Annotated in this window: 52 protein-coding genes, 1 pseudogene and 1 riboswitch (1 of these 54 only partly in view); of the genes and pseudogenes, 51 read left to right on the top strand and 2 right to left on the bottom strand. The window is 50.5% G+C overall.

The features are described from left to right. The first annotated feature begins 245 nt into the window (after window positions 1-245). Window positions 246-1,433, top strand: a complete 1,188-nt coding sequence (locus AC3RCL_RS29785; RefSeq protein WP_492533565.1) for an FtsW/RodA/SpoVE family cell cycle protein — start codon at window positions 246-248, stop codon at window positions 1,431-1,433. Window positions 1,434-1,699: 266 nt separating this feature from the next. Here AC3RCL_RS29785 and AC3RCL_RS29780 read toward each other — a convergent pair. Beyond that, window positions 1,700-1,830: pseudogene (locus AC3RCL_RS29780) on the bottom strand (transposase); the annotation flags it as partial. A 246-nt stretch (window positions 1,831-2,076) separates the two neighbouring features. Then, the gene (locus AC3RCL_RS29775) at window positions 2,077-2,604 is read right to left on the bottom strand and encodes a hypothetical protein (protein WP_492533564.1); all 528 of its coding nucleotides are present in this window, start codon (window positions 2,602-2,604) and stop codon (window positions 2,077-2,079) included. A 280-nt stretch (window positions 2,605-2,884) separates the two neighbouring features. Here AC3RCL_RS29775 and spoIIR point away from each other — a divergent pair, with 280 nt between their 5' ends. From spoIIR to flgK, 50 genes are all read left to right on the top strand, one after another. Next, the gene (spoIIR, locus tag AC3RCL_RS29770; protein WP_492533562.1) at window positions 2,885-3,583 is read left to right on the top strand and encodes a stage II sporulation protein R; all 699 of its coding nucleotides are present in this window, start codon (window positions 2,885-2,887) and stop codon (window positions 3,581-3,583) included. Window positions 3,584-3,781: 198 nt separating this feature from the next. After that, window positions 3,782-4,960 carry an L-threonylcarbamoyladenylate synthase gene (locus AC3RCL_RS29765; protein ID WP_492533560.1) on the top strand — a complete coding sequence of 393 codons (1,179 nt, stop codon included), beginning with the start codon at window positions 3,782-3,784 and terminating at the stop codon, window positions 4,958-4,960. A 69-nt stretch (window positions 4,961-5,029) separates the two neighbouring features. Then, window positions 5,030-5,593, top strand: a complete 564-nt coding sequence (locus AC3RCL_RS29760) for a manganese efflux pump MntP (protein WP_492533558.1) — start codon at window positions 5,030-5,032, stop codon at window positions 5,591-5,593. Window positions 5,594-5,649: 56 nt separating this feature from the next. Beyond that, entirely contained in the window at window positions 5,650-6,237 is a 588-nt protein-coding gene (locus AC3RCL_RS29755) for a low molecular weight protein arginine phosphatase (protein ID WP_009590545.1), read from the top strand. A 107-nt stretch (window positions 6,238-6,344) separates the two neighbouring features. Next, a riboswitch (ZMP/ZTP riboswitch) is annotated at window positions 6,345-6,426 on the top strand. 114 nt (window positions 6,427-6,540) lie between these two features. Continuing rightward, window positions 6,541-7,005, top strand: coding sequence for a ribose 5-phosphate isomerase B (rpiB, locus tag AC3RCL_RS29750; RefSeq protein WP_492533556.1), 465 nt, complete (start codon window positions 6,541-6,543; stop codon window positions 7,003-7,005). A gap of 80 nt (window positions 7,006-7,085) precedes the next feature. Then, a complete protein-coding gene (locus AC3RCL_RS29745) occupies window positions 7,086-7,670 on the top strand; it encodes a TIGR01440 family protein (protein WP_492533554.1) in 585 nt (194 codons plus the stop codon). 278 nt (window positions 7,671-7,948) lie between these two features. Further along, window positions 7,949-9,199, top strand: coding sequence for a serine hydroxymethyltransferase (gene glyA, locus AC3RCL_RS29740; RefSeq protein WP_009590552.1), 1,251 nt, complete (start codon window positions 7,949-7,951; stop codon window positions 9,197-9,199). A 335-nt stretch (window positions 9,200-9,534) separates the two neighbouring features. Next, on the top strand, window positions 9,535-10,164 hold the full coding sequence (gene upp / locus AC3RCL_RS29735; RefSeq protein WP_009590550.1) for a uracil phosphoribosyltransferase: 630 nt from the start codon (window positions 9,535-9,537) through the stop codon (window positions 10,162-10,164). Between the two features lie 68 nt (window positions 10,165-10,232). Continuing rightward, a complete protein-coding gene (gene wecB, locus AC3RCL_RS29730; RefSeq protein ID WP_096775855.1) occupies window positions 10,233-11,390 on the top strand; it encodes a non-hydrolyzing UDP-N-acetylglucosamine 2-epimerase in 1,158 nt (385 codons plus the stop codon). A gap of 175 nt (window positions 11,391-11,565) precedes the next feature. After that, entirely contained in the window at window positions 11,566-11,796 is a 231-nt protein-coding gene (locus AC3RCL_RS29725; RefSeq protein WP_009590543.1) for an AtpZ/AtpI family protein, read from the top strand. Then, window positions 11,793-12,170, top strand: a complete 378-nt coding sequence (locus AC3RCL_RS29720) for an ATP synthase subunit I (RefSeq protein WP_015737749.1) — start codon at window positions 11,793-11,795, stop codon at window positions 12,168-12,170. Before AC3RCL_RS29725 ends, AC3RCL_RS29720 begins: the two co-directional genes overlap by 4 nt. A 35-nt stretch (window positions 12,171-12,205) precedes the next feature. Then, window positions 12,206-12,967 (top strand): F0F1 ATP synthase subunit A, encoded by a 762-nt coding sequence (gene atpB, locus AC3RCL_RS29715; RefSeq protein WP_251501320.1) that lies wholly within the window; start codon window positions 12,206-12,208, stop codon window positions 12,965-12,967. A 106-nt stretch (window positions 12,968-13,073) separates the two neighbouring features. Further along, window positions 13,074-13,286: a F0F1 ATP synthase subunit C gene (atpE, locus tag AC3RCL_RS29710; protein ID WP_007128780.1), complete on the top strand. Its 213-nt coding sequence runs from the start codon at window positions 13,074-13,076 to the stop codon at window positions 13,284-13,286. A 95-nt stretch (window positions 13,287-13,381) separates the two neighbouring features. After that, the gene (atpF, locus tag AC3RCL_RS29705) at window positions 13,382-13,870 is read left to right on the top strand and encodes a F0F1 ATP synthase subunit B (protein ID WP_009590554.1); all 489 of its coding nucleotides are present in this window, start codon (window positions 13,382-13,384) and stop codon (window positions 13,868-13,870) included. Beyond that, window positions 13,867-14,412 (top strand): F0F1 ATP synthase subunit delta, encoded by a 546-nt coding sequence (locus AC3RCL_RS29700; protein ID WP_096775856.1) that lies wholly within the window; start codon window positions 13,867-13,869, stop codon window positions 14,410-14,412. Before atpF ends, AC3RCL_RS29700 begins: the two co-directional genes overlap by 4 nt. 18 nt (window positions 14,413-14,430) lie before the next feature. Beyond that, window positions 14,431-15,945, top strand: coding sequence for a F0F1 ATP synthase subunit alpha (gene atpA, locus AC3RCL_RS29695; RefSeq protein ID WP_015737746.1), 1,515 nt, complete (start codon window positions 14,431-14,433; stop codon window positions 15,943-15,945). A 227-nt stretch (window positions 15,946-16,172) separates the two neighbouring features. Then, the gene (atpG, locus tag AC3RCL_RS29690) at window positions 16,173-17,033 is read left to right on the top strand and encodes an ATP synthase F1 subunit gamma (protein WP_194539938.1); all 861 of its coding nucleotides are present in this window, start codon (window positions 16,173-16,175) and stop codon (window positions 17,031-17,033) included. Between the two features lie 118 nt (window positions 17,034-17,151). Then, window positions 17,152-18,552, top strand: coding sequence for a F0F1 ATP synthase subunit beta (atpD, locus tag AC3RCL_RS29685; protein ID WP_076323983.1), 1,401 nt, complete (start codon window positions 17,152-17,154; stop codon window positions 18,550-18,552). Window positions 18,553-18,651: 99 nt separating this feature from the next. Next, window positions 18,652-19,056 (top strand): F0F1 ATP synthase subunit epsilon, encoded by a 405-nt coding sequence (locus AC3RCL_RS29680; protein WP_492533547.1) that lies wholly within the window; start codon window positions 18,652-18,654, stop codon window positions 19,054-19,056. A 663-nt stretch (window positions 19,057-19,719) separates the two neighbouring features. Next, window positions 19,720-19,974 carry a DUF1146 family protein gene (locus AC3RCL_RS29675; protein ID WP_009590551.1) on the top strand — a complete coding sequence of 85 codons (255 nt, stop codon included), beginning with the start codon at window positions 19,720-19,722 and terminating at the stop codon, window positions 19,972-19,974. Window positions 19,975-20,475: 501 nt separating this feature from the next. Further along, window positions 20,476-21,822: a UDP-N-acetylglucosamine 1-carboxyvinyltransferase gene (gene murA, locus AC3RCL_RS29670; protein ID WP_176502510.1), complete on the top strand. Its 1,347-nt coding sequence runs from the start codon at window positions 20,476-20,478 to the stop codon at window positions 21,820-21,822. A gap of 323 nt (window positions 21,823-22,145) precedes the next feature. Further along, a complete protein-coding gene (gene spoIID / locus AC3RCL_RS29665) occupies window positions 22,146-23,720 on the top strand; it encodes a stage II sporulation protein D (RefSeq protein WP_492533545.1) in 1,575 nt (524 codons plus the stop codon). Between the two features lie 111 nt (window positions 23,721-23,831). After that, window positions 23,832-24,572, top strand: coding sequence for a peptidoglycan DD-metalloendopeptidase family protein (locus AC3RCL_RS29660; protein WP_492533543.1), 741 nt, complete (start codon window positions 23,832-23,834; stop codon window positions 24,570-24,572). Between the two features lie 264 nt (window positions 24,573-24,836). Next, window positions 24,837-25,121 carry a sporulation transcriptional regulator SpoIIID gene (gene spoIIID / locus AC3RCL_RS29655; RefSeq protein WP_009594246.1) on the top strand — a complete coding sequence of 95 codons (285 nt, stop codon included), beginning with the start codon at window positions 24,837-24,839 and terminating at the stop codon, window positions 25,119-25,121. Window positions 25,122-25,317: 196 nt separating this feature from the next. Next, window positions 25,318-26,316, top strand: a complete 999-nt coding sequence (locus tag AC3RCL_RS29650; RefSeq protein WP_036660372.1) for a rod shape-determining protein — start codon at window positions 25,318-25,320, stop codon at window positions 26,314-26,316. A gap of 101 nt (window positions 26,317-26,417) precedes the next feature. Next, the gene (locus tag AC3RCL_RS29645) at window positions 26,418-27,299 is read left to right on the top strand and encodes a flagellar hook-basal body protein (protein WP_036660349.1); all 882 of its coding nucleotides are present in this window, start codon (window positions 26,418-26,420) and stop codon (window positions 27,297-27,299) included. A 68-nt stretch (window positions 27,300-27,367) separates the two neighbouring features. Continuing rightward, window positions 27,368-28,195: a flagellar hook-basal body protein gene (locus AC3RCL_RS29640; protein ID WP_015737739.1), complete on the top strand. Its 828-nt coding sequence runs from the start codon at window positions 27,368-27,370 to the stop codon at window positions 28,193-28,195. A 9-nt stretch (window positions 28,196-28,204) separates the two neighbouring features. Next, the gene (locus AC3RCL_RS29635) at window positions 28,205-28,405 is read left to right on the top strand and encodes a DNA-directed RNA polymerase subunit beta (protein ID WP_009594210.1); all 201 of its coding nucleotides are present in this window, start codon (window positions 28,205-28,207) and stop codon (window positions 28,403-28,405) included. Window positions 28,406-28,906: 501 nt separating this feature from the next. After that, on the top strand, window positions 28,907-29,338 hold the full coding sequence (gene fabZ / locus AC3RCL_RS29630) for a 3-hydroxyacyl-ACP dehydratase FabZ (protein WP_492533539.1): 432 nt from the start codon (window positions 28,907-28,909) through the stop codon (window positions 29,336-29,338). A gap of 45 nt (window positions 29,339-29,383) precedes the next feature. Further along, window positions 29,384-31,102: a phospho-sugar mutase gene (locus tag AC3RCL_RS29625; protein WP_492533537.1), complete on the top strand. Its 1,719-nt coding sequence runs from the start codon at window positions 29,384-29,386 to the stop codon at window positions 31,100-31,102. Window positions 31,103-31,221: 119 nt separating this feature from the next. Next, window positions 31,222-33,240, top strand: coding sequence for a DUF5693 family protein (locus AC3RCL_RS29620; RefSeq protein WP_492533535.1), 2,019 nt, complete (start codon window positions 31,222-31,224; stop codon window positions 33,238-33,240). Further along, window positions 33,216-34,454 (top strand): polysaccharide pyruvyl transferase CsaB, encoded by a 1,239-nt coding sequence (gene csaB, locus AC3RCL_RS29615; RefSeq protein ID WP_492533533.1) that lies wholly within the window; start codon window positions 33,216-33,218, stop codon window positions 34,452-34,454. Before AC3RCL_RS29620 ends, csaB begins: the two co-directional genes overlap by 25 nt. A gap of 5 nt (window positions 34,455-34,459) precedes the next feature. Continuing rightward, window positions 34,460-35,218, top strand: a complete 759-nt coding sequence (locus AC3RCL_RS29610; protein ID WP_096775861.1) for a WecB/TagA/CpsF family glycosyltransferase — start codon at window positions 34,460-34,462, stop codon at window positions 35,216-35,218. 114 nt (window positions 35,219-35,332) lie between these two features. Further along, window positions 35,333-36,457, top strand: a complete 1,125-nt coding sequence (locus tag AC3RCL_RS29605) for a glycosyltransferase family 4 protein (RefSeq protein WP_009594254.1) — start codon at window positions 35,333-35,335, stop codon at window positions 36,455-36,457. Window positions 36,458-36,674: 217 nt separating this feature from the next. Further along, a complete protein-coding gene (locus AC3RCL_RS29600) occupies window positions 36,675-40,313 on the top strand; it encodes an S-layer homology domain-containing protein (RefSeq protein WP_492533530.1) in 3,639 nt (1,212 codons plus the stop codon). A gap of 252 nt (window positions 40,314-40,565) precedes the next feature. Further along, window positions 40,566-40,910 carry a hypothetical protein gene (locus tag AC3RCL_RS29595; RefSeq protein ID WP_009594240.1) on the top strand — a complete coding sequence of 115 codons (345 nt, stop codon included), beginning with the start codon at window positions 40,566-40,568 and terminating at the stop codon, window positions 40,908-40,910. A gap of 368 nt (window positions 40,911-41,278) precedes the next feature. After that, window positions 41,279-44,299, top strand: coding sequence for an Ig-like domain-containing domain (locus AC3RCL_RS29590; protein WP_096775863.1), 3,021 nt, complete (start codon window positions 41,279-41,281; stop codon window positions 44,297-44,299). 88 nt (window positions 44,300-44,387) lie between these two features. Further along, a complete protein-coding gene (locus AC3RCL_RS29585) occupies window positions 44,388-44,885 on the top strand; it encodes a hypothetical protein (RefSeq protein ID WP_492533528.1) in 498 nt (165 codons plus the stop codon). Window positions 44,886-45,068: 183 nt separating this feature from the next. Further along, on the top strand, window positions 45,069-45,356 hold the full coding sequence (locus tag AC3RCL_RS29580) for an alpha/beta-type small acid-soluble spore protein (protein WP_492533526.1): 288 nt from the start codon (window positions 45,069-45,071) through the stop codon (window positions 45,354-45,356). A gap of 226 nt (window positions 45,357-45,582) precedes the next feature. Next, window positions 45,583-46,788, top strand: coding sequence for a methionine adenosyltransferase (metK, locus tag AC3RCL_RS29575; RefSeq protein ID WP_213580658.1), 1,206 nt, complete (start codon window positions 45,583-45,585; stop codon window positions 46,786-46,788). Between the two features lie 451 nt (window positions 46,789-47,239). Then, complete coding sequence (locus AC3RCL_RS29570) at window positions 47,240-49,942, top strand: phosphodiester glycosidase family protein (protein WP_492533523.1); 2,703 nt, start codon at window positions 47,240-47,242, stop codon at window positions 49,940-49,942. Window positions 49,943-49,987: 45 nt separating this feature from the next. Beyond that, window positions 49,988-51,142, top strand: coding sequence for a sensor histidine kinase (locus tag AC3RCL_RS29565; RefSeq protein ID WP_009594214.1), 1,155 nt, complete (start codon window positions 49,988-49,990; stop codon window positions 51,140-51,142). Window positions 51,143-51,146: 4 nt separating this feature from the next. Continuing rightward, window positions 51,147-51,869, top strand: a complete 723-nt coding sequence (locus AC3RCL_RS29560) for a response regulator (protein ID WP_009594205.1) — start codon at window positions 51,147-51,149, stop codon at window positions 51,867-51,869. 343 nt (window positions 51,870-52,212) lie between these two features. Beyond that, complete coding sequence (locus AC3RCL_RS29555; protein ID WP_015737728.1) at window positions 52,213-52,635, top strand: hypothetical protein; 423 nt, start codon at window positions 52,213-52,215, stop codon at window positions 52,633-52,635. A gap of 560 nt (window positions 52,636-53,195) precedes the next feature. Next, window positions 53,196-55,094, top strand: a complete 1,899-nt coding sequence (locus AC3RCL_RS29550; RefSeq protein ID WP_492533520.1) for a helicase-related protein — start codon at window positions 53,196-53,198, stop codon at window positions 55,092-55,094. A 394-nt stretch (window positions 55,095-55,488) separates the two neighbouring features. After that, the gene (locus tag AC3RCL_RS29545; RefSeq protein ID WP_492533518.1) at window positions 55,489-56,079 is read left to right on the top strand and encodes a ComF family protein; all 591 of its coding nucleotides are present in this window, start codon (window positions 55,489-55,491) and stop codon (window positions 56,077-56,079) included. A gap of 113 nt (window positions 56,080-56,192) precedes the next feature. After that, entirely contained in the window at window positions 56,193-56,603 is a 411-nt protein-coding gene (locus AC3RCL_RS29540; RefSeq protein WP_009594229.1) for a TIGR03826 family flagellar region protein, read from the top strand. Window positions 56,604-56,690: 87 nt separating this feature from the next. After that, window positions 56,691-56,987, top strand: coding sequence for a flagellar biosynthesis anti-sigma factor FlgM (gene flgM / locus AC3RCL_RS29535; protein ID WP_015737724.1), 297 nt, complete (start codon window positions 56,691-56,693; stop codon window positions 56,985-56,987). Further along, a complete protein-coding gene (locus tag AC3RCL_RS29530) occupies window positions 56,984-57,484 on the top strand; it encodes a flagellar protein FlgN (RefSeq protein WP_492533516.1) in 501 nt (166 codons plus the stop codon). The genes flgM and AC3RCL_RS29530 overlap by 4 nt, the downstream gene beginning before the upstream one ends. A gap of 18 nt (window positions 57,485-57,502) precedes the next feature. Continuing rightward, window positions 57,503-57,671 carry the start of a flagellar hook-associated protein FlgK gene (gene flgK, locus AC3RCL_RS29525; RefSeq protein ID WP_492533514.1) on the top strand. Its footprint extends 1,406 nt past the window's final position, so 169 of the gene's 1,575 nt are visible here — the first part of the coding sequence; it begins with the start codon at window positions 57,503-57,505; its stop codon lies off the right edge, out of view.

The following is a 57,671-nucleotide window of genomic DNA, read 5'->3' as shown; positions in this document are numbered from 1 at the left end:
GTTTGGAGTGGGATAAACCACAGGATGCTTATGAATTGTGTTCATGGTAGAAATCTTTTAGAATATCAATAGGGGCAGTATGGGCATGTTCCCTGAAAACTCTTAATGCCACACTGTTTCCCGGGTTTTTCATCATATCTGTATCCACCATAAATACAGGCAAACTTTCTTGTCAAATAATCGTTATATAGCCTGAACAGGCAAATCGGAGTATTAAAAGCTCCGGGCACAGGGGGACCAAAAGCATGCTTCGGAAATTTAAGAAGATGGATTACGTTATTGTTTTTGTACTGGTTTTGTTGATGGGAATCAGCATTACGTCATTATACAGTGCGACCCAGGGAACGAAATGGGACGGCTATCATATAAATATGATTCTGTTTTATATCGTGGGGTTTATAGCCTTTTTTGGAATGAGCTTGCTAGACTACCGGGTTCTCACGAAGTATGCTCTATATATTTACCTTGGAGGATTGGCATTGCTGGTGTTTGTAATGTTCTTTGGGGCAGAAATAAATGGATCAAAGGGGTGGATTAAACTCGGTTTTACGAGCTTGCAGCCTGCCGAGATGTTCAAGCTAGTCCTGATAATTTTTTTAACATATGTATTGGTTCGTAAAAATAAACAGCAGCTGTCCTTTTTCCAAGATGTGATCCCGATCGGTCTGCTTGCATTCATTCCCTTTGCACTCGTTATGGGGATCAATGACCTCGGAAATGCGCTCAGTTACGTCATAATTCTGCTTGGATTGCTTTGGATTGGGAATGTAAAAATATCCCATGCTTTGATTGGCTTGGTTCTGTTAGCTGGTTCAGCCTTCGGTGGAATACAAGCATACATTCATTATCATGACGAAATTTCAGCATTCATGAAGGAAGGGAGTCGTTCGCACTGGCTGGATCGAATTGATCCGTGGCTTATGCCTGAAGAGTCTGATATAGCTGGTGCTGGCTATCATACGCATAATGCTAAATTGGCTATTGCTTCCGGTGGGATGAGTGGAGAAGGTTATATGCAGGGGTCATCGGTGCAATCGGGCCGAGTACCGTACACCTATTCGGATTCAATTTTCGTGCAGATAGCTGAGGAATATGGATTTATTGGCTCTTCTATACTACTCCTGCTGTATTTTATTTTGATTCACCGTATGATACTGATTTCTCTCGAGTCTCGCGAACGTGCCGGTCCGTTTCTCATAATTGGGATCGTCTCCATGTTCTTATATCAGATCTTCGAGAATATCGGGATGTTTATCGGTTTGATGCCGCTGACGGGGATTACGCTGCCCTTCATCAGTTACGGGGGAACGTCCCTTGTGATTAGTATGGCAAGTCTCGGGGTCGCCATGAGCGTCAAGCTGCATGGTCAGGAAGTGGAGGAAGATATGCCGGATCCGCATGCATATCGTCCGGCACCCGCTAAGCAGGCGTAGCGGTTTACTTGCAGTGCTCCAGAGGCGTAGCCAAGCGTCGATCGAATAAACATGGCTGTAAGCCGTTACGAAGAACCGAATCATCATTGATGTGAAAAGATGAGGGTGTCCCAAAAGTAAACTTTGAGACACCCTCTCTGATTGTGATCTATTGGAGCCGAAGGCAAAACGAATCGTATTAAATAAAATTAATAATGTGTCATTAAGCATGCTTTTTGAGATAGGATAAAAACTTGTAAAAACGTATCTAAACCCCATCTTTACTAAACTTCTCCAATGGCGTCTACAATGCCCTTCAGCCCATCTGAAATAAAGAGAAGCACTTCTTGTGTACCACACGTTCCCGAACATCTTGCATAAGTTCTTTCCATACTTAGGCCGATTCCGTTGGCGCAATGGCGTTGTGGTAACTCAATTCTACAAGAAAAGGTCTTCCTTTTTCTATTTACTATTTACACAAGATATTTTACGCTCTCAAATGGGCGGGTAATATGGCTATAAATTTTTCAGCGCAACCAGCAAGTTATATAAGCTATAATAGCAATGTATTATAAATAACAAAGACCCGAAAACAGTTTAGTTAGGCCTGTTTTCGGGTCTTTGTTTATTTTAGTTAATGTAAGTATAGTTAAACGTTTTTTTGCTATCGTGAGATCGTCGTATAACCCCCGAGAGTTGACCAGGAACCATCAAGATTTTGATACCCAAAGTAGTAATTCTTAGATTTGTCGAGGTTATAGAAACGGATATTTACGTCTGAACCGTTTCCGTTGGTCGTTCCATTTGTTTCAGTAACAGCTTTTTTAGTCGAGGCGTCAAAACATATAATTTTATATTTGTAGCTACCACTTGGATTACCTGTTTCTTCCCAAATGCGCCCTCTCATAAACAATTCGCCATTTGAATTAGGAGTAAAATAATAATTAGTATATAAAATATTATACAAAGAAGAGAACTGTGCATCATAAGGGCCGTTGCCCAAATTCCAGTGGGAAGTTGGGGCGCTAGTTCCGTAAGGAACAATATCAGTAATAGATTGACTTATAGTAGTTTCTGTTGATACAGGAGTGTTCTGGTGGTTAACCAACTCAACTTCAGCGGCAAAAGTAGTAGAGATGGACGTCACTGAAAGAGCCATCATAGTAGCAACTATAATTTTTTTTGTATTCATACAAATCTACCTCTTTTCTTATAATGAATTTTAAATTATAAAGAACTATCCTCCTTATTTGGAATATAATTACTTTATGTAGAAATAGTAACAACTAATATTACTGTTGTCAAATTTTATACATTATTAAATTAATTCTATATATTGTTTTTGATTCTATTATTTATTGAGTATATGAGATTCAAAAATGAAAAATAAAGTATTCTACGTTTGAATCTCTCAATACCGGACATACTGATAGCATCATAGAGTTTCGTTCATAGAGAGGCGGTTGTCCGAGATGAAAAATTATAGTGAAACCCTCCGTATTATCGTGAAAAAAATGGTTGTGCTCTTATCCTGCATGTTTATGGTCATCATGGCTTGGGAGGGACAGCAGATCGATGCTTCCGTTGTTGGCGGTCCGATCCCTCAAGAATCGATACGGCTTCGCATTCTCGCGAATTCAGATAACCCGTCCGATCAGCTCGTCAAAAGAGAGATTCGAGACGCGGTCGTTGAGCAAATGCAGATGTGGGTCCTGGAGCTGGAGAACCCGCAAAGCCTGGAAGACGCCAAAGCATTAACCCGGCAGCATCTTCCGGAAATCCGCCAGCTGGTGGGTGAAGAGCTGAGAAAAAGAGGGATCACCTACAATTACCATGTAGAGCTTGGCGTCGTGCCGTTCCCGACCAAATTGTACGGGGGCACGGTGTATCCGGCGGGCGATTACGATGCGCTGCGGATTACGTTAGGCGAAGGTCAAGGACAAAACTGGTGGTGCGTCCTGTTCCCGCCGCTGTGCTTCATCGACGGCGGCAGCGGGGATGCGGCAGCTCAGCCTGTCGAGACGGGAATTCAAACGGTGTCCGCCGATGCGGGCGACAACGCTTCTCCGGATGAAGCCCCGAAGAAGGCAAGCGAAAGCGAGCCGGAGGTCCGCTTCTTCCTGTGGGATATGTTCCTGGGCCTCTGGAATTGGGTGGCAAGCTTGTTCTAGGATGATCCCGCGTACTGATTTCCAATACGGACAGGGTATGATAAACTTGGATGAAGAAGAGTGCTTTCTCTTTGGCGCGACCGGTTTCCATGGGAACCGGCACGGGACTGAAGAACGAGAAGCGCTTTTTCTTTTGGAGTATAGGCAAAACGCGTTTGGATGTTTATATATTTCATATACAGAAAGCTTGGGATAGGTATGGAACAGAACGGAAATGACAAGGAACGCAACCTGCAGCGGGAACAAGGCTCCCGGAATGCTGCATCGAAGCCAACCAAAGTGTGGCACGTCTTAAGCTCCCTCTCCAAGGAGAGCCTCGGGTCCGAGAAGGAAGCGAAGCAGGCGCTGCACGAAGCAGGCCAGGTGCTTGCACAGGGCGGTACGGTGGCTTTTCCGACGGAAACGGTGTACGGACTTGGTGCTGACGCCGGCAATACGGAGGCGGTCGAGCGCATCTTCGCCGCCAAAGGTCGGCCATCGGACAATCCGTTGATCGTGCATATCTCGGAGCTGGCTCAGCTTGACGGCTTGGTCCGGCAGGTGAACGAGACGGAGCGGGCGCTGATGGCGTCGTTCTGGCCCGGACCGCTGTCGCTGGTGCTGCCCGTGAAACCGGGCGCCATATCGCCTCGCGTGACGGCCGGGCTCGATACGGTTGCCGTGCGGATGCCGGATCACCCCGTGGCGCTGGCTCTGATCAGCGCCGCCGGTTGTCCGCTTGCCGCACCGAGCGCGAATCGCTCCGGCCGGCCAAGCCCGACGCTGGCCAGCCATGTGCTGGAGGATCTGGCGGGGGCGATCGACGGCGTGCTCGACGGCGGCCCGGCCGGGGTGGGCGTCGAGTCGACGGTGGTGCAGGTCGGCGAAGACGGTGCCGTCACGGTGCTCCGCCCGGGCGGCGTCACGGCCGAGCAGCTTGCCGCGGTGGCGGCAAGCGTGCGCCAGGACCCGGCGCTGCAGCGCGCCGCCGGGGAGGCGGAGAGCCCGGCGCCGCGCTCGCCGGGCATGAAGTACACGCACTACGCACCGAAGGGTGCGATGTGCGTGGTGCAGGGCCCGCGTGCCGACGCGGTGTCGGCACGCATCGCGGCCGAGCTCGAGGCGGCGGCCCGGCGCGGGGAGGTGACCGGCGTGCTGTCGTTCGACGAGCACATCGGTCGCTACCGCGCGGACGTTGCCGTCTCGCTCGGCAGCCTGGCCGCGCCGGAGGAAGCGGCCCGCCGGCTGTACGCCGGCCTGCGCCGCTTCGATGAAGAAGGCGCGACTTTCATCCTGGCCGAAGCGTGCCCGGAGCAGGGGCTTGGCGCAGCCGTCATGAACCGGCTGCTGAAGGCCGCGGGACATCACATCGTCCACGTCAATGCCGATGCCGATTGAACGGTTTTAGCATGATTTCCCCCTTGTCCGCATATGGTGTACAAGACCATGGGACTTGGGGGAATGGGGATGTTGGAGGCGTCTGTCCAATCGGGACAGCTTGCGGCGATTCTGCTGATGGCGGTTGCACTCGGGCTAGACGCATTTTCGCTTGGCATCGGAGTCGGAATGAGAGGCGGCATGCGTTTAGGCCATATGCTGGCCATCAGCTTCATGATCGCATTGTTTCACATGCTTATGCCGCTGGCGGGCTTATTTGCCGGCCGCTATGTAGGCATGCTGCTGGGGCACGTCACAGGGTTTGCGGCAGGCGGGCTGCTCCTCCTGCTGGGTGGACATATGCTGTACAATGCCTGGCAGGGTGGCGAAGGTCAGCGAATTCATCCTACCGCGTTCTTGGGCATGCTGCTGTTTTCGCTCAGCGTCAGCATCGACTCCTTCTCGGTAGGCGTTTCGCTCGGGATGTTCGTGGATGATGTGCTGCTGATCGTGATCTCCTTCGGTGTCGTGGGCGGTTTGCTGTCCATTCTCGGCCTGCTGCTCGGCCGTCAGGCGAGCAACAAGCTGGGAGAGTACGGCGAAATGCTGGGCGGACTGATTTTGATCATCTTTGGCGTGATGTTTATCTTTTGACGCAATATTTGTTACAATAATCCCAAAACAACCTATCAACGGGGAGGTACGGGACCGTGAAAAATATATTGTTTGTCTGCACGGGGAATACGTGCCGCAGCCCAATGGCGGAAGGGATGCTGCGCAAGCTCGCCAAACAGCGGGGCATTCCGCTGGAAACGCAATCCGCCGGCGTCTCGGCCGTAGACGGCATGCCGGTATCCCGTCATGCGGAATCGATACTGCGGGACCAGGATATTCAAGATCGCTTGGTATCTAAGCCGCTGACCGCGAATCTGGTGGAATGGGCAGACCTGATTCTGACGCTGACCCAGTCGCATAAGCAGTATGCGATTCGGCAGTTCCCGCATGCCGCCGACAAGATGCACACGCTGAAGGAGTTTGTGGAGGATGACCGGCGGGTGCTGGATGATCTGCGGGAGCAGGACAGCCTGTACGCGACGCTCGAGCTGGCCAGATCGCTGGGCCGCGATGTCAGCGACCGCGACCGGGAGCGTCTGATCGAGCTGCGCCAGCGCATTCCGAGCTTCGATATCTCCGATCCTTTCGGCGGCTCGCGGGAGGAATACGAGGCGACGGCGGCGGAGATTCGGACGGCGCTCTTCCGCCTGCTGGACAAGCTGGAAGCGGATCAGCATAAATAGGATCGGGTTCCACGGAAGCGAAGAGTGAATCTGGATCCGGGCTCAATCTGGCTAAAAAAGCCGCTTGCCTTTCGCAGGGTATTGCTTTAAGATGAAGGTGAAAAACATGAATCCGATGTAACTGGCGACGAAGTGGATGAAACCACGATGGAGCATCGGAATATACGGCCGGTCGCCTGGGCAAAGAGCATTTGGAGCACAATACGTGCGCCGACTGCTCTTTTTTCGTCTTTTGCGTGGAGTTTGGGTTATAATGAAACAAGCTAAAACGCAAAAGCGAACATTCGAGGGGGTTTTTCATAGATGAAAATTGCATTGGGTACCGATCATGCCGGCATTCGTCTGAAAGAGGAGATCGTGGAGGTCATTCGGGGTCTTGGACACGAGGTGGAGGATCTTGGCTGCGGCTGTTCCGATTCCGTGGATTATCCCGATTACGCGCTTCCGGTGTGCGAGAAGGTGGTCTCGGGTGAAGCGGATCGGGGCATTCTGATCTGCGGAACGGGAATCGGCATGAGCATTGCCGCCAACAAGGTGCCGGGCATCCGCTGCGCGCTGACGCATGATGTATTTTCGGCCAAAGCCACGCGTGAGCATAATGACAGCAACGTGATTGCGCTGGGCGAGCGCGTCGTCGGCCCCGGGCTTGCTGCCGAGATCGTCAGCGCATGGCTGACAACGAATTTCAGCCAGGGCGAACGCCATGTCGGCCGCGTGAACAAGATCAAGGCCATCGAGGAGCGTTACCTGAAGAGCGAATCGCGATAGGTCAACGCGTAAAGCTGCTGCGGTTATTGCGTATGGAATGAAGCATCTTCTGTGAAAAAAATCATCGGGAGGACTGTGACATGACGGATATCTCCAAGGTTTCCTTGAGCGAACAGACGGCGCGGATCGTCCGCGAACTGGCCGAAGCGGCAGCCTTAGGACCGGGCAAGGTGCTGGTCATCGGAGCCAGCACCAGTGAAGTGGTCGGACGCCGGATCGGCACAGGCGGCGCTCTTGAAACGGCGCAGCAGCTTCTTCAGGGCATTGCCGAGGTTCAAGCGGAATTCGGCTTCGCTGTAGCCTACCAATGCTGTGAGCATTTGAACCGGGCGCTTGTCATGGAGCGGGGACTGCTTGAAGAGCTGCGCCTGACGGAAGTGGCGGCTGTACCGATTCCGGGGGCGGGAGGCTCCATGGCCTCGGCGGCGTATCGGAGTATGAAGGAGCCCTGCCTTGCGGAATCCATTGAGGCCCATGCGGGCGTCGATATCGGCGAGACGCTGATCGGCATGCATTTGCGAAGAGTGGCGGTTCCGTTCAGGCCGAGCGAGCGTTATATCGGCGATGCGCGCGTAACGGCGGCTTACACCCGGCCGAAGCTGATCGGCGGAGAACGCGCCGTGTACCGGCTTGAGCAGCGGGATGATTCCAAGCTGTGCGATTGAATCGAATGAGAACTCACTTTTAAGAGGTTGTTCAAAAAGTCCGCTTTTGATCACGAAGTGAATCAGGAAGTGGGCTCGGCATCGAATCTTGAATTCAGCCGGGCCTTCCGGTGCTCACGTACCCACAACGTACGCTCCGCTCCTCACTTCCTAGCTTCATCCAACCTTCTCGGTGCTGAAAACCGACCTTTTTGAACACGTACTTTTAAGTAATTTTGTAAATTTGTAGTTTAAACTTTGCAGAAAAAAATAACGATTGATTATGGGAGGATATGAACATGATGGAACATTTGCGGAAGAATGACCCGGCTGTATTGGAAGCGATGGATTTGGAACTGAAGCGTCAACGCAGCAACATCGAGCTGATTGCCTCCGAGAACATTGTCAGCGAAGCGGTTATGGAAGCCATGGGGACGGTGCTGACGAATAAATATGCGGAAGGCTACCCTGGCAAGCGCTATTACGGCGGCTGTGAGCGTGTGGATATCGTGGAGGATATCGCCCGTGACCGCGCGAAGGAATTGTTCGGTGCCGAGCATGCCAACGTTCAGCCGCACTCCGGCGCCCAAGCGAACATGGCGGTGTATTTGGCTGCGCTCAAGCCTGGAGATACCGTGCTCGGCATGAACCTGGCCCACGGCGGCCATTTGACTCACGGAAGCCCGGTTAACGCGTCCGGCCTTCTGTACAATTTCGTTGCATACGGCGTGCAGGAAGACACGTTCCTTATCGATTACGACGAAGTCCGCAAAGCGGCTTTCAAACACCGTCCTCGTCTGATCGTGGCGGGTGCAAGTGCATATCCTCGCATCATTGATTTCGAGAAGCTTGCTGCCATCGCGAACGACGTAGGCGCATTGTTCATGGTCGATATGGCTCATATTGCGGGTCTTGTTGCCGCGGGTCTTCACCCGAATCCGGTTCCGCATGCCCATTTCGTAACCACCACGACGCACAAGACCCTTCGCGGACCTCGCGGCGGCATGATTCTGTGCAAGAAGGCATGGGCACAGGCGATCGACAAAGCGGTGTTCCCAGGCTCCCAGGGCGGACCGCTCATGCATGTCATTGCTTCCAAGGCCGTTGCGCTTGGCGAAGCATTGGATCCGTCCTTCAAGACGTATGCAGAGAACGTCGTGAAGAACGCGAAAGTGCTGGCTGACACCCTGATCGAGGAAGGCCTGAACATCGTTTCCGGCGGAACCGATAACCATCTGATGCTGGTCGATACCCGCAATCTGGACATCACCGGCAAAGACGCAGAGAAGGTGCTGGATTCCATCGGGATTACCGTCAACAAGAACGCCATCCCGTTTGATCCGACGAGCCCGTTTGTCACGAGCGGTATCCGTATCGGTACGCCGGCAGTAACCTCCCGCGGCATGGATGAGCAGGCGATGGTGAAAATCGCGAAGATTATTGCCATGACCTTGAAGCAGCCTAAAGACGAAGCAACGCTGGAAAAAGCGGGCCGTTTGGTGGCTGAGCTTACGGATCAATATCCTCTTTATGCCGAAATGAAATATTAATCACAGTTTCGTCAGCATAAGAGGCCTATGATAAGAGGACCCCACCTGAAGGTGGGGTCCTCTTTTAGGAGCTGTCACATTCTGGCCAGATTGCTATGCTCGCATGCTCCCGGTCGGGTCGCTTCGCGGTGAGGATCAATATAGGCGAAAATGGAAAACCTAGGTTCAGGGCAGACGAGGATCCGGTAATAAGGTCAAAACTCATGTAAATAAACATGACCCGTGCAGGTGTCAATTGACTAGAGGGAATGATATAATAGACAGGATTTATGGAGCTCACAAGTATTTACGCCCATATTGAAATAACATTTGCATTCAAACCGGAGGGACCAGACATGGGAAAATTGGTGATTTGTGATCACCCGTTGATTCAACACAAACTTACATTTATACGCGATATGCGGACTAACACAAAAGACTTTCGCGAATTGGTAGACGAAGTCGCGACTTTGATGGCTTATGAAATTACGCGGGAGGTTCCTCTTGAATCGATATCTGTTCAGACGCCGGTAGCCGAAACCCAAGGGAAAGTCATTTCCGGCCGGATGCTCGGCCTCGTGCCCATCCTGCGTGCGGGTCTTGGCATGCTGGACGGCGTGGTCAAGCTGCTTCCCGCTGCTAAGGTAGGGCATGTCGGATTGTTCCGCGACCCGGAAACGCTTCAGCCCGTGGAATATTATACGAAGCTTCCAACCGACGTGACGGAGCGGGAATTGATCGTCATCGATCCGATGCTGGCGACGGGCGGATCGGCCATCGCTGCGATCGACGTGCTGAAGAAGCGCGGCTGCACCCAGATCAAGATGATGAATCTCGTGGCTGCGCCGGAAGGCGTAAAGGCCGTGCATGACGTCCATCCGGACGTGGATATTTACGTTGCTGCTCTGGATGAAGGGCTCAACGACCACGGCTACATCGTACCGGGCCTGGGTGATGCAGGAGATCGGCTGTACGGCACGAAATAAGAGCCGAGCCAGTCATTCGTACGACTTGAATTGAAAAAACAAGCATGCAAAGAGGGGTAATTTCAAACATGTCAAAAGTGAAAGTGATGACGATATTTGGGGTCCGCCCCGAAGCGATCAAGATGGCGCCGCTTATTCTGGAACTTCAGCGCCATCCGGAGCATATCGAATCGGTGGTTTGTGTAACTGCGCAGCATCGGCAAATGCTGGATCAGGTGCTTGACGTGTTCAAGATTGTTCCGGACTACGACTTGGACGTGATGAAAGACCGTCAGACGCTGAATGAGATCACCGTACGCGTTCTGGAGGGGCTTGAGCCTGTCTTGCGCGAGGCCAAGCCGGATATCGTGCTGGTGCACGGCGACACGCTGACAACGTTCCTGGCCAGCTATGCAGCCTTCCTGCAACAGATTCAGGTCGGCCATGTAGAGGCCGGTCTTCGCACATGGAACAAGCTGAATCCTTATCCTGAAGAAATGAACCGTCAGCTGACCGGCGTGCTGGCCGATCTGCACTTTGCGCCGACGGACTGGTCTGCCGAGAATCTCCGCAAGGAGAACAAGCCGGAATCCCGCATTTACGTGACGGGCAACACCGCTACGGACGTGTTCCAGTATACGGTTCGGGAAGGATATACCCATCCGGTTCTGGATTGGGCACAGGGCAAGCGCCTAATCCTGATGACGGCGCACCGCCGCGAATCCCAAGGGGAGCCGCATCGTCAGATTTTTGAAGCGGTGAAGCGCATTGCCGACGAGTTCGAGGATATCGCCATCGTCTACCCTGTGCATCCGAGCCCTGCCGTCAAAGAGCCGGCTCACCGCATTTTGGGGAACCACCCGCGCATCAAGCTGATTGAACCGCTGGATGTCGTGGATATGAACAATATTTACACCCGTACGCATTTCATCATTACGGATTCGGGCGGCATGCAAGAGGAGGCTCCGTCCTTCGGCGTGCCGACGCTGGTGCTTCGGGACACGACGGAACGTCCGGAGGGCATTGAGGCCGGAACCCTGGAGCTGGTAGGCACCCAGGAAGAGAATGTGTACGAACGCATTAAGGCTCTGCTGACCGATCAGGAGCTCTATGACAAGATGAGCAAAGCCGCTAATCCTTACGGGGATGGACAAGCTTCCCAGCGAATTGTCAATGCGATTTTGCACCATTTCGGCATTCGAAAAGAGCGTCCTGAGGAATTTCACAGAATGTTCACAAAGGCATAGTTTACCGTATTCTGATTGGCAAGGGGACAGCATACAGTTGAACTGTACGGTTACCGCGGCGTTTTGCGCAATTTAGACTGCTCAAAACGCTGATTTTACACGGGGAATCCATCAAATCGATTCATTGACAAACTCTTGTTATATTCAGTAAAATGAGTTGGGATTAGAGGTTCATATGAAAAATCCGAAAAGTCAAGATAACCCTTGGTTGATAGCGCTATACATTAGCGGGGCGGGCGGTTTGCTTGCCGCTTACATTCTCATCGGTTTTTTTACCGGGCGATGGCTCATGAATCAGTTGGACGGGCCCAGAGTGTGGCTTGCCATTGGTACGCTTTCGGGGCTCTTTGTAGGGATTTTGAATATCGCTCTTCTCATTAAAAAGTTTTTGGGGGCGCAGGCGTGAATGATTTGACTTCCATTGTGAACGCTGTATTTAGAGTATCGTTACTCTTATTGTCTGCCTTGTTTCTCGGATGGGCTCTCTATCCGGAATTCCGCCCGATAATTATGGGGTTGATCATGGGCATGGCGGCGGGCTTGTTTAATGTACGCTTCCTCTCCATGAAAGTGCAGCAGCTGGCGCAATTGGCTGTCGATCCGGAACCGAAAAAGTACAACTTCGGCTTCATTACGAGATTGTGCATCGGGCTTCTGATTGTGATCTTCGCCGTAAAACTCGAACAGGTATCCCTCGGCGGTGCTATCGCCGGTCTGTTCATACCCCAATTGTTGACCATTCCTGTCAGCATTGTGTTCAGTTTGAGAAACAATCATTGATCAGCGCTAACTTGGAAAGGGGTGAAAACAATTATATGCATGATTCACCGATTATCAAACTTGGCGGATTGAATATTGACCTTTCAGCGGTCATAATGCTTCTTGTCACCTGTGTGGTGGTGTTCGTATTATGCCGGCTGGCGGTACGTAATCTATCTGTCGAAAACCCTTCCAAACTGCAAAACTTCATGGAATGGGTAGTGGAATTTGTGCAAGGCGTCGTAGCGAGTGCGATGGATCTGAAGAAAGGGAAAGCTTACATATCGTTGGGGCTTACTCTGATCCTGTTCATCTTTGTAGCCAACTTGCTGGGCTTGCCGTTCTCAATTATCACCGACTTGCCGGAGAACTTCACGGTCTTTGGTCAGCCAATCCTGGCTACACTCGGACTTGAACATGGCCACTATGCTCACGTATTGTGGTGGAAGTCGCCAACAGCGGACATTTCCGTTACGGCCGGTCTTGCGATCGTTGTGTTCGTGCTCATGAACTACCTGGGCCTGAAGCTGAATCGCAAGCATTACCTGAAGCATTACATCGAACCGTTCCCGATCTTCCTGCCGCTCAATATCATTGAGAACCTGGCAAAACCTATCGCTCTGGCAATCCGGCTTTACGCCAACATTTTTGCCGGCGAGGTACTGATCACGGTGATTCTGAAAACCGGCTTCTACGGCATTCCGTTCATGGCCGCATGGCAAGGTTTCAGTATCTTCATCGGTGCATTGCAGGCGTTTATCTTTACGATTTTGACAATGGTATACATCTCGCAAACTACGATTCACGAAGAGCATTGATCAACTCGGACGAATCCGCCGTAACAGCGGTGTTTTTCGAAAGAGATATTTTCTATAGTTTCACCAAATTTCAATTTTGAAACAATTTTAAGGAGGATATTTAACAATGGAATTTTTGGCAGCAGCTATTGCAGTAGGTCTGGGCGCCCTTGGCGCAGGTTTGGGTAACGGTATGATCGTAAGCAGAACAGTTGAGTCTATCGCTCGTCAACCAGAAGCACGTGGTCAATTGCAAACAACGATGTTTATCGGTGTTGGTATCGTAGAGGTTATTCCTTTGGCGGCTACTGTAATCGCGTTCTTGATCATGTTCTCTTAATAACAATACAACGGTTTGGCGGGGAGGGCCGATGCCATCCGCGCCTTCGTTTTGTTAGGTACCGCACTTCGTGTTGATGGAAAGGAGTGACCTCAATGACAATTCTTTGGGAAAATATGGTAATCACTATTATCGCGTTTGTTATTCTTTACCTCTTGCTTCAAAAGTTTGCGTTCAGCAAATTGTTCGGCATCATGGAGCAGCGTCGTGAGCTGGTCATGAGCCAGATGAACGAAGCGGCACAGACCCGCCAGCAGGCGACTGCATATGTGGAAGAGCAGAAGAAGGCACTGGAGCAAGCGCGTCAAGATGCTCACGAAATCATCGAGCGTTCCAGACAAACTAGCAACAAACAAGCAGAGCAAATTATGGAACAAGCTAAGGAAGAGGCAATTCGCCTGAAATCCGAAGCTGTTCGTGATATCGAGAATGAGAAGAAGAAAGCGGTCGAAGAGCTTCGCAGCGAAATCGGCAGCGTTTCCGTGAAGATCGCGACCAAGCTGATCGAACGTGAAGTCAAGAACGACCAAGCTCAAGAAGAACTGGTGGATCAATACCTTAAAGAGGTAGGAGGCAGACCATGAGCCAAAATACGGTAGCAGCCAAGCGGTATGCGCGGGCGCTGTTCGAAGTGGCGGCTCAGCAGCAGAAGGGTCTGGAAGTGGAAGAGGAATTGCGGGCTGTCGTGCATGCCATTGAAGGCGATGCCGACATCCAGAAATTCATCGCCACGCCGAATGTTCCCCAGTCCGTGAAAATGAACGTAATCAGCCAGGCGTTGGCAGGGAAGGTATCGCAGCCTGTATTGAACACGATCGAATTGCTTCTCGACAGAGGGCGTGCAGAAATGTTCGCAGAACTGCTGAACAGTTATGTGAAGATACAAGGTGCGAGCTTGGGTTTGGCAGACGCCACTGTGTACTCCACCTACCCGCTTAGCGATCAGGAAAAAGAACAGGTTGCTTCGGAATTCGGACAGTTAGCACATCAGAAGATCCGCGTGACCAATGTTGTGGACGAACGTTTGCTCGGCGGCCTGAAAGTTGTCATTGGCGACAAGCTGTATGACGGAAGCATTGCCGGAAAGCTGGAACGTCTCGAAAAGTCTTTTAATAGACGAGCATAGTAGATAGGGGTGAAAACGTTGAGTATCAGACCTGAAGAAATCAGTACTTTAATCAAAAGTCAAATTGAAGAATATAAATCCGATATCACTGTCTCTGAAGTAGGTACGGTAATTCAAGTAAGTGACGGTATTGCTCGCGTGTACGGCCTGGAGAACGCGATGTCCGGGGAACTTTTGGAGTTCCAAAACGGCGTGTTCGGTCTGGCGCTGAACCTTGAGGAGAGCAATGTCGGTGTCGTTATCCTGGGACCTTACTCCGAAATCAAGGAAGGCGATCAGGTAAAGCGTACAGGACGTATCATGGAGGTTCCTGTAGGCGAAGCTCTGCTTGGACGCGTCGTGAATCCGCTGGGTCAGCCGCTTGACGGCAAAGGCCCGATCGAAGCGACTGCATTCCGTCCGGTTGAGAGCAGTGCACCAGGCGTTATCGACCGTAAATCCGTTCATGAGCCGATGCAAACCGGTATTAAAGCGATCGACGCGATGGTACCTATCGGCCGCGGTCAGCGCGAGCTGATCATCGGTGACCGCCAAACAGGTAAAACCACCGTTGCCATCGATACAATCCTGAACCAAAAGGGCAGCGGCGTTAAATGTATCTATGTAGCCATCGGGCAAAAGCAGTCCACTGTAGCACAGGTTGTTGAAACTCTTCGCCGTCATGGCGCGCTGGAGTACACGATCGTTGTTACGGCTTCGGCTTCCGAGCCGGCTCCGCTGCAGTACATCGCTCCATACGCAGGCTGCGCAATGGGCGAGTACTTCATGTACAAAGGCGAGCATGCACTCATCATCTATGATGACTTGTCGAAGCAAGCGGCAGCATACCGTGAATTGTCCTTGCTCCTCCGTCGTCCTCCGGGTCGGGAAGCTTATCCGGGTGACGTTTTCTACCTGCATTCCCGTTTGCTGGAGCGTGCAGCGAAGCTCAACGATGAGCTTGGTGGTGGTTCATTAACCGCACTGCCATTTATTGAAACACAGGCTTCTGACGTATCTGCTTACATTCCAACCAACGTAATTTCGATTACGGATGGACAGATCTTCCTGGAGTCCGAGCTGTTCTACTCCGGACAACGCCCAGCGATTAACGTCGGTATTTCGGTATCTCGTGTCGGTGGTTCCGCGCAGATCAAGGCGATGAAAAAGGTTGCGGGCGGCATGAAGCTGGATCTTGCGCAATACCGTGAGCTCCAGGCGTTCTCCCAGTTCGGATCCGATCTGGACAAATCAACCTTGGCTCGTTTGAACCGTGGTGCAAGATTGATGGAAATCCTGAAACAGGGCGTGAACCAGCCGTTGTCCGTTGAACAACAGGTGGTTAGCTTGTACGCAGCCGTTAAAGGATATATCGATGATATCGAGGTTGCTGATGTTCGTCGTTTCGAGAGCGAATTCCTTGCGTTTATTGGAAGCAATAAACCGGAAATTCTTCAATCCATTACGGATACGAAGGATCTGACGTCCGATAACGAAAACGCATTGAAAGCGGCAATCGATCAATTTAAGAAGGGCTTTGCCGCTTCGGTTTAAGCTCCTCAGGTAAGTAATAGGAGGGGAGCCGGGGTAAGCCCGGCATCCTCTTTCATCATATGGAATGTAGCTTTGGCTGTGACCAAAGTGATTTTTACAAAAGGTACGGCTTTGGTCCTAGCCAAAGCTTAGTCTACGCTTACGAAGTTAGCTTTGGCTTCGCCAAAGCTAGGTGTTTGCTTACGAAGTTAGCTTTGGCTTCGCCAAAGCTTTAAGGTGGTGAAAACATGGCAAGAGGATTACGTGATATTAAGCGGCAGATCAAGAGTGTTCAAAACACAAGGCAGATCACCAAGGCGATGGAAATGGTTGCTGCCGCCAAGCTGAGAAGAGCTCAGGAGAAGGCAACCTCCGCACTTCCATACTCCGAGAAGCTGAAAGAAGTGGTTGGCAGCATTGCTGCTGGAACCAAGGGAATCAGCCATCCGATGCTGGAAAAGCGTGAAGTGAAAAAAACCGGTTATCTGGTGATCACTTCCGACCGCGGTCTTGCTGGTGCATCAAACTCCAACATTTTGCGAAAAGTATCGAACTTCATCGCAGAACGCCATCAGTCCAAGGATGAGTATTGCCTGTTTGTAATCGGACGTAAAGGACGGGATTACTTCCGCCGTCGTGAACTTCCGGTTGTGGAGGAACTCACCGATTTATCCGATAGTCCGACCTATGCAGACATTAAGACCATCGCTAACGCGGCGGTTCATCAATACGAGCTGGGTCAGATTGATGAGTTATACGTGTGTTACAACCAATTCGTGAATGCTTTGACTCAGCTCCAGGAGATCTCCAAGCTTCTGCCCATGGAGAACATCGGCAGCGCTGAGAACCTGACGGGTTATGAGTATGAACCGTCCCCTGAAGGCGTGCTTGAGGTACTGCTTCCGAAATATGCGGAAACATTGATTTTCAGTGCGATGCTGAATGCGAAGGCAAGTGAGCTGGGTGCGAAGATGACTGCTATGGGAGCCGCAACGAAGAATGCAAGCAAGATGATCAACGAGTTGAACCTTACTTACAACCGTGCTCGTCAGGCTGCCATTACCCAGGAAATTTCCGAGATTGTGGGCGGAGCAAACGCTCAGCAATAATGCACGGTCCGAATTCTTAACTTAGTATTTAACGGATATGCGGCCATGTCATGAATAAGCCGCTTTTACGATCATCGTTCACCGCTAGAGGTGAGCGGGTAGGAGGGAAAACGAATCAATGAAAAAAGGACGCGTTGTCAGCATTACAGGTGCTGTAGTTGACATTGAATTTGAGCGCGGTCATCTTCCCGAGATTTTTAATGCTGTCAAGATTGAAGCTACGCTGGAAGGCGGCCGCTCGGTTGATTTGACTTTGGAAGTATCCAATCATTTGGGTGATAATCTGGTTCGTTGTATCGCGATGTCATCCACGGATGGTCTCGTTCGCGGTATCGAAGCCGTGGATTTGGGCAGACCGATTACGGTCCCTGTAGGTTCCGCTACACTTGGCCGTGTATTTAACGTATTGGGTGAGCCGATCGATAATGCAGGTGCCGTAGTATCCGAAATTAATAACCCGATCCACCGTGAAGCTCCTGCTTATGATGAGCTTTCTACGCAAGCAGAAATGCTTGAAACGGGTATTAAAGTCATCGACTTGCTTGCTCCATACCAAAAAGGCGGTAAGATCGGTCTCTTTGGTGGTGCCGGCGTAGGTAAAACCGTTGCGATCCAGGAATTGATCAACAACATCGCCCAAGAACACGGCGGTATTTCCGTATTTGCCGGCGTAGGTGAGCGTACTCGTGAAGGTAATGACCTTTACCACGAGATGAGTGATTCCGGTGTTATCAACAAAACCGCGATGGTATTCGGTCAAATGAACGAGCCTCCGGGTGCCCGTCTTCGCGTAGCATTGACTGGTTTGACGATGGCGGAATATTTCCGTGATCAAGAAGGTAAAGACGTACTTCTCTTTATCGATAACATCTTCCGCTTTACTCAAGCGGGTTCCGAAGTATCCGCCCTTCTGGGTCGTATGCCTTCCGCGGTAGGTTACCAACCAACGCTGGCATCCGAAATGGGACGCTTGCAGGAGCGGATTACCTCTACCAAAAAAGGTTCCGTTACATCCATCCAGGCTATCTATGTACCGGCGGATGACTATACGGATCCGGCTCCGGCTACAACGTTTGCTCACTTGGACGCAACGACAAATCTGGAGCGTAAAATTTCCGAGATGGGTATCTATCCTGCGGTAGATCCGCTTGCATCCAGTTCCCGTATCTTGGCTCCGGAAATCGTGGGCGAAGAGCACTATAATGTTGCTCAAGGCGTTAAGAAAATTTTGGCTCGCTATAACGAGCTTCAAGATATCATCGCGATTCTCGGTATGGATGAGCTGAGCGAGGAAGATAAAGCGATTGTTGGACGTGCTCGTCGTGTTCAACGTTTCCTTTCCCAAGCTTTCCACGTTGCCGAGCAGTTTAACGGCATCCCGGGTAAATATGTACCGGTTAAAGAAACTGTACGCAGCTTTAAAGAGATCTTGGAAGGCAAGCATGACCACCTTCCGGAAGCGGCTTTCCTGTTCGTAGGTACGATTGAAGAGGCAGTTGAAAAAGCAAAAACATTGTAAGCTGACGCTCCGTGATCGGCAGACCGGAACAGTGCTTCTAGTGAGACTGTGAGGTCTGCTGCGCGAGTTTTCTGCGGAAAACGGTGAGGAGGGATGGAAGTGAGCACCATTTTGTTGGAAATCGTAACGCCGGACCGCCTGGTCTACTCTGAGCAGGTGAACAGTGTTACGGTGCGTGGGGTCGAGGGAGAGCTGGGTATTTTGCCAGGTCATATTTCCTTCGTTACGCCGCTTCAGATAGCGCCAGTTTATGTGAAGATTGGCAACCAGAGAACCCCGTTTGCGGTACAAGGCGGTTTCGTCGAAGTCCGTAAAGATAAGATTGTCATCCTGGCGGAAAGCGCAGAGAAAGCGGAAGAAATCGATTTGGAGCGTGCGGAAGCCGCGAAGGAAAGAGCTGAGACCCGCCTGAATGCGAAGGGAAGACAAGATGAAGTCGACCATCGTCGCGCGGAATTGGCTCTGCAAAGAGCGATGAACCGGATTAAAGTGACGCGGAACTAACAATACAGCTTGGCTGCAATCTTGCAGCCAAGCTGTTTTTTGTTTACAGCATGGATAGGATTTCAGAGAAGCTGAATCCTGTTGCTGTGAATCGCAAGGAAAATTTCGATAAGCGGGGAAAACGCGGGCTGTTTTCTGGGAATCGCGTCGATTATAGTTGATTTTTTCATCGTTTAAAGGATCAGAATAGTAGGATGAATTCGCTAAAGCAGCTCTCTAACAGTGTCATATGAAGCTCATGGAGCCTGCGATTCTATGAAATGTTGGATATCCCAAATATCTAAGCCTTGCTTTTATAGAGTCGCAGCACAACATATAGCGTCTAAGAGAGAAAGGTCATTCCAAGAATTAACCATGCTGGAAGCTTTACCGGCCGCTAAGTTAGGGACCGGTAATTTTTTGTAATATAATAGGTATAAATAGGAGCATGGGGAATGAAACTATATCCATTCCTGGTGTTTCATTGGTTCATGATTGCGATAAGAACAGCATTTTGGACTTCGGCTAATGGCGCGTTCCTGATCGTTTTTGGGCAATGTCGATAAATTTTATTATTTCCGAGGAAATGTCGTATAGAAAGTGCTGGATTCTTAGGCTCCAGCCAAGTATTATAGAAGAGTCGGTCCTGAATAGGGCTGACAAATTCACGAAGGAGGAGGGAGTATGAATCAGGATTTATCCAATTCAATCGGTGCCGTCGGTGTTAGCGGATTGATATCGATTGTTGTTTCACTGGTCTGTATCGCACTGGCTTGGTGGGCATTACAACAAGTAAAGCTGGATTTGGTTGTCCGTCATCCGAAAGGGCCGCAGGGAAAGCTGCTGCATTTGCTGCTGGCGGTGGTGCTTGGACGATTCGTTGCTGAATTCCTAATTGACTATATTACATGGAGTCAAATGATCCGATATATGTTTTAAACGCGAAAGACGGGCGTGGTACATAACGTGTTGGAACAGCTTGTTTTACAGACACGAGTTGTAGGATGGTTATGTGTTCGGCAATCTTTTTACGTGTCTGTTTTAATTGCGGTATGAATGGTTATATCTCTGTTAGGTTGCTTCAGAAGAAGATGTCGAATAAACGCATTTTATTATGTTAACACTTAAATCAAGAAACTGATCGGGCGGACGCTATGACTTCCGGACTATAATGTTCACCCGGTAATTGTTGCGCATTGACAAGTGCTGGTCGGTCATGGTACCTTTCGTAGGTCCATACTGCGGATAACAGATGCTTCATAAGGTGGCATCATGGATTGTTCAATTCCTGATGTAGACACCGTATCAGATGTCATAAATAGTTCAAAAATCGCTTGTTTAGCGGAAAACACTAATGTTAAGATGAAAGTTAGGGAATTAGCAACACCTAATTACTAACACACGCAATCAGGAAAATTATGGACGCGGAGGGAAACCATGATGAGCAAATTTATCGTCCGCGGTGGCAAAAGACTGACCGGAAGCGTCAAAGTCAGCGGAGCAAAAAATTCAGTTCTTCCGATCATCGCTGCCTCTCTACTAGGGGAAGTTGGGGAAAGTGTTATTATTGACGCGCCTCCTCTTGACGATGTAATTACAATCAGCAAAGTATTGGAGTCGCTTGGTGCGGGCATTACATATCAGGATGAAGTGATACGTGTGAATGCAGAGCACATAACGACATGTGAAGCGCCTTATGAATGGGTGCGGAAGATGCGGGCGTCTTTTCTGGTCATGGGACCTTTATTGGCACGTTGTGGACGAACCCGGATTTCGCTTCCCGGGGGATGTGCTATCGGCACAAGACCCATCGATCAGCATCTAAAAGGATTTGAAGCTCTCGGGGCGGAAATCAGCCTCGGACAAGGATATATTGAAGCTAAGAGCAATGGCAGATTGCGCGGGGCAAAGGTCTATTTGGACGTTGCCAGCGTAGGTGCTACTGAAAATATTATGATGGCTGCCACATTGGCTGAAGGGACAACGGTTATCGAAAATGCGGCGAAAGAGCCGGAAATTGTCGATTTAGCGAATTACCTGAATGCGATGGGAGCCAAAGTTCGCGGTGCGGGCACGGGCGTGATCCGCATCGAAGGCGTTGAGAAGATGCATGGCGTGAAGCATAACGTGATTCCTGACCGGATCGAAGCAGGCACCTTTATGGCTGCCGCTGCGATTACCGGCGGGGACGTATACGTGGAAGGAGCCATCGCCGATCATCTCGGCCCTGTCATCTCCAAGATGGAGGAGATGGGGATTACCGTCGAGCCGGACGAGAACGGGATTCGCGTCATCGCTGACAAGCCGTTAAAGTCGGTGGATGTGAAAACCTTGCCTTACCCTGGATTCCCAACCGACATGCAATCGCAGATGATGGCGCTCTTGCTGGTGTCGGAAGGTACAAGTGTCGTGACCGAAACCGTATTTGAGAACCGCTTTATGCACGTGGACGAATTCCAATTGATGAATGCGGAGATCAAGGTGGAGGGACGTTCCGCCATCGTGACCGGCGGGGCGAAGCTGAAAGGAGCCAAAGTAACGGCAACGGATCTGCGTGCAGGGGCCGCCTTGATTTTAGCCGGTCTTGTCTCTGAGGGGACTACCGAAGTTGGCGGCGTTCAGCATATTGATCGCGGTTATGTTCATTTGGCGGAGAAGCTGTCCGGACTTGGCGCGGATATCTGGCGTATTTCGACGGAGGAACCGAGCACGGAGAAGGTTTCGAAGAAAGCGGCAACTGAAGCAGAGGACGCCAAACATTTTAAAGTGCAGCCAACCTGGGTATAACCGGGAGGCTGGATCTGTTCATTCAGAATAGATGCAATAAGTCATAGAAGGGGCTTTGCCGATGGAGGCAAGGCCTCTTCTTTTTTTGGGTATGCCATCATCATTGCAGGTACTCCTCCTCCTCTTATGTTGGGATTCCGGATGAATAGGAGACTCTTTGCTAGCTTGCTTGCAGTCAGCCTCAGCGTTTCTTCATCCATATGAATTTTCCCGTTCTCTTAGAATAGTTCTATCAAATACCCGTATCTCATAAGTATAAGTAGAGCGTGATGGAGCATGAACGAGAGCCTATACCAGGGGAAAAGGCACAGGAGGGAAACGCAATGAAAGATTCGAAGGTTCGTGTGAATGTGAGCACCGCAGGGAACAAACGAGCGGTCGATTCAAAAGACGTTCGGAAAGAAGGAAGTGCTGAGCCTTATCAGGTGCCGTCCGAAGGATCGGCGGCTCCCGTCTTGAAGTGGAAATTTCCTGAGGGACTTGAGAAGAAGGGCGGGCTGATGGAAGAACAAAGCCGTCGTTCAATACCGGATACAGAGGATATGCAGGAAGGGCCGCGCGGGCACCGCGGCCCGGGGAGCAGGCCGGACGCCTCCGGCCAGTCCGGCCATGGCCTGCGGGCGGCACAGACGCCGCCGCCCGAACGCCCTGCCGGCGCGCCTGCGCATGGCGCCGGGCCAGACCCCGGCGGGCCGGCGGCCATGCCGCAGGGCCCGCACTCCGCGGCCGAGCCGCAGCGCTTCGCGCAAGCGGCGCCGGGCCGCGTGCCGCGCGGCGGCCGCACGTTCCGTGTGCGGCCTGCGCGCTGGGGGCGCCGCGGCTTTGCCGCGCGGCGCCCGGCCGCCGTGAAGCGGCGGGTGCGGGTGCACCCCGCCGTCTGGGCGGTGGCCGGGCTGCTGGCCTTGGCGCTGGCGCTGCCTCTGCTGGTGGTTGCCCCCGGCAACCACGCGCCAGAGCCGCTGCCGCCCGGGCCGGCCCCGCTGCCTTCCGCCGAGCCGCAGGCGGCGGAAGAGCCCACGGTATCCGTCTATGTAACCAAGACGGATACCGTGGAGGAGCTGCCGCTGGAACAATACCTCGTAGGCGTCCTGGCCGCCGAGATGCCGGCGGAGTTCCAGCTGGAGGCGCTCAAGGCCCAGGCCATCGCGGCACGAACCTATATCGTGCAGCGGCTGGCGTCCGGCGACCGCAGCGGCGTGCCGGACGGCAAGGCCCTGGTGACCGACACGGTCAGTCACCAGGCTTATATCGCCCAAGACGAGCTGACGAAGGAATGGCGTCGGCTGGGGAAGGAAGCCGAGCTGGCGAAACTGCGGCAGGCTGTTAAGGAAACGGCGGGTGTGGTGATGACGTATGAAGGTAAGCCGATTACGGCTTCTTTTTTCTCCACCAGCAACGGGTATACCGAAAATTCAGAGGATTATTGGAAGAACGAGATTCCCTACCTGCGCAGCGTGGAGAGTCCATGGGATAAAAAGATTTCGCCCAAATACAAGACAACGGTCACGATGCCAAGGTCGGAGTTTATCGGGAAGCTTGGACTGGCGGATGGAGCCGTACCGGTATCGGCAGGCGGGGAAGGGGGTTCTTCTTTTTTGAAAGTGCTCTCGTATACGCAAGGCCATCGCATTGAGAGCGTACGGGTCGGCGGCAAGAAGTTCACCGGTCGCGAGGTGAGAGAGAAGCTGGGGCTCCGGTCCAGCCAATTCACCCTTCATATGAAAGACGGAGATATTGAGATTACGACCTACGGCAACGGCCACGGAGTCGGCATGAGCCAATATGGAGCAGAGGGCATGGCCCGCGAGGGATATGAAGCGAAAGCGATCCTGGAGCACTATTATACGAATATTTCTTTTGACAAAACTTCAAATCTTCTCTCTTTAGTTGCCCCTTGATTCACTCCGTGATCAAAAGACGACTTTTGAAACAACCTCTCAAAAAAATAATAGTGAGATAACGTATAAAAGAGTTGGCCCCGGTAACAATGGTTACTGAGGTGATTGCAAATGAATGAACAGAACAAAAATAGTAAACCCCACGAAGAAACTCCTAAAACTGTGCAAGGAGATTCGGCGGTAACGTCATCTTCGTGGAAGAAAGCATTATCCAAACGGTGGGTGTTCCCGGCAGCATACTTAGCAGCAGCGGCAATTATACTAACCCTCGTGTGGGTCTACCAGGACGCCAGCCAAAAGACGCTGAACCCACAAGAGGAAGCAACAACCGTATCGGAATCGGTTCAAGGCTCGGAGAAGCCTGCTGCAACCGAAGGCAATGACGGAGAGGCTGTAGAAGTGACGGCTAATGCGCAAGCGATGATCTGGCCGGTAGCGGACGACGTGGCGGTGAGCATCGTCAAACCTTACTTTGACGAGACGAATCCGGAGACCCATCAAAAGGCAATGGTGCAATATAACGACACCTTCACGCCGAATCTGGGAATCGACTTGGCTGCCGCCGATGACACGATGTTCGAAGTTAGAGCCGCGCTTACGGGTAAAGTAACCCGGGTCGAGAATCATCCGGTCAACGGTAACGTCGTGGAGATTACATCCGGCGATACGAAAACCGTGTACCAAAGCTTGAACGAAGTGAAAGTGAAGGAAGGCGCTGAAGTGAAGCAGGGCGATTCCATCGCGACGGCCGGACGCAGCGAGCTTGAGAAGGATCTCGGCAACCACGTGCACTTTGAAGTGTATGAGGGCGGGAAACTGGTCAACCCTGTGAGCGTGCTTCCGCAAAAATAATTTCATTTCTTCGTCATATGCGCCCACCGCGCACTTGAAGAGGGCAGGATCTTGGGATCCTGTCTTTTTTTTTTGCTGCGGGTTCGGATGGCAAGTCCAACCCTTGCTGCGCCTTGTTTTATGGAGTTTCTCTGCTTGTCCGCGATCGGCATGTCCAGAAAATAAATGGGTCCAAGTAAGCTTGTCAGCACTTGAAACCGCGAATATCCCGTCAGGCCCCTCATATAATGTACCAAACTATCCACACAGTAGGGAGGCGGGAGCGTGCACGATTACATCAAAGAGCGGACCATTAAGATCGGACGCTGTATCGTGGAAACGAGGCATACGGTTCGAACTATAGCCAAAGAATTTGGCGTGTCGAAGAGCACGGTGCATAAGGACTTAACCGAACGTCTGCCGGAGATCAACCCGGACCTGGCGGATCAGGTAAAGCACATTCTCGAATACCACAAATCCATCCGCCATCTGAGAGGCGGAGAAGCTACCAAGATCAAGTACAAAAAAACCGGCAGCAACCGTGAACCGGTGGCCACGGCAAAATCCTGATTTTTTAGGGCTTTGGTCGCTAGATTGGCGTTGAATCCCTCCCCTAAAGTATGATATGTTAAAAGCTGGTATAGGATCGAAATATGGGACCTGTTTTGCCGAAGATCATCATCGATTGCTAGATTATGTCGAAGGGTGGTACGGTACAGCGAACAGACTCTTTTACCATAAAATAACACTTTGGGGGCTTTTCATGATGTTGAGCAAGGATATTGGAATCGATCTCGGAACGGCGAACGTGCTCATTCACGTAAAGGGGAAGGGGGTAGTGTTAGACGAACCTTCCGTTGTCACTATTGAGACCGACACCAAACGAGTCCTTGCCGTCGGTGAGGAAGCACGGCGCATGGTCGGGCGTACTCCCGGCAACATTACGGCGATCCGCCCGCTGAGGGACGGGGTCATCGCCGACTTCGAAATTACGGAAGCGATGCTGAAGTACTTTATTGATCGCGTGGGCGCGCGCAGTTGGCACAGCCGGCCCCGAATCCTGATCTGTGCACCGACGAACATTACTTCGGTGGAGCAGAAAGCGATCCGGGAAGCGGCTGAGCGCAGCGGCGCAAGGGATGTGTTCCTGGAAGAAGAACCGAAGGCGGCGGCAATCGGCGCAGGAATGGATATTTTCCAACCGAGCGGTAACATGGTTGTGGACATCGGGGGCGGCACCACGGATGTGGCCGTCCTGTCCATGGGCGATGTGGTCACCGCTTCTTCGATTAAAATGGCAGGGGACAAGTTCGACGAGGCGATCACGAAGTACGTGAAGCATAAATATAAATTGCTGATCGGGGAACGGACGGCAGAAGATTTGAAGATGGCGATCGGAACGGTTCGCCCGGGCGGCAGACAAGCTGAGATGGACATTCGCGGACGCGATATGGTATCGGGATTGCCGTTTACCGTAACGGTGTCGTCAGAGGAAGTGCAGGAAGCTCTGTGGGATCCCGTGTCATCGATCGTGCTCGCGGCCAAATCCGTATTGGAGCGTACTCCGCCTGAGCTGTCGGCAGACATCATCGATCGCGGCGTTATTCTAACGGGCGGCGGCGCGCTGCTTCATGGATTGGACGAGCTGCTGACGGACGAGCTTCGGGTGCCGGTGCTTGTCGCTGAAGATCCGATGCACTGTGTGGTTAAAGGAACGGGAATTATGCTGGATAATTTGGACAAGGTCGTTAAGAAAAAGTTCTAACCTTCCGATATAGATGATAGGACAAGTTGAATATGGAGATGAACCGTAACGTTTATCGACTAAGGTTCTTATGATTCGTTAATGGAAGGGAAGTGCCTTCATTGTTAAGAGGTCTATATACAGCCGCTTCAGGGATGATGACCCAGGAGCAGCGACATAATACGGTGACGCAGAACATCGCCAACGTTAACACGACAGGCTATAAGGCGACGAACAGCGTACAGCGCTCGTTTCCTGAAGTGCTGGTCTCGATGATCGGCGGCAACGAGTCGTCGAATGCGGGACGGAAGCTGGGCAAGTTCAACACCGGCGTATACGCCGAGGAGAGCATTTCGCTCTATACCGAAGGCGCGCTCCGGGAAACGAACAAGACAACGGACTTTGCGCTGGTATCCTCGTTTACGGTACAGAATCCGGCAACGGGCCAGGCTTATCCGTTTGATGCTTCGGGCAGATACGTGGATGAGAACGGCGAGGTGATTTACCGGCCGGAAGGATTTTTCACGGTTCAGAACGAGAACGGAGATGTCCGGTACACCCGCAACGGCAGCTTCCGGGTCAGCCCCGAAGGCAACCTGCTGAGCGAGAGCGGCTATCAGGTTCTGGATAACAATAACAGACCGATTGTATTGACAGGTCCGGCGAGTGACTTTACAGTGAATGAGCAAGGAGAAATCATGGACGCCGCTGGCAGAGGGACGGGCATCATTCTCGGCGTCAGCATCGTGAGCCAGCCTCATGGACTGATTCGAGAAGGGCATGGCGTGTTCCGCATGGCTGATCCGGACGGTGAAGTGCGTTTTATGACGCCGGCCGATAACGGAGTGGTCCGACAGGGATTCATCGAAGGGTCCAACGTGGATCCAACGCAGTCGATGGTGGAATTGACCGCTGCGCTGCGCGCGTATGAAACGAATCAGAAAATCGTTCAATATTACGACAGAACGCTGGAGAAGGCGGTCAATGAGATTGGCCGCGTCTAAGCTAACGTCTGTAAGCAGGTAGGCAGCACATTGCTGCCGAAATAATGGGAGCCCACGGGAGGTAAGTAATGAACAACTCGATGATAAGCGCCATGGTGTCGATGAATGCCCTCCAGCAGCGATTGGATGTCATTGCGGACAATATGGCAAACGTCAACACGGCTGGTTATAAGAAAAAGGAGGCATCCTTTGAGGATGTGCTGACACAGGTTCAGGGCCATCACAAGGATTTCGACCGAACGGGCCGTGCGACGCCGCTTGGCTATACACTCGGGTACGGCATGAGATTATCTTCCGTTGTGCCAAACATGGAGCAGGGCGCCATGAAGGAAACCGGCAACCCGCTCGATCTGATGATTGACGGGCAAGCCATGTTTGCGGTTCAGGGAGACGGCGCGATCGGATATACCCGCGAAGGCGGGTTCCATGTATCCCCGGACGCCCGTAATCCGAACAACCTGCTGCTGGTCAATTCACAAGGCTATCCTGTGCTTGACGTGAACGATAATCCGATTTCTCTTCCGGCCAAAGGGAAAGTTGCCATCAATGAGAGAGGTCAGATTATCGTGGAGACCCCAACGGGTGGCCGTACGGCTCCTTATGCCACCTTGAAGCTGGTTGAGCTTGAGCGTCCGGAGGGACTGGTCGCTGTAGGGGATAACCTGTTCGTCTTAGGGAATGGTTTAGCGGAAGGCGACGTATTCGATACGACGCCGCCTGCTCCGGGTGAGCCTCCTAAATCCAAGGTGCTGTCCGGGTTTGTGGAGCAATCCAACGTGAACCTGACCGATGAATTGACCAAGATGATGGAAGTTCAGCGGGCCTACCAGCTGACGGCACGCGCGCTTAGTTCCAGCGATACCATGATGAACCTTGCCAACACAATGCGAGGGTAGGTGGGCATCATGAGTGAATCAAACGCCAAAAAACGCTCCAAGACATCCGGATGGAAAATCGCCGTCCGTATCATGATTCCTGTATTGCTCGTACTGGCATTATTCGGGGGCATGGTCTTCGGATATGTTGTCCTGGGGGATCAGGAGCTTAGTGAAGTGTTTGAATGGGGCACATGGAAGCATGTTTTTGATTTGATTTTCGCACCGTGACGAAGGTCGGGGTGACATACAACGTCGTTGATAAGATGCCGAACTCCCTGTAAGGGAGTTTTCTTTTTTTAGGGTTAAACGGTATAATGGGATGGGACTTGCGTATTAACTTTGTCATTTCATGACAATGGACGGATGTATATAAAATAACACCACAAAGTGGAGCCTATGCTGCGATGCTTATTCCAAATACTTTGCGGGGAACCCCAAAAAACTTGTAAAAGGGCTCTCTCCTCGTACACGGAATGTCCGAAGGAGAAAGCCCCTTATCTGAAACCTTCACTTCTGCAGCGGTGAAGGATATCCATCATTTTTTCCGCAACTCCTTCTTTTTATGCAAATGATCCGAAATTCGTTAAAGAACCTCGAAGATGAAGCATGATACAACCATCAGCAATACCTTCCGCTGCTTGAGAAAGCGGCATAGCGGCGCAACTGGAACGAACTCCCCTTTTCAAACGCTATGCTTGGCGGGTACGTACATAAGGAGGATTTAATACTATGATGAACATCAAACAGATCCAAGAGATTATTCCGCATCGTCCCCCGTTTTTGCTCGTCGATAAGATCGTGGAGATCGAGGATGGCAAACGAGCGGTCGGCATCAAGAACGTGACGATCAACGAACCGTTTTTTGTCGGGCATTTCCCTGAATATGCCGTTATGCCGGGAGTCCTGATTGTAGAAGCTTTGGCGCAAGTCGGCGCTGTGGCGATTCTCAACGTAGAGAGCAATCGGGGCAAGCTCGGCTTTTTGGCGGGCATTGACGGTTTCCGTTTCCGTGGACAAGTGGTACCAGGAGACACGCTGCGCTTGGAAGTCGAGATCATTCGCCTGAAGGGCATGATCGGCAAAGGGAAAGCGACCGCAACGGTGGATGGACGCGTAGTGGCCGAGGGAGAAATTATGTTTGCTCTCGCGGACAAGGAGTAATTTTCAGACTATTCTTGTTTGGATGAGGAAGGGAGACTTTTTTTCATGTCAGAGATGAGTCAGAGAACAATCGATACGGTACAGCGTTGGTTGAATGATCCTTATGTAGATGAGGAGACGAAACAGGAGCTGCGTTCACTCGAGCACGATGCCAAAGAGCTGGAGGAGCGGTTTTATCGTGATCTGGAATTTGGAACGGGCGGTCTGCGCGGCGTCATCGGTGCAGGCAGCAACCGGATGAATAAATATACGGTAGGTCGCGCAACGCAAGGCTTTGCGCAGTATATTCTGGAGGCTCATGGCGATGCGGAAGGCAAGCCTTCCGTTGTCATCGCCCATGATTCCCGGCATTTCTCGCCGGAGTTTGCGTTGGAGGCCGCTTTGGTTCTGGCCGGCAACGGGATTGTAGCCAAGCTGTACCCCTCCTTACGTTCTACGCCGCAACTGTCATTCAGCGTGCGCCACCTGGGCGCTACTGGCGGAATTGTCATCACGGCAAGCCATAATCCGCCGGAATATAACGGCTATAAGGTGTACAACCGTGAAGGCGGCCAGTTAGTGCCGGACGAAGCGGAGAACGTGATTGCCCGGATTCAGGAGGTGGATTCTTTCTCCGCCGTGAAAAGGCTGTCGCAGGCGGATGCCGAGGCTCAGGGTCTGCTGGTTTGGCTGGGTGAAGCGGAAGATCAGGCTTTTGTGGATACGGTGACTGATGTCAGCGTGAATCGGGAGCTTATCGCGTCCAAGCTGGGCGAGGATTTCAAAATCGTATTCACGCCGCTGCACGGAACAGGGCAAGCCCCGGTCGAGCGGGTGCTTCGGAACATCGGCTTTAAGCATATCCATGTCGTTCCTGAACAAGCCCAGCCGGACGGCAATTTCTCCACCGTGAAATCTCCGAATCCGGAGGAACGGGAAGCGTTCACGCTTGCGATGAAGCTTGGCGAGGAAGTGGGAGCCGACATTTTGATCGGGACGGATCCGGACGCAGATCGCATGGGGGCCGTCGTGAAGAACGCTCAGGGCGAATACGTCGTGCTGACAGGCAATCAATCGGGCGCGATCATGATCCACTATTTGCTGGGTCAATTGAAGGAAGCGGGCAAGCTGCCTCATAACGGTGCCGTCATCAAGACCATCGTTACGAGCGAGATGGGAGCGGCGATTGCGGAGCATTATGGTGCCGCCGTGTTGAATACATTGACGGGCTTTAAGTACATTGGCGAGAAAATGACCCAGTTCGAGGAGTCCGGCAGCCATACGTATCTGTTCGGCTATGAAGAGAGTTACGGCTATTTGGCAGGCAACTATGCGCGCGATAAGGATGCCGTGCTGGCCTCGATGCTGATATGCGAAGCCGCCGCCTACTATAAAGGACAAGGCAAGACGCTGTACGATGTGCTGCAGGAGCTTTACGAGCAGTTCGGTTATTTCCTCGAGACGCTGGAATCCCGGACGCTCAAAGGCAAGGATGGCGTTGCCCAGATTCAAGCCAAGATGTCCGATTGGCGCGACAATCCGCCCCAGAAGGTCGGGGGCCAATCGGTTAAGCAGGTCCTTGACTATGCGGAGGGCTTGGACGGATTGCCGAAGGAAAACGTGTTAAAGTATTTGCTTGAAGACGGTTCATGGTTCTGCCTGAGACCTTCGGGCACCGAGCCGAAGATCAAAGTGTACTTTGCCGTGCGCGGCGAATCTCTCGCCGATGCGAAGGCCAAAATTCAATCGCTCTCGGATCAAGTCATGGCCCGGGTAGACGCTTAACCATAGATACATTTTAATGAGAGAAGAGAACGAAGGGGATTTACGATGGTTGCGCAAGGCATCAAATTGCCGTTGCCCTCCATCGTAAATCCCCGCAGGTTCGATGAGGAGGTACTTTCGTGGTTCAGAAATGGAAACGCTGGAACACGGCAGCCCGCAAGTGGCTGTGGATTCTGGTTGTTCTTGGCGTTGCAGCGGCCCTGCCTGTAGGTTATGACCGACTGCAAACAGAATCAACATCAAAGAACGTTGAGTTGGTGTTTGATTATCGGGATTTGTTGGATGTTGCGGTGTATCAATCCAAGCCGCAGGATTTTATATCCGAGCAGCTGGATCGCCTGAAAGAAGCTGGCGTGATCAGTATGGCGCTTTATGAAAGCACGCTGGACGAGCTGGCGAAATCGCGGCGGATATCGGTATATGACGGGCAGCAGGTCGCCGATCTGACAGGTACGACGGTCTCCCCGAACGAGAATTTTACGTATGTTGCATTCCTGAACGAGGAAAGCGCAGCTTTAATTAAACCCATCATTCAAGACACGTTCACGAGACTGGGGATTCCGGTAAGATCATGGCAGTTCGATCGCGCAGTGGACGGATTGGTGCTGGAAACTCCGCGTTCCAATGCGGTCATTAAACCGTTGTCTCCAGACCCGATTACGATCAGCATGCTGCGGGAGAAGGGCTTTAACATTGTGCCGCGTCTGTCGGACAGTCTTCCGTATGACCAGGCTTACATGGAGAAGCTGATGGCGTACTTCGCGGATAACGGCGTGAAGCGCATTCTGTTTGAAGGGGATTCCGCCAGAGGTTTCAATGATCAAGCCGACATGAAAAGCCTGGATTCCTTTGGCCAACTGTTGAACGAACATGGGATCGGCCTCGTGGCGATTGAGAATATCAAGCGTCCGCAAAAAGGCTTTACGAAACTTGCCTATTTAACGGATTACAACGTAACCCGTATTTATTCCTTAAGCGAGCGGGATGCTAATCTGGAGCCCGAGGTTATCGGGGACCGCTTTGCTTTGGCATCCAAAGACCGTAACATTCGGATGTTCTATTTGAATGCAGAGCCGAGCCGGGATATGACCAAGGCTACCGTTACGCATCCGCTCGACAATCTGATTGACAGTTTGACCGGATCGGGCCAAGCCATCAAGCAGATCGAGGACAATGGCTTCACCATGGGTCCTGCAGAGCCGTTTAAGATAACCGACTCGTCCTTGCAGCGTTACTTCAAGCTTGGGGCGGTCGTGGGAGCCATCGCGCTGATTTCGCTCATGATTTCCTATTACATTCCGTTCTTGACGATTGCAGCCTTCCTGATCGGGCTCGTGGGCAGCGCCGGATTGTATGTTCTAAAGCCGACATTGCTTGAACAGGCCTTAGCTTTATTTGCCGCGATCAGCGCTCCAACGGTTGCCGTCATATTGGCCATTCGCAAAGTCAATGAAACGCAGAAGAGCATTCCGGACATGAGTCCTGGCAGAAGAGTGACCCATTCGATCGTATTGCTGGTCAAAACCTCGATTTTGTCGCTTGCGGCTGTACCGATCGTTGTTGCGTTATTGAACAATGTGACCTATATGCTCGTGCTGGATCAGTTCCGTGGCGTGAGCTTGCTTGCCGCAGCTCCGATTGGGCTTATTGCGATCTACGTGGTTCTATATCGCGGGGGATCGACTTACAGCGCAATTCTGAAGCTGCTTAAAGCACCGATCTCGTTGACATGGGTCATCGCAGCGGGTATTGTGGCCATCGTTGGCTGGTACTATCTCACCCGTACAGGTAATGCAGGGTCCGTATCTTCGATCGAAATGACATTCCGTACATTCCTGGAAAATACGTTTGGCGTACGTCCGCGTAACAAGGAATTCTTGCTCGCTCATCCGATGATGGTACTCGGCGTGTTTCTGTCATTTAAGTATCGTCATGCCGTATACCTTCTCATTATCGGCGTGATGGGGCAGCTGTCGATGGTCGGAACATTCACGCATATTCACACGCCTCTCTATATTTCGGCGATTCGCGTCGTATTGGGCCTTGGACTCGGCCTGATCATCGGATTGATCGCGATATTGGTATGGCAAGTGGCAGAAAGGATCTGGAAACGATGGTCTCCACTTCTAAGACAATAGTCATTTCCGGATATTACGGATTTAAAAATAGCGGTGACGAAGCGGTGCTGAAATCGATTCTGACCGCATTAGAGCAGGAAGGACAGGCAGCGGGGGTCGATATCTACCCCGTTGTGCTTTCCATTGATCCGGAATGGACTTCGGCTGCCTATGGGGTTAAATCCGTTCATCGCATGAAGCTCGGCGAGGTTCGACAGGCGATCAAGGACAGCGACGGCTTGATCAGCGGCGGAGGAAGCCTGCTGCAGGATGCCACCAGTCCGAAGACCATTCCTTATTATCTGGGCGTTCTCAAGATCGCGCAGTGGCTCGGTAAACCGACGTTTATTTATGCCCAAGGCGTTGGCCCGGTGAACCGTAAACTGTTTTATCCGATGATTCGCTCGATCTTCCGTAAATGCACGTATATCTCGGTGCGGGACATGCAGTCGGGCGAACTGCTTCAGTCCATGGGAATATCGGGGGAAGCCGTGCACGTCGTGCCGGACCCGGTAATGGGGTTGCCGCTGCCGGCCGGAGAGGGTGTCCATCGGGATTCCCACCCGGGATCAGCGTCGAAAGAGAATGAAGCTGCACTAGTTTCTTCTATAGAAGAGCAGCACGAATCATCCGAAGAACCTGTAAAGGCATCCTCGTCATCAAGCGGAGACACGAAAGGCTCTCTGCCGGTCATAGGCATTTCGGTTCGGTATTGGCATCCGGAACGAAAAGAGCTGAAGGCTGTAGCGGAAGGTTTAAAGGCGTTGGCCGGACAACGACCGGTGCATCTTCGCTTTCTTCCTTTTCATCAGCCGGATGATATTGAGGCTTCGCAGTTTATAGCGGATGCCATGGGCGATATCTCCAAGAATGGCTCTGCCTTGAGTTTCTATCGCGATGAGAAGCAGCCGCAGGACATGCTGCGCGAGGTTAGCCGTTGTGATATGATATTGGGCATGCGCCTGCATAGCCTGATCTATGCCGCGAATCAGAGCGTGCCGCTGCTCGGAATTTCTTATGATCCGAAAATCAACCACTTCTTGAAGCGGCTTGGCAGCGAGCCTGTCGGAAGCAGTGAATCTCTTGACCCGAACGTATTAAAGGATCAGATGCTGAAGCTGTTGGACGATGCAGCGGCATGGAAGGCGGAGCATGGCGAGCAGATTGCCGTGCTGAAACGCGAGGCTGCCATGCCTGCACGCCATATTGCCCAATATTTACGCCATAGAGGATGATAAACATGAAACAGACCTATCCATTTCCTACCGTATCGGTATTCGAGATTCCTTTTTCCAAGCTAAGCATGAAAGATACGGTGAAATACCTGACAGAGGCTGTTCAGTCGGGGCAGCCCCATCATGTGATCACGGCGAATCCGATCATGGTGATGACGGCCGTCAACAATCCGGAGTATAAAGAGATGATGCAAAGCGCTGAAATCATCGTTCCGGACGGCACCGGAATCGTCTGGGCCGCCGGTGTGGGCGGCGATCCGTTGGAGGGACGCGTAACCGGCTTCGAGCTTTTACATGAATTGTTGAAGGTCGGGGAAACCTATAGATGGAAGTTCTTTCTGCTGGGAACTACCGCCGAAGTGATTCAGGAAGCTGCCGAAAGGTTACAAATGCAATATCCGGCTGCAATTATATGCGGCTGCCGGGACGGTTTTTTTGGGCCTGATGAAGATGCTGCCGTCATCGAACAGATACGGGCGGCTTCACCGGATATTTTGTTTGTGGCGCGTGGTGCGGATAACCAGGAGCCTTGGATTGCACAGCATAAACAGGCGCTCCAGGTTCCGGTCGTGATGGGCGTCGGGGGATCGTTCGATATTATCTCCGGCAAACTGAAGCGGGCACCGAAGGTGTTCCAAAAGCTGCGTCTCGAATGGTTTTATCGCCTTCTGAAGGAGCCCACCCGTTACAAAAGAATGCTTGCGCTGCCGAAATTCGTAGTGAAAGTGCTGCGCGAGAAAGAAAACGTAACGAAATCGAGCTAAATGGCTCATTTCTGTGGGTAAAATCCGGGAAATCACCGGAAATTGGCATTGGTTTTCGGACCCGAAGGGAGTATAATTCAACCGGTAGACTTTTATTGGGGGTCGAATGATTACATGTTAATGATATACATCATCGGGTTTATCGTATCGCTGGCGCTCGCTCTGCTCTTAACGCCGCTTGTAAAGAAGTTTGCGGTTAAGATTGGTGCCGTTGACGTTCCTAATGCCCGCAAGGTTCATACCCGGATCATGCCCCGACTCGGGGGACTCGGCATTTATCTGGCTTTTATTCTTGGACTGATTGCGGTTCTTCCTTTTTTGCCGGATAGCCTGTCGCCTCGTGATGCCAACTTCATGAAGGCATTTCTGATCGGCGGTTCCATGATCGTATTGATCGGAGCCTTGGATGATCGATTTGAACTTTCGGCCAAAGTGAAGTTTTTGGCTCAGATTGCAGCTGCTTGCGTAGTTGTATTCGGATTTAATATTACCGTGGACTTTGTAAATATACCGTTCCAGGACCGTTACTCCATGCTGGAGAGCTGGGTATCGATTCCGCTTACGATCTTCTGGATCGTCGGCGTAACGAACGCGATTAATTTGATTGACGGGCTCGACGGACTTGCAGCCGGCGTATCCGGCATTGCGATCGGCACGATCCTGGTCATGGCCGTCTTGATGGGCAACACGACCGTAGCCCTGCTCTGCCTGCTGCTCCTCGGCAGCATTATCGGTTTCCTGTTTTTCAACTTCCATCCGGCAAAGATTTTCATGGGGGATACGGGGTCATTATTCCTTGGATTCAGTTTGGCCATGCTGTCCCTGCTTGGATTTAAGCAGATTGCGATTGTATCCTTTATTACGCCGCTGATCATTATCGGCGTTCCGTTGTCGGATACGTTCTTCGCGATCATTCGCCGCAAAATCCAGAAGAAACCGATCTTTGCCCCGGACAAGGGCCATTTGCATCACTGCCTGCGCGAGCTTGGATTCAGCCATCGCCAGACCGTGTTGATCATTTACGTCATTGCCGCGTTTTTCGGCGTATTGGCCGTCATTCAATCGTCGGCTGCCATGTATGAAGCGAACTGGGTGACGTTTGTGGTTATCTGCGTCATGATGTGTTTCATGCAGATCGGTGCCGAAGTCATCGGACTGGTCGGCAAGACCAAACGGCCGATTCTCGGGCTGATTAACCGGATGCGGATGAAGGCAAATCCCGAAAGCCGCACCAAATAGAACTTATTCTTTTTCATTATGAGTCCGGTACGGACATGCCAGCCTCGCCCAAAAAGGGTGAGGCTTTTTTGTGCTTTTTTCTAAATAATTGAATGTCTGGGACCGATATATGAACTATGCGCAAGTACCAATCTGTCAGTGAAAGCGAGGGGACCCAGTGAACGACGCAACACCCAAAACGGACGCCAACGTCCGAATGATCAAGGAGGCACAACCGTTGAAGAAAAATTTCCGTACAATAGCAAGCCTGTTATTGGCCATTGCTATGTTCTTTTCCCTTATTCCGGCATTACCGGCTTCAGCTGCAAATGGAGCCTTGTTTTTCCACTTTTCCAATCTAAGTACGGATCCGAATTCCCCAACGCCGGAGAACCGGAGCTCGATTTCGGTTACGGGTACCTACAACGGCATTAATCCGAATACCATCTCTTATGAAATCAAACGGTTCGATGACACGACCACGGGCGGCACCGGCGTCAAGCCGATCCTGGACGAAGCAGCGAATACGTTCGAGTTCCTGAATGTGCAGCTGAACCAAGGCGTGAACAAAATCATCGTGTCCGGCATGAGCACGCAAGGCCAGCAGATGAGTGCTACGGCCTACGTGAAGTTCTCCGATGTACCGGCTGTTTACGAAGTAGCGCTCAGTGATGGACGCGTTCTGGAAGAGAATGCTTCCAAGCCGGTTGTCGTTACTACGCAGACCGTCAGCATTTCCGTCAAAGCGACCAATGGATCTAAGGGTGTTACCGTCAATGGGCAGAATATGTATGCCGGCGGCGGCGATACGTATTACTCCGCAGGGATCCTGCTGCAGAAGGGCGTCAACGATCTGGTGATCGTCGTGAACTCCGAATCGAAATCCCAGACCATCAATAGACAGGTCGTCTATCATCCGACAGGTTCTATAACTGTCAATCAACTGAAGATTGGCGGCACAAATATCGATGGACAGGCGGTTGTTACCGGTACGGTGAACGGCGTCATCTCCGGTTATGTGATCGTGGATGCTCCTCCGGCTGGTACCCCGGCGGTTCCACCGAGTCTTGAAGTATCCGTATTTTCGGTAGGATCCACAAATCCGATCACGACCTCGCCGGCAACCGTAGGTGCGGCAAGCGTGTTGGGCAATACCTTGATGTACCCTTTTACAACGACTGGCACAACCAGTATCACTCAGAGTGGGGATTACTTTGTACTCACTAAGGATTCTACTACTGGCTTCGATGTGAAGAATCCATTTACTTATCGCGATGTCAATGCGCCTACCATCAAGCAGGTGTATCAATTGTACGGCGTAACGGAGAGCGGAGGAACAGTATTGGCTACCTCCCAATCCATTTTTCCGAGCAGCAACAACACCGTCCTGAATGAACTGCCGATCTATTTGATGGTCGAGCAAGTGAACGCAGGCAATGTGGAGATTGAGTCCAGTAAGGGCGGCGGCACGATCGCCCAGAAGTTTACCTACAACGGCCACACGGTTTTCAAAATCACGAACCTGCCGACAGGTCAGCAAAATCTGATCATCAAGGTCAGCAATGGTTCGGGCGTTTCCGATACCAAAGTCATCCCGGTGACGTTCTTATCTTCTTCTTATATTGATATTTTCAATTTGTACAACAACCAGGTATTTAAGAACAGCTCAGATTTCAACCAAGTGACAGGACGCATTGTCAACTACACAGGGACTACAGGACTTACGATTTCCCTGAACGGTAACACTCGCGATCTGAACGTGAACGGCAACGGGGAATTCAGCTTTACGGATACGACGTTCCTGCAGCTGATTCCAGGTCCGAATACGTTGGTGGTCGCTGATAAGAGCGGGAAAATCTCAACGAAGCTGACCCTGCTTTATTTTAGCGATACCCGTTCGGTTATCAAAAACATGATCCCATTCCCGGTTGGTTCCGCAACGGAATCCGATCCGGACGGCTTGTTCCGAGAAACGGCTGAGAATGCTTACAACACATATGAAAAAGCTTTGGGTCTGCGCTTTGAAGTAGAATACACGGATGAGATTACAGTAAACCTCAGTCATCCTACGCCAACGATCTTTGCCGTCTTTACCAAAGACAACGCAAGTACTTGGACTCTTTCGGGCGGTGCCCTGAAGACGCAATTGGATGCCATTAATCAAGCGGATCACAGCCTGTACTATTCCATTGTCAATGGCGCAAACTCCAGCTCGGCCCGCGTGGTGTTCAAAGAGCTCGCACTACCAGATGTTGGTTTGCAAGCAATCAGCATCGGTTCGCGTTATCAGTCGGTTACAACAACCGATACCATCGAAATCACGCGCGAACGTGCACCTTATCAAGTGCTGTCTCCTAAACTTCCGAACGAAGGCGTGCTGAAACAGAACTTTGTAGAGGTAAGCATCAAGGCTGAAGGCGCGGACGCCATTCTGATTGGCAAAACGCCAATGGTGAAATCCGAAATCAGCGACATTTTCCGTCTTGAGGTCAAGAACCTGAAAAACGGCAAAAACACCATCAAGTTCACGATCGAACAAGGCACCAAAAAGACAAACGGCCAATTCGTCGTAACATACACCGACGATGCAACGGAAGGCTCCCAGTTTAAAACGAATATTTCGAAGTCCGGTAAAGTGTCCGTATTTAAAGGCGGCGTATCGCTGTCCTTGCCGAAAGGCACCGTGCTTCAACAGGCGAAATCAAGCCCTACGGCTGAAGTGCCAACGATCAACCTGCTCGGCGAGCATGACATCCTGTTCGGCATTGCCAACCAGATCGATGGTCGTACGATTAAAGCCTATAACCGGATCGGCGAAATCGAGAACGGTGTGGAAATGGACGGACGCCTGTCCCTGATTCCAGGGGATAACAACAATGCGTTCCGTTTCACTCCGGCTGCGCATTTCGGATATGCGTCTCCGCTTTACTGGCTGGATGCAGGTTCGCTTAATGCCTACAGCAGCAACGTGGAAGACTTTAATGTAAAAGCGGCAACACATCCGTATGCAAAAGGGCACGAATTCCATCAACGCCTGATTCCGCAGAACTGGATGGAGCTCTCGCAAAAAGGTACGATTACCTTGAAATACGATTCCGCGCTGGTGAACTCGGCTTCCAGCAACCTGGGCATCTGGTGGTACAACCCGTCCCAAGGAACCTGGATCAACATCGGCGGAAAAGTAGATGCCAAGAAGAAAACCATCACAGCTCCATTCAAGGGCTTCGGTTACTACGCCGTTAAATCCTTGCGTTACAGCTATTCCGATGCGATCTCGCATAAGACGGCCCGCAACGATATTGAATTGATGCTGGCTAGAGGATTCATGAAAGCGTCCAAGCAGGATGCGTTCGGCGTGTACGATCCGATGACTCGCGGCGAATTTGCTACGATTATCGTGAAGCTGCTGGATATTCCGTTGGATTACGATACCGACAAGAACAAGCTGACCTTTGATGACATTTATCAGGAAAGTGTCGTCAACAGCATGCAGTGGGATTACCGTTACATCGAGACGGCAGCCAGAAAAGGAATCATCCGCGGCATAGCGCCTCGAAGCTTTGCTCCGAATATGGAGCTGACCCGCGAGGAAGCGGCCAACATGATCGCACGCGCGCTGAACCTGAAGATGGGTGAAGTCGAAAAAGATAAAGCTGCGCTTCAGAAGCAATTCGAAGATGTGGGTAATATCAAGTCGAACTACTCCTACCCAGCCATTCTTGCCGTAAGCAAGGCCGGCATTCTGACCGGCGTGGCGAACAGCTTGAAGGAAGGCGAGAGAAAGCCGACTTACAACTTCAACCCGGATGCGGTGCTGAATCGTGCCGATACGGCAACCGTCGTTAAACGCATGATGAGCAAGCTGAAAATGCTGTAAGCCATTATTCATAAGTTAGAATTTGCATGACAAAAGGAACGAGAGCCGATGCCCAATTTCTATTGGCAGTGCTCTCGTTTTTTCCTGCGCAGCTTCTAATGAACAGGTTATATATGTCATAATTAACAAGATCTTATGGGCGTTCTATGCCCCGCGGAAACCGTTTACCAATATCTATTGTTTTGTAATTTCATGTAGAATACGCTACAATAGCGGAAGCACATACTATTTTTAGAGGGTGAAGATGAATTTATGAAGCCGATATTATCAAAAGCGCAGCTCGACTACATGAAGGCGAAGACCAAGTTCGAGGAAAAAGCCAAAGTGATGGAGAAGAAGATTGAGCTGGCTCGTGCCACTCATGATGAGATAACTCAGGAAGTCATGGAGGGACTCGTTGTTGAGACAGGCTTTCATGATTCATTTAACGAAATGACAGCGGCTGAGAATGCGTTGATCCAATGGTCACATACTACAATTAAACATGATAAGACATATCGTACGAATAAAGCGGAGATCGATCAGATGTACAGCACGCTGCACAGCAATCCGGAGATGCGCGCGCGGATTATCCAGCTCGCTATGAAGATTCGCTAGCATTCTACAAAGGACGCCGATAAGGCGTCTTTTTTTGTTGTCGCAATATGTAAATGTAGGCCTGTTATATGAATCGGGGACACTTCGAAAAAAAATTTTAAAAAAACTTTGCAACTGCCGCAACTTTTTGGAAAATCAAACGTTTATAATGTAGAGCCAACGAAGTAACCAAGATTATCCGATGCAAGAAGATTGTCTATTAATTAGAAAAATGTTCTTTACGGTGTTGGGGACTCGTTGTATAATACCTAGGTAGGATTAGGAATCTATTCTAGTATGTAGTGTTCTCTCGTTAACAAGATTCTGTGATATCGTCACAGACATCATTTATGATTTATGCTCAACTCGGGAAAGGAGGTGCAGGACAAATGAGTGATAAGAGCTACCAAATTAAAGAAAATAATCAAGTGATGATTCAAGGAGGAGAAAAAAAGGTTATGAAGAAAATTTTATCCGTAGCACTGTCTACAGCAATGGCATTCTCCATGTTTGCTTCTGTTGCATTCGGTGACGACGCACTCAACACTCAACAGAAATTTGATGTACTGAAAGAAAAAGGGATCTTCACTGGTTATCCAGACGGAACTGCTGGCCTGGACAAAGAAATGACTCGCGCTGAGTTCGCTAAAGTCCTGGTTGGTATCATGGGTCTTGAGCCAATCGAAGGCAAAGCATCTTTCAAAGACAAAAACTACAAAGCTGACAAATGGCCAGCTCCTTACGTAGAAGCAGTTTACGCTGCAGGTCTGATGGAAGGTAAAAACACAACGAAAATGATCTTCGACTTCAATGGTAAAATCACCATTCAAGAAATGGCGAAGGTTCTCGTTACTGCACAAAAACTCGACATCCCAACTGAAACGAACAACAACGCTTCTGACTGGGCTAAAGGTTATGTGCAAGCAGCAATCAACGCTGGTCTGGTAGACGCTAAAGCGAACCCTAAAGCGAACGCTTCCCGTTCCCAACTGGTTGACGTTGCTTACTCCATCTACCTGGCTCAACAAAAACCAGCCGTAGTTTCTTACGAAGTTAAGGAAGACGGCAAAGTAGTTGAGTTCAAACTTGCTAACAACGAAGTTGTTAAAGTAACTTTGGAAACTGCTTTGAAAGCTAACGTAGCTCAAGATGTTAAATTTACACATAACAACTACGAGTACACTCATAATGTAACTTGGGTTGTAACTGCAGCAAGCAAAATTCAAGGCGTATCCGCTAACAACCTGAAACAAGTTGTTGTAGCGTTTGACGGTAAAGTTGATGAAGCTACTGCTGAGAACGGCGGTAACTACTCCATCACTGGTCTTACTTTTGAGTCCAATGCTGAATTGAGCGAAGATGGTAAAACAGTAACTCTGACAATCGCTCAAGAAAGTGGCGTTCTGAACCAGCAAAAAGAATACACCATCAATGTTAAAGGTGTTAAAAACGCTGACAGATCCAGAACTTTCAATGAAGCACTCAAATTCTCTCCAGTAGATACAACATTGCCAGAAGTTCAAGAGGTAGTAGGTCTTGGAACAAAAGCATTTAAAGTTGTATTCTCTGAGCCAGTACAACAATCGACAGTTGTTTCTACTTCCAACTTCCAAGTCGATGGAAAAGCCGTTAACGGTTATGTGACTTACCAATATCCTAACATTGCAATCATCAGTACAGATCTTGCTGTTGGTAACCACGAACTAACAGTTCGCAATGTTAAGGACTATGCAGGGTTCACCATCTTGCCTGAAACTCAAAGTTTCACGGTAGCAGAAGATAAAACTGCACCAGAAGTTGTGAAAGCCACTACTTATGACTTGAGCTCTGCTACAATCGAATTCAACGAGCCAGTTAAGTCCGTAAGCAAGGTTTACCATACTTCCAGCGGTAAAACTGGTAAAGCTACGATCAGAGACAACAAAGTATTTGTTGACTTTGGAACAAACAAACTTAGCTTGGCAGAAACAACAATCTACCTGGAAGGCGTTACTGACTACAGCAACAACAGCGCAAACCGCGATGTTAAAGTAACCCCTGAGCTTGATACTGAGCGTCCAACTGTAGTAGGCGTAACTGCTGAAGTAGAAGGCAACAACCATGAGTTTACTATTGAATTCAGTGAAGCTGTAGATCTTGGCGATGTTGAGAACACAGCTAACTATGTATTGAAAGATAAAGACGGCAAAGCAGTAGTTGGTAAAGGGTTCACTACTAAAGGTAACCCAGTAAACAAACCTGTTATTGTAACAAACTCCCAAAACAAAAAAGTGAAAATCACTTCCATTGGTCAATTGGCTTCCGGTGTTTATACATTGGAAATCAGCAACATTCGTGACAGAGCAGCCATCGGAAACGCTATGCTGCCATATTCCACGACAATCGACCTGGGTGACGTTGAAAGACCACAAGTGCTTGCTACTTCTTACTATGAAGTAACGCACCCTGGTAACGATGCAAACTTTGCTGGTTTGGATATCATCGTTCACTATAGCAAAGCAATGGCTCAGGACGGAGCTGGAAGCGTGCTTGAAGCTAATAAGTATAACTTCAATTCTGACGCTACTTCTTCCGTTTATAACCCATTGCCAGTTGATACTCAAGTATCTGCTATTAACTCCGAAACAGTTCGTATCTCCTTACCTGCAAAACAAGGTGGATATGTACAAAAAGATGCTAATGCAGTTAACCAAGCAATTAGTCTTCGTGTAACTAATGTTGCAGATACTAATGGCAACTACATCGCTGGAAACGTGTTGAATGCTAATGTGAAAGAAAAAGGTCAGCAATCCATCGGATTTAAGTCTGCGAAAGCTACTGACAAGGATAGTGTTGCAGTAGAATTTAATGGACCGCTCTCTTATGTATATGCTGGCGATTTCCAAGTAGTTAACACTGTTACAAATGATGTCTATAACGTAAGTGTTGCAAGTCACGATGGAGCTAAGGTAACTTTCGACATCACTGGTGGTAAAGTTCTTGCTGCTGATGCTAAGAACCTTAAATTGAGAGTTGTATCCTCTACTCCACAATCCGTTAACTTCAACGGACTTAAAGTAACAGGAGAAGTTAATGTTGAGGATGGCATCCGCCCAACATATGTTGAAAACAGCGTAAGATTCATTGATAATGGCGATACTACTACAGCAGTTCTTACATTCAATGAAGCTGTGAAAGTTGCAGCAAATACAACTGCGTTCAAAGTCTATGTTGGTGGAGACTCAGTTAAGGTAACTGGTGTTACTCAAGGTGCAGCTAACGAAGTGCAAATTACATTTGACGCTGCAGATGTAACAACTCAATCTGTACAAATCTATTCCGGTGATAACTTTGAAACTTCTAAGTTTGTTACGGACACATCTGTAAATGAAAATGCTGCAGAGCCAGTTGCGATTATTGTAAACCGGTAATTATTAGTTCTTCGTAGTTCTTCTTTAGAGCCCATTCTTTTCGAATGGGCTCTTTTATTTAAAATCGTCGAAATATAAAGGAGTTAAGATGAAAACTAAGAGTATATTATCGAGTTTAGCGATTTTATCCATTGGAATATTAAGTGCTAGCATCCTCAACACCCCCGCCGACGGTGCCGGCACCACCCCCGGCACCACCGACGACCCGGTCGTCACTAAAAGCTACGTAGATCAACAAATCCAGCAAGTACTGAACGGTGGTGGTGGAGGGAATACCAGCCCAACCAATCCTACACAACCATCACAAGGTGCCGATGAAGTCAAGAATGTTGCTCTGAAGCCAGGCAAGATTCTGATCGCCGACGCAGGGACCGAGTTCATCGTGCGTTCAGGTAATGCTGTGATCTACACAGAAGTGGCTAGCGGCGTTGCGGATCTTACTGATGGTAAAGACCTGTTAAACGGCGAAACGGCGCCTAAGAACCATCTGCTTTCCTTCCCGCGTGAAGGTCGTGGTATCCAGGTGAAAGAAGGGCAGACAAGCAATCTGATTGTCATGGTACGTGGCGGTTACACCATTAAATAGTGTCCACAAATTAGGGGTGTTAGCCCCTGACAATATTGCCTCTTCCACCAAGTAAGTGATAACTTTCTTCCGGTACAATCCTCTTATAATTATTGCCAGTTGTGACAACGTTTTATACGTGTTGACGCTGTGTTCTCGACAAATAATAACTTCTGTAAATACCAATACAGGAGGTGTGTTTTCATGGCACGCAGCAGTCGTAATCGTCAAGTGGTTCCGGAGAGTCGTGAAATGCTGAAGCAAATGAAATACGAAATCGCAGCTGAGTTTGGATTACCGGTGGGATATGGCAGCAGCTTGTATGGAGCGGATACGGAATTCGGTTCAGAGCTTGGAGCCATCGGAGGAAGTTCCTCCAGCCGTCGTGCTGGATGGGGGCATCTGACATCCCGCGAGAACGGATCCGTTGGCGGAGAGATCACGAAGCGTTTGGTTCAAAACGCCGAGCAAAGCCTCTTCGGCAGACTATAGTCATTTTTCGATATAAGACGGAACTTATTCTTGATTAACATCCGATTGAAAAACCCAAGAAAATCCTTGAAAAACAGCTCACAAACTGGATTGACACCTGGTAACAAATAAGTTAATATGCATGTTGAGGATTGTACATTTCAAACCTTTTCCTGTCGGAAAAGGTTCATTTTTTGTGTAGGACCTCTTGATATAACACATACTATTCATATGGGAGGTTGATCTCATGTCTTTAACAGGGCGACGTTTATTTACATCTGAGTCCGTAACTGAAGGACATCCGGATAAAATCTGTGACCAGATTTCTGATGCGGTACTCGATGCTTTTTTGGCTAACGATCCGAACGCACGCGTAGCTTGTGAAGTTTCCGTTGCGACTGGTCTTGTTTTGGTCATTGGTGAAATTAGCACTAAATCTGAATACGTGGATATTCCATCCATCGTACGCAATACCGTGAAGGAAATCGGGTATACCCGTGCTAAATACGGTTTTGATTCCAATACATGCGCGGTGTTGACATCGCTGAATGAGCAATCGGCCGATATTGCACAGGGGGTAAACGCTGCACTGGAGAATCGTGATCCTTCCCAAGTGGACAAGGAAACCGAGAACATTGGTGCTGGTGACCAAGGTCTAATGTTTGGTTTTGCAACCAACGAGACGCCAGAATTGATGCCTCTTCCAATTGCATTGTCTCACCGCATCGCTCGTCGTTTGTCCGAGGTTCGTAAAGACGGTACGCTGGATTACCTGCGTCCGGACGGTAAAACTCAGGTGACGATCGAGTATGACGGCAATACGCCGGTTCGCGTGGATACGATCGTGGTATCGACTCAACATGCCGAAGAAGCAACACTGGAGCAAATTCAAAAGGATATTAAAGAACAAGTCATTCTTCCTGTCGTACCGGCTGAATTGCTGGACGCAGAAACTAAATACTTCATCAACCCTACCGGCCGTTTCGTCATCGGTGGTCCTCAAGGCGATGCTGGTCTGACTGGCCGCAAAATCATCGTGGACACCTATGGCGGCTACGCTCGTCATGGCGGCGGTGCATTCTCCGGTAAGGATCCTACAAAAGTCGACCGTTCCGCTGCTTACGCGGCGCGCTACGTGGCTAAAAACCTGGTTGCCGCAGGACTCGCGGACAAGTGCGAAATCCAATTGGCTTACGCCATCGGTGTCGCAAACCCGGTGTCGATCAGTGTCGACACATATGGTACAGGTAAAGTAAGCGAAGAGAAGCTGGTTGAGCTTGTGCGCAACAACTTTGACCTGCGTCCGGCTGGAATCATCCGCATGCTGGATCTTCGTCGTCCGATCTACAAGCAAACGGCGGCGTACGGACATTTTGGACGTACTGACCTGGATCTGCCTTGGGAACGCGTTGACAAAGCCGAAGCGCTGAAAGAACAAGCTGGCGCAAACTAAGGTAATTTTAGGATATGTTCCGGATATATAGTTTAGGCATGTGCCATTCCATTTTTCTTTTGAAAAAAGGCACATGCCTTTTTGTGTTTAAAATCCTCTCAAGATGTAGCGATGAAACTGGAGATGGAATTAGAATTTATGACAAAAATGCAATAATTATAAAGCTGATGTCTAGTATAGGTGTCGGCTTTCTTTGATTAATAAATGGTAATAGAGGAATATATTTTATGACAAACTAGTTACTTTTAGATGAAAATATAGTAACATAGGATTGATTTACATAGGCTCCTAAAAAATGCCGCTACAATTTTGCTAAGACTTGGTGTACGATACGCGAAAGTGTTTTTTTTATAACAAATTCGTAACTTTTCCTCAAAAATGAAGTCTATTAAATAGAGACTTTATATGTTCGGCATCCGTGTTGAACGAGAGATGGGAGAGTTACGATTACATGGTTAGTCAGGGGAAAACACTGAAGTCTGCAAAATCAGGCGTGGGCAAGAAATGGTTGATTATCACATTGGCCGGGGTCATCTGGGTGGGCCCTGTGCTGAGCAGCGGCATACCGGTGATAGGGAATCTATCAACTTCTTCGGTAGCATACGCGGCAACCACATCAGCGAAGAAGCTGGGTGAGGAAATCATTACGTCCGGCGCGGTTTTGATGAAGTATCAGTATATCAACAGTGCCGGCGCGAAATCGCTGGCGAATGTCATCCTGGTGGATCTCAACAACAAATATGTGAAGCTGGATGTCATGACAGGGCAAGGCAATCAATTTACAACAAGACAAAGCACGGGCGGAATGGCGAAGGAAAACGGTGCAGTAGCAGCGATCAACGGGGATTTCTTTAACACCGGCAGAGAAGGAGCCCCGATGGGCGCTCAGGTCTCGAATGGTCTTTTGATGTCGTCGCCTTCGGATCTTAAAGGCATGTATGCTTTTGCCGTAACGAATGACGGAAAGCCGATCCTGGACGAGTTTGCTTTTTCGGGAAGCATTACCGCCGAGAACGGAACGACATTCCCGCTGGCAGGCATGAACAAAACCGCATACACGCCGGAGGGAACCGGATCGAACTACAGCCATGTGAACGCAGCTTATATATACACAAGTGCATGGAAGGCTCTCGAGCGTCCGAAAAACAGCTCTAGCACACCGACCGAAGTGATGGTGACCGACGGAGTTATTACGGATATTTCGGTGATGGCCGGAATACCTTCGGCAGTTCCGGAAGGAAGCTACATTCTTCGTACGCATGGCGCCGCAGCCGAGTTCGTGAAGAACAACCTGGCCGTAGGCCAGAGGTTAGAAGCGGATTATGCGCTCGTATCGAAAAAGACCGGTCAAAAGCTGGATCCTACGAATCTGCAGATGATGATTGGCGGACATACGATCCTGGTGGATAACGGCAAAGCGACGTCCTTTTCAAGAAACGTGAATGATCTTGGAGGCAATCGTGCGCGTACGGCGGTGGGTTACTCCAAAGACGGACGTTACGCCTACCTGATCGCAACGGAGAGCAACGATAACAGCAAAGGCATGACGCTGCAGCAGCTTCAGGATTTCATGACGAAGGTTGGCGTTTGGAAGGGAATGAACCTCGACGGCGGCGGATCGACCACGATGGTCAACCGTCCATTAGCCGAGATGAATACCCAGCTGACCTTCAACACGGAGTACGGGACGACGCAGCGAAGCATCGTTAATGCACTCGGCGTGTTCTCGACGGCGCCTAAAGGCAGCTTGAAGGGCTTGAAGGTGAGCGGCAGCAACACACTGCTGATCGGGCAAATCGGAACATATCAACTCAAGGGCTATGATACTTACTATAATCCCATTGAGGCTGGCTCGATTAAACCGACCTGGAAATCCAGCAATGGCAACCTTGCGGTTAACGGCCAAAGCATAAAAGCAACGAAGCCGGGCACATCGACCCTGACGGCGGTAAGCGGCAGCACCAAAGCGACGATGCAGGTCAAGGTGCTGGGTGCGGATGATCTCGTTGCCTTGACTACAGGCGTTTCCAGTGCACCGCTGCAGGCTGGAACGAGCGTTTCCGTACCGGTAACCGCCGTAACGAGCAACGGCCAAAGCTTGGAGGTTCCGAGCAGTGCGCTGAAATGGGAGTTTATCGGATTCAAAGGCAGTGTCAAAGACGGCCGCCTGACCGTATCCTCCGTGAACAGCAATACGAAAGTCGGTTATGCCATCGCACGTTATGATGGATTTAGCACAGTCGTTATTTTGTCGGCAGCAGGCGAGAGCACGTGGGAGAACTTCGAGAATGTAAATTACCCTGTGAAGTTCACGACCAACGTGCCTGCAGTTACCGGGACGGCAGCGATCCAAAACGGCAGCGGAACAAGGGCAACCTCCAAAGTCTTGAACCTAACCTATGATATGACAGGCGGGCTGGGACAAAAAATGTACGCTTATGCCGAGCTGAATGGCACGACAGGCAAAACGATTCCTGCACAGGCAACGTCCATGACGATTGACGTGGAGGGAGATAACAGCCTGAACTGGCTGCGTGCGGAGCTCAAGGACAATAACGGGAAAACCGTGTACGTCGATCTGGCTAAGGCGATTGATTGGAGCGGCTGGAAGACGCTGAGCATCGATTTGAGCGGATATAACATTGCGTTCCCGGCTCAGATGAAGCGGCTGTATGTCGTGAACGTGGAAGAGGGCCAGGACGAGCGTGCATTGACTGGGGCTGTATCTTTTGATGATATCCGCTTCACGATGCCGTCCCTGTCAGGAAATGAAGGACTTCCAACCGGTAAAGCGGTCATGACCATTGGGCAAAAATCGCTCATGCTGAATGGTTCGAAAGTGGCAATCGATTCCGCGCCAATCCTGAAAAACGGAACGACCTATGTTCCGATTAAGCATGTGCTCGACGCCTTCGGCGGGCAAGCGACCTGGAACCAATCCGCGCAGCGGGTAGGCGTCCTGAGAGGCGGCATGCTCATGGAATTGACGGTAGGCAAAAAGGAATTCATCCTCAACGGTAAACGCAGTTCGGCGGCTGTGGCACCTATGGTTCAAGGCGGTAGGACTTTGGTCCCTCTTCGTCTCGTTTCCGAGCAATTAGGCCTTAAAGTAAAATGGGACAAGAACACGAAGACCGTTACGATCGAATCATGATATGGTATGATATGTATATGAAACGTTAGAAATGGAGTAGAGTGCGTGGATTATCAAGCCGATGCCATCGACCGTGTCATAAAAAATGCCATCAAAGTGATGGAGGACAGCAAATACCAAATGTTCGAAATATTGGAGGCGTCGCGGCAGGAGCTCGCGTCTCTCAATCATGAACTGCAGCGGACATTAAAAGAAACGACGGAAACCTTAGAGAAGGTGGATCAGCTGGAGCTGAACTACCGCCGTTCCCGGATCCGGCTGACCGAGGTCAGCCGGGATTTCGTCCGGTACAAGGAAGAGGACATCAAGCAGGCGTATGAGAAAGCAACGCAGCTTCAGCTTGACCTCATGATCTACCGGGAGAAGGAAATGTATCTGAAAGCAAGACGAGATGAGCTGCAGAAGCGGGTTCGCAATGTCGAGAACTCGGTGGAGCGCGCAGAATCGATCGGATCTCAGATGGGCGTAGTGTTGGAATACTTGTCCGGCGAGCTGGGCCAGGTATCCCGAATCATCGAATCTGCGAAGAACAGACAGGTCATTGGACTCAAAATTATTCTGGCGCAGGAAGAAGAACGGAAGCGCATATCCAGAGAGATTCATGATGGACCTGCGCAATTGCTGGCGAATCTGGTTCTTAGGACGGAAATTGTAGAAAGAATGCTTGCAAAGCAGGAATTTAAGATGGTGCAGGACGAAATAGTAGATTTGAAGGGCCAGGTGCGTTCGAGCCTGGAGGAAATGCGAAAAGTTATCTTCAATCTGCGTCCAATGGCACTCGATGATCTAGGATTAATCCCCACACTGCGTAAATATGTGCATGATTATGAAGAGAAATCGAAAATCCGCACGATCTTCGAGACACGGGGGAAAGAGCATCGTCTCTCTTCTGCGATGGAGGCGGCCATCTACCGGTTGGTGCAGGAAGCACTTTCGAATGCTGCAAAACATGCTTACCCGACTTATGTGCTTGTTGAAATCACGTACCAGGCGCAATTGGTCAAAATCGTGGTACAGGACAATGGCCTGGGATTCAATGTCGATTTGCTGGAGCAGAAAAGCAAGGACCACTTTGGGTTAATTGGCATGCGGGAGAGGGTTGAGCTGCTCGAAGGGAGAATGGAGATCGATTCAGCCGAGAATCAAGGAACCAAGATCGTGATTCATATCCCGACGAACGTAGAAAAGAGAAAGGAGTAATCGGATGGAACATTTGGAGAAAGAGAACACGATTATCAAAGTATTATTAGCGGATGACCACCAGCTGTTTAGGGAGGGTCTGAAACGCATACTGAATATGGAGGACGACATTGACGTAATCGGCGAATGCGGCGACGGCATTCAAGTGCTGGAGTTCTGCAACGAAGTGAAGCCGGATATCGTGCTGATGGACATCAACATGCCGACCGAAAACGGCGTTCAAGCGACCGAGAAACTACGTGAAATGTTTCCTGAGATCAAAGTTATTATTCTGTCGATTCATGACGACGAAAGTTATGTGTTTGAAACGCTCCGTAAGGGAGCGAACGGTTACCTCCTGAAGGATATGGAAGCCGAGTCACTGATTAATGCGATTCGTTCGGTACATGAAGGATATGCATTTATCCATCCGAAAGTAACGGGCAAGCTGATCCACCAGCTCCGCCGGATGACGTATGTAAACGAAGCAGGCGCGATGGCGGAGAGCGGTTCGCGTGAAGCTGGAGTCAAGTTTGTGGCAGGCGAGAACAACCCATTGACAAGGCGCGAAGCGGAAGTGCTTAGACTAATGGCCGAAGGCAAGAGCAACAAGATGATTGGGGAATACCTGTTCATTAGTGAAAAAACTGTAAAAAACCACGTCAGCAGCATCCTGCAGAAGATGGAAGTGGACGACCGTACGCAAGCGGTTATCAACTCGATCAAATATGGCTGGGTGACGTTGTAATCGCCGATCCGAATGCACGGACGCGTCTTACATAGGGAGGGAACTGCCAAGGGCGGTTCCTTTTTGTTATGAGAAATTAGAGGTTTACAGCATGGCTGAACTCTTTCGGTAACTAGCATACATAAAAAACAACTGCTTATACCGCTGCCTGTTATTGATTAAAGTACGAGGGCTTTATTGGTATCGCAAGAACGGCGGCCTATCTTGTAGAGGGAATGTCGAAACGTCTTCCTTATGGCAAATAAGCCGTTCCCGACAAGTTCCGTGTGGGCACCGGTTACATAACTGTCACCGTCCTTTCCTAGTCAGCATATATTGTTGATAAGAGAAGGAGGTGAGTCTCATGGTTGCCCAATTGCTGTGGATACTCGCGGTGTACGGGATCGCTGTTGCTCTGGTTCATATCGTGCATGCCCGTCATCTCCGAAGAGCTAGTGAAGGCACGGGGCGGCGCAGACATTATGTGCTGATCACGTCCAACCATGAGCGGCAGGTGGAATGGTATTTGAGAGCCCTTTCCTGGTATGCCCTGCTGAGCGGGACGCGCGTGCGCGTCACCGTCCTTGATGACCAGTCGTATGATGATACGTTAAAGATTGTCAAGAGATTGACTCATTTGTCCGGAATTGAACTGGTATACGGGACTTGGAGATCCGGTGATCCGGCATCACAAGAAACGGATGTCGATCCGAATGAAGACGAAGTCATACGGGTCGATCTGAGAAACCCGATGGAGGCTGTTCAGATTCCATATGTACAGGGATAAACATCGGCAAGTTGTTTTGGTTCCCGGGATGATACTCATATTGTTGAAGGCGTGAAGCACACTCCGAGCGTATAGCGAGGGGTGTGCTTTTTGCGTTTATTGGCGTATTGGGGTGGAAGATGTAGGGATCAGATGCTTATAAATCGTAGCAATGACAGTATTCGACAAATGGCGTTGTGCAATGGAGATCTGAGCGTTGAGGAGAGAAACAAATAGGAAATGGAAGTCACTGCAGTTAGATCAGGACGATCGTGCTTTATATTGATTTGGAACTAACTCAAACTATGGCTTGAGATTCTAACTTCTATTAGCAGGATCGGCTAAAGGGTTTGAGTTGTTGAAGATGGGAAGATAGGTATTTGAGAAAGAAGCCCAATTAAATCGTTATTCACGGAGCTCTATCGAATCTTCATATAATGCTTCCCCGACTGGTATTAGATGACCATATTTTTTATGAAACGATCTGAAAAGCAACTGAAGCATGTTGTGAACTACCAAGTTCCAGTACCCATACATGATCTTAAAAGCTGTTTATATGTCTCAATATTGGAGTTGATGTCATGCAGATTGCCATTTATGCCATTCGAGAAGCAGAGAAATGGAATTGCTATCTCTCGCTAGATATGAGGGTGGATCTTCAATGGTGGTATGGAAGAATGAGAAAAGCGGATGAAAGGGCTGGTACACCGTTATTGGTGCTGCTGTCCTCTCGAGTACCACTGGGATGGGCCGTTGAAATCCAAGCGAGATTTCAGCCGATTCCAGACATGGATCGATGGGTGAAGTCGGATTGGCAGAGATTTATGTACCAGGCATTAAATCCGTTTTTACTGCAGGAGCCGGAGAGCAGCAGATCTAAATGGAGCGTATTGCTGCAGGGAATCCAAGTGATGGATGGGTCCTATCTAAGTTCCCTGATCGAAAAGGGAGTCGTGATGGAGTGGGAGGAACTGGTGCAGCAGGCGGAGCTGCAGATCGAGTGCATGGCAGGACGAGCCTTGCTTGCCGGCGAGGTCGAGGCATTGCTAGGGGAGGTCGCCGTGGGCACCGGCGACTGGCGCGCTGCGGCCCAGCTTGGCGTCCTGCTGGGCCGCCTGCGCTTGGAAGCGGGGCTGGCACAGCCCGCCCCGCGCAAAGGGCCCGGCTGGCTCCGCCGCCGGGCCATGGCCCTACGCTGCCGGCGCTGCGGCAGCGAGGCCAAGAGCCGCACGGCATGCGCCGCGTGCGGCTCGGCGGCTTGCGCCTATTGCGAGGCCTGCCTCGCAATGGGGCGCAGCCGCGCTTGTGCCCTGCTGCTGCATGGCACAGCAGGGTCGGCCGTGCGGGGCACGGCCGGGGGTTCCCCCACCGCGGCCTTGGGCCGGTGGGGGCTTAGCGCAGCGCAGAGCGCCGCCGCTGGCGCTGCGCTGCGGTTTTTGGCGGAGCCGCCCGCAGGGGGCTCCGCGGTGGGTGCCGCCCGGTTTCTCATCTGGGCGGTGACCGGTGCCGGAAAGACCGAAATGATCTTTCCGCTGCTGCAGTCCATTCTGGATGCGGACGGGCGCGTCTTGGTCGCCGCGCCAAGACGGGACGTGGTGCTGGAGCTGGCACCTCGGTTATCCAAGGCTTTTCCCGAGGAAACAGTGGTCACGTTATATGGCGGAAGTCCGGACCGTTGGAAGCGGGGAAGCATCACGCTGGCAACGACGCATCAGCTGCTGCGATTCAGGGGAGCTTTTGATCTGGTCGTGATCGATGAGATTGATGCCTTTCCCTATCATAACGATCCGATGCTGGATTACGCGGCCAAGGGTGCTTGCAAACCAGGGGGGAAATATATCTATCTGTCAGCTACCCCGCCAACGCCTCTACAGCGGGAGGCAGCTGCGGGTCGATTGCCACATGCGAAAGTTCCAGCACGCTTCCATGGGTATCCGTTACCCGTTCCTAAGAAACTGAAAATGTTTGCGGTGAGCCGCTGCCTACAAGAAAAAAAGCTTCCCCCACTCCTGGTTCGAAGCCTGAGTGCCTCTCTGAGACGCGGAGCTCAAGTGTTCCTGTTCGTTTCCCGGATCAAGCATATTGATCCTATTCTGGAACTGCTCCGCAAGGCGATTGCCACTATGCCGATTGAAGGGACTTCATCCATCGACCCGGAGCGGGCGGGCAAAGTGATGTCCTTCCGAAACCGCGAGATTCGCTTGCTGGTGACAACAACCATTCTTGAACGCGGGGTAACGGTTCCCAAAAGCGATGTGTTTATTTTGGATGCAGATAGCGAGCTATTTGATGAAGCGGCCTTGATACAGATGGCTGGACGTGCGGGCCGATCCAAGGATTATCCAGCAGGTAGGGTAGTGTTTGCTGCGCCGCAATGGACCAGGTGCCAAAGCTCGGCAGTTCGGCAAATCAAGGCGATGAACCGAATCGCTGGTAAAGGCGGGTATTTACGTACAGTTCAAGAGTTGACGGGTAAATAGGAGGGGTGACTGGGAGTAAGCGTGTGGGCGTTAATTATAGTTCTCGTCCTCCTGATGTAATCTAGTCTTTTATCCGCAGAGCCGCATTCTTTTTTCAATCTAACCTGGAAAGGAAGGTGCGCCTTTGATATCCAACGTCTTAAGCCAACTCCTCGGACACATGCATCGAATGCTTAAACCGATTGACGAAATCTGCCTCACTTGCGGGAAAATAGGCTCATGTAACCAGGAACTTCCGGGGATATGCCATGCCTGTTATCGGCAGATCCCATGGATTTTCAAACCCCGATGCTTGCGATGCGGGCGGGGAATCGGTTGTCCGGACTGTACTCGTTTAGGCGTGAACGATCGAAGCTTTGTTTTAAATCGGAGTGCGGTAACCTATGACGCGCAGATGAGAGAGTGGCTGGCCCAATATAAATATAGGGGGAATGAGCGGTACGCGCCTCTTTTGGTCGAGATGCTGCTTAGAGCCTTTACGATGTTCCATCGAGAGGCGAACGTCCGTATGGGCGATCATCGTTTGCGGAACGCGCATAGTGTGCCTTGGATCATACATGCCGTTACTTCGGTTCCGGTCAGCCAGGAAAGGCTGCGGGAGAGGGGGTTTAACCAGGCGGAAGTACTGGCAAAGGGACTCGCGGCTAGCATAAAAACTCCTTATGTTCCGCTGCTGGAACGTAACCGTCATACGGATAAACAGAGTTTTAAGAGCCGGATGGACCGGCTAAAGGATATGGAGGGTGTTTTTGGCGCGTTACAGCATGCACCCGAAATGTTGTGGTCTGTAAGTAAGCGGGGCGCAGCGAATACCGGTTCTCCAGAGGGGATATCATGGACCATAGGGCCTCTCCGTATATTACTCGTCGATGATATCTATACCACCGGGAGTACGATTAACGCTTGCGCGCAGGTTTTGCGAGGATACGAATCCTTCTTGGAAATGCCCATCGAGATTTATAGTTTAACCTGGGCCCGCTCATAAACAACCGAAATAGGAAAAATATGTGGATTCTCCTTTCGAATGATAGACGTAAGCCCTCAGATAATGTAATCTAGGGGTATCAAAGGTTCTATGTGGCATGGAGGTTGTTGAGCATGAATTTGGGGAATTGCCCTCGGTGCGGCAAGTTATATACGGTAAATATTCGGGAAATGTGTCCTGAATGCATGAAAGTGATTGAGAAGGAATACGAGAAATGCGCAACCTTCCTGCGTGAGCAAAAAGGCGCAACCATCCATGAGGTATCTGAGGCTACGGAAGTATCCGTGCGGCAGATTACGAAATTTATCAAGGAAGGCCGGATCTCGATTGCGAACGCGCCGAACCTGGCGTATCCTTGCGAAGTGTGCGGAACGTTGATTCGCGAGAGCAATATGTGCGAGTCCTGCCGGACCCGATTAACGAGAGAGCTGAGGCAGGCGGCTGCCGGCGACCAGGAACATCAGCCTGGGTCCCGCAAAGACAGAGAGACTTATAGTGCAGTCGATAAACTGCGCAAATACTAACTTTTGAACTATTAACAATGTTTCATATCCGGCCGATAAACTTAGTAAAGCTTATCGGTCTTTTATTTTAAGTGAGGTGAATAGGGCGTGAAGATTAACGAATCGGGACGTGTGAACGGCATCAATTCGTATCAACGGAATATTGAATCTCGGGAGATGCAGCATATCGATAAGAAGAAACGCCGCAAGGATGAAGTATCAATCTCCCCGGAGGCGATGGAACTGAGTGCACAGAGTAAAGTACAGGATCCGGAACGCGCGGAGAAGATCCAGCGTTTGAAGGAAGCTGTAACCAACGGCACATATGAAGTGCCGGTTGATCGTTTGGCAGACAAATTACTCCCGTATTTTCAATCCTACAATAAATCAGGTGAGTCCAAGTGAGTGCTAGATCCATAATCGAATATATGAAGCGTCAGGATGAGCTGCATCAGCAGCTCATAGAGGCAGGGGAAGATAAAAGGCAAGCCATTCTGGATAATGATGTGGAACGTCTTACAGCGGTCATGACCAAGGAGAACCGCCTGCTGAAGCAGGTGGCGGAAACGGAAGCGCTGCGTCAAGGTGCCGCAGATGATTTTTTGCGTGAGAAGGGCATCCGCTCCCAGCTTCAGCTGACGGTTACTGAAATGACTCGTCTTGTATTTAACCCGGATGAAAAAACAGAGCTGCAGGATGTGCAGCAGCAATTGATGGATAGGCTTATGGAGCTCAAAGAACTGAATGCCATGAACCGGGAACTGATTGAGCAGTCTCTGGCATTCATAGATTATAGCTTGAATTTATTAGTCAGCCGTCCGGAGGATGATATGCTTTACCAGCATCCGCAACATCAGAATCCGGCTGGCAAAGGCCGAAGCATGTTTGATACCAGGGCATAAGCAGAAAGGAAAATGTAGATGAGATCCACATTTCATTTGCTCGAAATCGGAAAGAGGGGCTTGATTGCCCAGCAAGCTGCACTTAACACAGCTGGTCATAACGTAACGAACGCTAATACGCCGGGATATTCCCGTCAGACTACACGCCTGGTCGCAGCTAACCCGATTGCTTTTCCGGGATTGCAGC

The organism is Paenibacillus sp. MT86, from assembly GCF_058792535.1.
Note: the sequence above shows the minus strand (reverse complement) of the source record. Positions and strands in the feature narration are given on the sequence as shown.

Coding starts and splice junctions, on each gene's coding strand:
- AC3RCL_RS29785 (WP_492533565.1), top strand. CDS start 246: ATGCTTCGGAAATTTAAGAAGATGGATTACGTTATTGTTTTTGTACTG.
- AC3RCL_RS29775 (WP_492533564.1), bottom strand. CDS start 2,604: ATGAATACAAAAAAAATTATAGTTGCTACTATGATGGCTCTTTCAGTG.
- spoIIR (WP_492533562.1), top strand. CDS start 2,885: ATGAAAAATTATAGTGAAACCCTCCGTATTATCGTGAAAAAAATGGTT.
- AC3RCL_RS29765 (WP_492533560.1), top strand. CDS start 3,782: ATGGAACAGAACGGAAATGACAAGGAACGCAACCTGCAGCGGGAACAA.
- AC3RCL_RS29760 (WP_492533558.1), top strand. CDS start 5,030: ATGTTGGAGGCGTCTGTCCAATCGGGACAGCTTGCGGCGATTCTGCTG.
- rpiB (WP_492533556.1), top strand. CDS start 6,541: ATGAAAATTGCATTGGGTACCGATCATGCCGGCATTCGTCTGAAAGAG.
- AC3RCL_RS29745 (WP_492533554.1), top strand. CDS start 7,086: ATGACGGATATCTCCAAGGTTTCCTTGAGCGAACAGACGGCGCGGATC.
- glyA (WP_009590552.1), top strand. CDS start 7,949: ATGATGGAACATTTGCGGAAGAATGACCCGGCTGTATTGGAAGCGATG.
- upp (WP_009590550.1), top strand. CDS start 9,535: ATGGGAAAATTGGTGATTTGTGATCACCCGTTGATTCAACACAAACTT.
- wecB (WP_096775855.1), top strand. CDS start 10,233: ATGTCAAAAGTGAAAGTGATGACGATATTTGGGGTCCGCCCCGAAGCG.
- AC3RCL_RS29725 (WP_009590543.1), top strand. CDS start 11,566: ATGAAAAATCCGAAAAGTCAAGATAACCCTTGGTTGATAGCGCTATAC.
- atpB (WP_251501320.1), top strand. CDS start 12,206: ATGCATGATTCACCGATTATCAAACTTGGCGGATTGAATATTGACCTT.
- atpE (WP_007128780.1), top strand. CDS start 13,074: ATGGAATTTTTGGCAGCAGCTATTGCAGTAGGTCTGGGCGCCCTTGGC.
- atpF (WP_009590554.1), top strand. CDS start 13,382: ATGACAATTCTTTGGGAAAATATGGTAATCACTATTATCGCGTTTGTT.
- AC3RCL_RS29700 (WP_096775856.1), top strand. CDS start 13,867: ATGAGCCAAAATACGGTAGCAGCCAAGCGGTATGCGCGGGCGCTGTTC.
- atpG (WP_194539938.1), top strand. CDS start 16,173: ATGGCAAGAGGATTACGTGATATTAAGCGGCAGATCAAGAGTGTTCAA.
- atpD (WP_076323983.1), top strand. CDS start 17,152: ATGAAAAAAGGACGCGTTGTCAGCATTACAGGTGCTGTAGTTGACATT.
- AC3RCL_RS29675 (WP_009590551.1), top strand. CDS start 19,720: ATGAATCAGGATTTATCCAATTCAATCGGTGCCGTCGGTGTTAGCGGA.
- murA (WP_176502510.1), top strand. CDS start 20,476: ATGAGCAAATTTATCGTCCGCGGTGGCAAAAGACTGACCGGAAGCGTC.
- spoIID (WP_492533545.1), top strand. CDS start 22,146: ATGAAAGATTCGAAGGTTCGTGTGAATGTGAGCACCGCAGGGAACAAA.
- AC3RCL_RS29660 (WP_492533543.1), top strand. CDS start 23,832: ATGAATGAACAGAACAAAAATAGTAAACCCCACGAAGAAACTCCTAAA.
- AC3RCL_RS29650 (WP_036660372.1), top strand. CDS start 25,318: ATGTTGAGCAAGGATATTGGAATCGATCTCGGAACGGCGAACGTGCTC.
- AC3RCL_RS29640 (WP_015737739.1), top strand. CDS start 27,368: ATGAACAACTCGATGATAAGCGCCATGGTGTCGATGAATGCCCTCCAG.
- AC3RCL_RS29635 (WP_009594210.1), top strand. CDS start 28,205: ATGAGTGAATCAAACGCCAAAAAACGCTCCAAGACATCCGGATGGAAA.
- fabZ (WP_492533539.1), top strand. CDS start 28,907: ATGATGAACATCAAACAGATCCAAGAGATTATTCCGCATCGTCCCCCG.
- AC3RCL_RS29625 (WP_492533537.1), top strand. CDS start 29,384: ATGTCAGAGATGAGTCAGAGAACAATCGATACGGTACAGCGTTGGTTG.
- csaB (WP_492533533.1), top strand. CDS start 33,216: ATGGTCTCCACTTCTAAGACAATAGTCATTTCCGGATATTACGGATTT.
- AC3RCL_RS29610 (WP_096775861.1), top strand. CDS start 34,460: ATGAAACAGACCTATCCATTTCCTACCGTATCGGTATTCGAGATTCCT.
- AC3RCL_RS29605 (WP_009594254.1), top strand. CDS start 35,333: ATGTTAATGATATACATCATCGGGTTTATCGTATCGCTGGCGCTCGCT.
- AC3RCL_RS29595 (WP_009594240.1), top strand. CDS start 40,566: ATGAAGCCGATATTATCAAAAGCGCAGCTCGACTACATGAAGGCGAAG.
- AC3RCL_RS29590 (WP_096775863.1), top strand. CDS start 41,279: ATGAGTGATAAGAGCTACCAAATTAAAGAAAATAATCAAGTGATGATT.
- AC3RCL_RS29585 (WP_492533528.1), top strand. CDS start 44,388: ATGAAAACTAAGAGTATATTATCGAGTTTAGCGATTTTATCCATTGGA.
- AC3RCL_RS29580 (WP_492533526.1), top strand. CDS start 45,069: ATGGCACGCAGCAGTCGTAATCGTCAAGTGGTTCCGGAGAGTCGTGAA.
- metK (WP_213580658.1), top strand. CDS start 45,583: ATGTCTTTAACAGGGCGACGTTTATTTACATCTGAGTCCGTAACTGAA.
- AC3RCL_RS29570 (WP_492533523.1), top strand. CDS start 47,240: ATGGTTAGTCAGGGGAAAACACTGAAGTCTGCAAAATCAGGCGTGGGC.
- AC3RCL_RS29560 (WP_009594205.1), top strand. CDS start 51,147: ATGGAACATTTGGAGAAAGAGAACACGATTATCAAAGTATTATTAGCG.
- AC3RCL_RS29555 (WP_015737728.1), top strand. CDS start 52,213: ATGGTTGCCCAATTGCTGTGGATACTCGCGGTGTACGGGATCGCTGTT.
- AC3RCL_RS29550 (WP_492533520.1), top strand. CDS start 53,196: ATGCAGATTGCCATTTATGCCATTCGAGAAGCAGAGAAATGGAATTGC.
- AC3RCL_RS29545 (WP_492533518.1), top strand. CDS start 55,489: ATGAGAGAGTGGCTGGCCCAATATAAATATAGGGGGAATGAGCGGTAC.
- AC3RCL_RS29540 (WP_009594229.1), top strand. CDS start 56,193: ATGAATTTGGGGAATTGCCCTCGGTGCGGCAAGTTATATACGGTAAAT.